The following is a 47,853-nucleotide window of genomic DNA, read 5'->3' as shown; positions in this document are numbered from 1 at the left end:
TTTTGATCGTTCCCACGCTCCGCGTGGTAAAGCAGCGACTGACGCTCTGCGTCAACGTGGACGCGGAGCGTCCTGGCAGGCATTCCCACGCAGAGCGTTGGAACGATCCTGAATCGTCTGCACCCCACCCGCGATTGTTGTAGCCGCCGGGGTGGCGCTCCACCTTGTCCCGCGATTCTGGCACTAGCCAGAGCCACCAAACGACCCCGTAATCTCGATCACCCCGGCATACAGGTGAAATCCTTGCTGTGCCCGATCTGATGGCCGTTCGAATCCTCAAGTTTCACCCGATACTCCTGGCCCAGACTCGACTCCACCAGTTTGTAATGCTCCCCTGCCTGGAACTGGTTGAAACGGATACCGGCCTCACAATTCACCTGCCCGTTGTCGCCAGTGCCTTCCACGATCAAATCAACGTCCAGCTTGTGAGCGCCGGGTTTGACCTCGAAGTAGCGCCCATCCTCCAGCCGTTTGCCGTCCAGGTCCTCGGCCATCAGCACCCCGTCAGGTTCTTCCTGCAAGCCGATCCAGGCCTCGGTCGGATCCGCTTTGGGCATCGGCCCGGCGCAGGCCGATAGCACAGCGACCAGCCCCAGCATGGGAACGAACAGCAACGATTTGGCTTTCATGACACGACCCTCGACGATTGGAAAAGTCCCTGCGGTGCAGGGTGAATTTCGGTGGGCCAAGGCTGAGCGTGCGTCGGATGAACAACAAATGAATCCCCCATGAAAGCGCCCTGCGTGCCGGACTAACTATTTGTTCATTCGCCTGAAAGGTGCCTGTTAGGCGCCTGCACCAAGACTGCGCGGATTCGAAATGGGAGGTTTCCGGCATGCTCGGGCTGGTCAAGACTGCATTGCTCAAGCCGTACACGTTCATCGTGTTGGCAATTTTCATTTGTATCGTCGGGCCCATGGCGGCCCTCAAGACGCCCACCGACGTGTTTCCCGACATCGGCATTCCGGTGGTCGCGGTGGTCTGGCAGTACGCCGGTCTGTCGCCGGATGCCATGGCCGGTCGCGTCATCTACACCTATGAGCGCTCGCTCAGTACCACGGTCAACGACATCGAGCACATCGAGTCGCAATCCCTGCCAGGCATGGGCATCGTCAAGATCTTCTTCCAGCCGGGCGTCGACATCCGCACCGCGAATGCGCAGGTGACCGCGGTGTCGCAAACCGTGTTGAAACAGATGCCGGCCGGTATCACGCCGCCACTGATCCTCAACTACAGCGCCTCGACCGTGCCGATCCTGCAGATGGCCTTTTCCAGCCCGACGCTCTCCGAAGCACGGATTCGTGACTTGGTGCAAAACAGCATCCGTCTGCCACTCAGCGCCGTGCCCGGCCTCGCCATGCCGACGCCCATGGGTGGCAAACAACGCCAGATCACCCTCGACCTTGACCCGCAGGCGCTGGCTGCCAAGGGGCTCTCGGCGCAGGACGTCGGTAATGCGCTGGCGGCGGGTAACCAGATCATTCCGGTCGGCACCGCCAAGATGGGCAGTGATGAGTACACCGTGTTGCTGAACAACAGCCCGAAAGCCATCGACGAACTCAACGACTTGCCGATCAAGACCGTCGACGGTGCGTTGATCACCATTGGCCAGGTGGCGCACGTCCGTGACGGTTCGCCGCCACAGACCAACATCGTGCGGGTCGACGGGCGTCGGGCGGTGCTGATGCCGGCGCTGAAGAACGGCAATATTTCCACCCTGTCGATCGTCGACGACATCCGCAACATGTTGCCGCTGATCAACGAAACGCTGCCGCCCGCCCTGAAAACCTCGCTGTTGGGCGATGCCTCGGTGTTCGTGAAAGCGTCGGTCGGCAGCGTGGCCCGGGAAGGCATCATCGCTGCGCTGCTGACCAGCGTGATGATTCTGCTGTTCCTCGGCAGTTGGCGTTCGACGCTGATCATTGCCGCCTCGATCCCGCTGGCGGTGCTGTCGGCCATTGCACTGCTGTCGGTCACGGGCCAGACCCTGAACGTCATGACCCTGGGTGGACTGGCGCTGGCCGTCGGTATTCTGGTGGACGACGCCACGGTGACCATCGAGAACATCAACTGGCACCTGGAGCAAGGCAAGGCCGTCAAGGACGCGATCATGGACGGTGCGCGACAGATCGTCGGCCCCGCCTTCGTTTCGCTGCTGTGCATCTGCATCGTGTTCGTGCCGATGTTCATGCTCCAGGGGATTGCCGGTTACCTGTTCCGGCCAATGGCGCTGGCGGTGATTTTTGCCATGGGCAGCTCGTTCCTGCTCTCGCGTACGCTGGTGCCGACCCTGGCGATGTTCCTGCTCAAGCCTCACGTGCTGGAAGTCGGCCCCGGCCATCACCCCGAAGATGCGTTCATCAATCACCACGAAGGTGACCAGCATGGCCGGCAGCGCAACGCACTGCTGCGTGGCGCACTGCGTTTTCAGCAGGGTTTCGAACACCGGTTTTCGGCGATCCGCGACGTGTATCACGGGCTGCTCGGCCTGGCACTGAAGCGGCGCAAGGCATTCCTGCTGGTGTTTCTCGCCTGCGTGCTCGCCAGTTTTGCCCTGTTGCCGAGCCTGGGAGAGGATTTTTTCCCGGCCACCGACGCGGGCGCGCTGTCGATGCATGTGCGCCTGCCGCTGGGCACCCGCATTGAAGAAAGCGCTGCGGCCTTTGACCGGATCGAACAACGCATTCGCGAGATCATTCCCGCTGATGAACTGGACACGGTGATCGACAACATCGGCATTCCGCTCAGCGGCATCGACATGGCTTACAGCAGCAGCGGCACCATCGGCCCGCAGGACGGCGATATTCAGGTCACGCTCAAAGCCGGTCATGCACCGACCGCCGATTACGTCAAACGCCTGCGTGAAGCGCTGCCGCAGAGTTTCCCCGGCAGCCAGTTCGCGTTCATGCCGGCCGACATCAGCAGCCAGATCCTTAACTTCGGCGCCCCGGCCCCGCTGGACGTGAAAATCTCCGGGCCTGACGGCGAAGCGAATCGTGCCTATGCAGTGGAACTGCAACGCCGGCTGCAACACGTCCCCGGCATCGCCGACCTGCGTATCCAGCAGTCCACCGGTTATCCCTCTTTGCAAGTGAACGTGGACCGCCTGCGCGCCAAGCAACTGGGCATCACCGAGAAGGACGTGACCACCAGCCTCGGCGCATCGCTGACCGGCACCTCGCAAGTGGCGCCGACCTACTGGCTGAACCCGAAAAACGACGTGTCGTACTCGGTGGTCGCCGCGACGCCGCAGTACCGTCTGGACAGCCTGCCGACCCTGGAAGCCCTGCCGATTACCGGCAGCAACGGTCAGTCGCAGATCCTTGGCGGTCTGGCGACGATCAAGCGAGTCGACAGCCCTGCGGTGGTCACGCACTACAACATCGAGCCGACACTGGACCTGTTTGCCAACGTGCAAGGGCGCGACCTCGGCGGCGTCGCCACGGACGTGCAAAAGGTCATCGACGGCATGGCACACCTGCGGCCCAAGGGCGCGACGATCAGCCTGCATGGCCAGATCGACGCGTTGCATGAAGCCTTCAGCGGCCTGAGCCTGGGCCTGCTTGGGGCTGTCGTGCTGATCTACCTGCTGATCGTGATCAACTTCCAGTCGTGGACCGACCCGTTCGTCATCATCACGGCGTTGCCAGCGGCGCTGGCCGGCATCGTCTGGATGCTGTTCCTCAGCGGCACCTCGTTATCGGTGCCGGCGCTGACCGGCGCGATCCTGTGCATGGGCGTGGCGACCGCCAACTCGATTCTGGTGGTGAGCTTCTGCCGCGAACGCCTGGCCGAGCACGGCGATGCATTGCAGGCGGCGCTGGAAGCCGGTTACACCCGTTTCCGTCCGGTGTGCATGACCGCACTGGCGATGATCATCGGCATGCTGCCGCTGGCCCTCTCTCAGGAACAGAACGCCCCGCTCGGGCGCGCGGTCATCGGTGGTTTGATCCTCGCCACCACCGCCACCCTGTTGTTCGTACCGGTGGTGTTCAGCCTCGTGCACCGTCATTCGCAACCCCGTTCGCTCACCCCCAACGCCGCCAACCAATCCAGCGGTATCGATGGAGAAACATCCCATGTCGTCTGAAAAAGTCCCTTCGCGCAAGCGCCTGATGCTTACCGGCGTGGGTGGCCTGACCCTGGCAGCATTGCTGGTCGCCAATGGACTGGCGGCTCGTACGCGCCACGACCACGCCGTCGCCGCCTGGACCGAACGCCAGTCGGTGCCGGTGGTGACCGTGGTGTCCCCCTCGCAAAACGCCCAGGGCGACACGCTGCAGTTGCCGGCGCGCCTGGAGGCCTGGAGCAAGGCCTCGATCAACGCCAGGGTCAGTGGATACCTGAGAGACTGGCGCGCGGACATCGGCACCCGGGTTCAGGCCGGTCAAGTGCTCGCGCAAATCGACAGTCCGGAGCTGGATCAGCAACTGGCGCAGGCCCGCGCCCACCTCGCCCAGCAACAAGCCACCGCACGTATCGCCGAGACCACCGCCACACGCTGGCAACATCTGTTGGCGACACACTCGGTGTCACAACAGGAAGTGGATGAAAAAGTGTCCGCCGCCGCCGCCGCAAAGGCGGACATGCAGGCAGCGGCTGCCGACTGTCAACGCCTGTCCGACCTCACCGCTTACAAAACCATCCGCGCGCCGTTCAATGGCACCATCACCGCACGCAACACCGACATCGGCCAGTTGATCAAAGCTGACGATGGCGGCGGTACGCCGTTGTTCAGCATGGCCGACACCCATCGCCTGCGGTTGTACGTGCCGGTCCCGCAGAACTACGCGAGCGTGATTCGTCCGGGCATGCAGGTGCGGTTGAGTGTCCCCGAGCACCCCGGCCAGACGTACACGGCGACGCTGATGGGCGATTCCACGGCGGTCGACCCGCGCTCAGGGACGCTGCTGGCGCAGTTCGTCGTGGACAATCCGGCCGATGCGCTGTTGCCCGGTGACTACGCCGACGCCACCTTGCCAGTGAGCGCCGGCAGCCAGGGCGTCAGCATCCCGGCCAGCGCGCTCATTTTCCGCGCCAAGGGCACCCAGGTCGCGACGCTGGACCACGCCGGTCACGTTCACCTGCGCACCATCCATATCGCCATGGACCTCGGTGACCGGCTGGTGATCGATCAAGGGTTGAACGCGGCCGACCGGGTGGTCGACAACCCGCCGGACGCGCTGCGTGAAAACGACCCCGTGCAACTGGCCGACGCGGGAGGTGAGCATGCGCCCAAGGCTTGAAGGTCTGGTCCTGATCATGGCAATCACGTTGCAAGGTTGCTCGTTGGCGCCCACTTATCATGCACCCGACGTTGCCCTGCCGGAGCACTACAAGGAGCAGGCCGGCCCCTGGCACCCGGCACAACCCGCCACATCGCTGCCGACGCAGTGGTGGCAAGTCTTTGAAGACAAGCAACTGAACGACTTGCAACTGCAACTGCTCAAGGCCAACCCGGATCTGGCGGCGGCGCTGGCGCATTACGAGGCGGCGCATGCCTACGCCAGCCAACTGCACGCCGGGTTGTTTCCTCAAGTCAACGCCAGCGGCGCCCCGCTGCGCCAGCGTCAGTCGGATCGCCGGCCGTTGCGCGGCGACACCCAGCCTTCGGTTTACAACAGTGACACGGCAGGCTTCAGCTTGAGCTTCGACCCGGACCTGTGGGGCAAGATCCGTAATCAGGTCGCCGCCGGTGACGCCCAGGCGCAAGCCTCGGCCGATGATCTGGCGACGGCGCGGCTGAGCTTGCAGCGCCAGCTCGCGACGCTTTACGTACAGGCCCGCGGGCTGGACGCACAGCGCAAGATTCTCAAGACGTCACTGGACGACTACCGCCAGGCCCTGCAACTGACCCGCGACCGCTACGAAGGCAAGATCGCGTCGGAGCTGGACCTGACCCGCGCTCAGAGTCAGTTGGCCGAAGCCCAGGCGCAACTGGACGATGTGACGGCCCAAAGCACCCTCAGCGAGCACGCCATCGCAGAATTGGTGGGTGTGCTGCCGAGTGACTTTTCACTGGCCCATGACGCCGCGCCGCTCAAACTTCCCGAGATTCCCCAAGCCCTCCCCGGCAGCCTGTTGCAGCAGCGGCCGGACATCGCAGCCGCCGAGCGCCGGGTGTTCGCTGCCAACGCCAATATCGGCGTAGCGAAAGCCGCCTGGTACCCGGATTTCAGCCTGACCGGTTTGCTCGGCGGACAGACCCAGGGCAGCGGGAATCTGCTCGCCGCGGCCAATCGTTACTGGGCGTTGGGGCCGCTGGTCAACTTGCCGATCTTCGACGCAGGCCGCCGCAGCGCCAACGAACGTCAGGCCAGAGCCGAGTTCGAGGAGGCGGCAGCGCAGTATCACAGTGCGGTGCTCAAAGCCGTGCGCGAGGTGGAAGACAACCTCGGTCAATTGCGCGATCTGCAGCAGGAATCGCAAGACCAGCAAGCGGCGGTCGACGCAGCCCAAAGCGCCGAGCGCATGGCGATGAGCAGCTATCAAGCGGGCGCGGTGAATTACCTGGACGTGGTCACGGCACAGACCACCGCCTTGCAGGCACAACGGCGCTTGCAGGAGGTCGACACCAGCCGGCTGCAGGCCAGCGTGGGACTGGTGGTGGCGTTGGGTGGGGGGTGGAAGAAGAGCTGATGCAACTTCAGAACACACTGCAAATTTGCCAGCAGATGCAGTACCAAGCTCACTTTTACGGCGTGCATTTCCGCCATATGGGGTGACGCTGATGGTTTGGTTTGTCCTAACGTCCAAACTGTTCCGCCTTCGGCGGGTTACTTGAAAGGACACCAAGTAACCAAGTGTCTAGCTCCTGGCTTGGCCCTCCTGCGTCGGGTACCCGCACTCCGACGACGCTCCGTGGGCCCGCGCCGAACGGACATCCATGTCCTGACGGCGCTCTCGCGGCATCCATGCCGCTCGGCCCACTGCGCGTCGTCTGCGTTTGGCCTGCACCCAAGTCGCGCTTTGTGGTGTCTGGCCTGCTGCGGTATGAAGATCAAAAGCCAGAGCGCGCTTTGCGCTGCTAGATTCGACACCGAAATCGTTGAATAAACATAGAACCTGTGGGAGTCAGCTTGCTGACGAATGCGGTGTGTCATTCACCCTTGATGTCCCTAACCCACTGCATTCGTCGGATCTCTGCATTGAGAAATCAGTGTTCAGCTCAGGCCTCAACCACCGCAAAATCGAACAGCACCTGCGGCGCTTCGATCAGCAATGAACGCATCATTTGCGGCGAACACTCCAGCGCCCGCAACTGCTCCACCACCGAGCCATACTTCACGCGAGCCTCATGCTGCGTGTGCGGCCAGTCACTGCCCCAGACCAGACGCTGCTGACCGAAGCTCTGGACCAGCAGCGGCAAGGCGGCACGGGCGAAATCGAGGTTCTCCGGCTCGCTGCCTTCAAGTCGATAAATCCCGGACACTTTCATCCATAAACTCCCACCCAGGCCCAGTTCCAGCATCTCCCGAAAGCCCGGCTGATCAAGGCCCAGGCGCGCGTCCGGTCGACCGAAATGATCGATCACGACCTTCACGCCGAACGGCATCAACGCCCGGATCAGAGCCGGTAAATCGACGACATGACGGTGCAGTTCGACGTGCCAGTCCAGCTCGGCGATATGACCGAACAGCACCGCCCACTGAGGCTCGGAGAAATCCGGCAACGCTTTGCCCATCAGGTTCAGACGAATACCGACCACGCCCAGACGATCCATCTCGTCCAGATCATTGCGGCTGATGTCGCGCTCGACCACCACGACGCCGCGCATTTGCTCCGGCGCTTGCCGCAGGGCGTTCAGCAGATAGCGGTTATCGGTGCCGAGGAAACTCGGCTGCACCAGCACGCCATGACTCAATCCATGGCCCTGCAGATTGTTTTGGTACATCGCCAACGTGGCGTCGTAGTCAGGTGAATAGCGTCGTGTCGATGTCAGATCCAGCTCCCTGCTGAATACGTGTGCGTGGCCGTCGATGCCAAGAATCGAGGCGGGAAAAGTATCGGACATGGGTCTCATCTATCGAAGAAAGGCGCGGCGCCTGGCGTTCAAGCCCGACCACCGCGCAGAAAAAAACGTCAGGCGCTGGCCGTCTCGCTGTGAGTCGAACCCTGAGCCGTCGCTGCGCTGTTTTCCAGGCTGCGGCCACGGGTTTCCGGCAGGCACAGCGCGGCAATCACCGCAACGCCGTAGGCAATGCCGGCGTCGATACCGATGGCGGACCCCAGCGACATGGATTCGCTCATGTGGCCGACCAGGAACGGGAACACCGACGACAGCACACGGCCGAAGTTGTAGCAGAAGCCCACCCCTGCTCCGCGCACGTCAGCCGGATAAAGTTCGTTGAACAGCGCACCGAGGCTGGCGGGAATACCTGCCGCGAAGAAGCCGAGCGGGAAACCAAGGAACAGCATCTGGGTGTTGGTCAGTGGCAGGAACACGTAGCACTGCACGGTGATGACGCAGCACAGGGCGAACAGCACGATGTTCAGGCGACGGCCGATGCGGTCAATCAGGAAACCGCTGGCCACACAGCCGCACCAGAAGGCGACGATGATCACGGCCAGGTAACCACCGGAGTTGAGCACCGACAGATTGCGTTCGGTTTTCAGGAAGGTCGGCAGCCAGGTCATCACCGCGTGGTAACCGCCGTGAGCCCCCAGGCCGAGCAAGCCACCGAGCAGCGTCACGCGGATCAGTTCAGGACGGAAGATACCGGCCAGGGATTTGAAAAAGCTTTGCGGGATGGCTTTTTCTTTCTGCAGGCGCTGAAAGCTGTCGGGCTCTTCCACATTGCGACGCACCCAGATGATCAGCAGCGACGGCAGCAGGCCGACCAGGAACATCACACGCCAGGCCATGTCTTGCGGCACGAACGAATAGATCAGCGTGAACACGCCAACCGCCAGGCCCCAGCCCACGGCCCACGCGCTCTGCACGGTGCCCATGACCTTACCGCGGTATTTCGGGTTGATGGTTTCGGCCATCAGTACCGCGCCGGCCGCCCATTCACCACCAATGCCGAAGCCCTGCAGCGCCTTGACCACCAGCAATGAGCTGAAGCCGGTGACGAATGCGGACAGGAAGGTGAAAAACGAAAACCAGAGGATCATCCACTGCAGGGTGCGTACGCGGCCGTACCGGTCGGACAGCGTCCCGCCCACCCAACCGCCCAAAGCCGAGGTCACCAGCGTCACGCCGCTGATCAGGCCTGCTTCGCCCTTACTCAAGGCGAAGGCGGCGATCAAGGCCGGAATGGCCAGACCGAACATCTGGACTTCGAGGGCGTCCAGCGACCAGCCGCCGAAACAGGCCCAGAAGGTTTTGCGCTCCCGAGGAGTGACTTGGCGATACCAGTTGAACATGGTTCTTGTCCTTATACGTTGTGATGCGACAGTTGTTGTTGGGCCCGTTCTCAATGACAGGCTTTATTCCTGTAGAAGCGCGCTTGCCCGCGATGAGGTCATGCCAGCCGACATCTTCATCACGGGCATATCCCTATCGCGGGCAAGCGCAAGCGGCGTTATCGAATATCCACGCTGTAGCGGAAATGGCTGGCATGCCCGCGCGAACGGCGCCATTCAAGCGGTTGACCGGCGTAGTTACGGGCCAGACGCTCGATGACCACCACCGGACTGTTGACCGGCACTTGCAGCAGACGCGCGTGCACGTCACTGATCGACTCGGCCGTCAGGGTTTCTTCGGCATAGGCCACAACCTGACCGCACAGTTCTTCGTAGATGGGATAAAGCAAAGGGCCCTGCCTGCTCAGATCGGTCTCCAGCAGGGTCTGGAACTGAACCTGTGGCAGCCATATTTCTTCGGCCAGTACCGGTTGTGCGTCCAGCAGACGCAGGCGGATCATGCGAATGACCGACGCGTCGAGCGGCAACCCCAACGCCTGGGACACGGCGGACGGCGCAGTGACCGGCTCAATGGACAGGATTCGGCTTTCCGGCACCTGGCGCTCGCCGGACACGCTTTGGAACCGGAAAAAACGGAACAGCGAAGACTGGAATTGCGGGCGACGTATGAACGTGCCCCGCCCTTGCTGACGCTCCAGGATATTTTCGTTGACCAGCATGTCGATGGCCTTGCGCACGGTGCCGGTGGACAGGCAGTACTCGCTCGACAAGGCTGCTTCGGTAGGGATGGCTTCACCCGGACGCCAGCGGTTATTGGCGATCTGCTCAGCCAATTGATCACGCAGACGTTGGTAAAGCGGCAGGCGGACATCACTGGATAGACGGTGCATAAAGGCTTCGCTGTTGTAGTTATGTAGTCATCTATATGAATCTGAGCGAAGTATTGTCCCGTTACAAAAAGCCGTCAAGTGACGCTGGTCAAATTCCGTCAGCGGGGCGGCATGTGTTTCATGGGCATCGGGGACAGTCGACGCTTACTTGCCGCGCCTGATTTTCCTACGTCACTCCTCCCGTTTTTCCGATAGGCCGACCTCCCGATTTGAGATTACGTCGCGGTTCTTCTTTCAATTATCGAGAACCGTATGAACCTGCACGTCACCGCCAACCGCCATGGCATTCTCAGTGGCTCCACGTCAATCGCACCCCATGCCTTACCGGGCTGTAGAGCCACCCTGCATAACGGCACGCTGTTTTGCGTCTATCGCGCGGATACCTTCGGCCGTGTCCAGATCATCAAGCAGGCCCCAGGTGAAACCTGGCAGAGCCCGGAACCCCAGAGCAGGATGAGCGCCATCGAGCTACCGACCCTGGTGTCGTTCAACGACACGCTCTACCTGTTCTACAAAGCCGCCAACGAAGTCACCTACGTGTGTTCCTACGACGAACGTCTGGGCAAATTCAAACAGATTGACCAACTCAACGTCGTCATCACGGAGACACCATCGTTTGCCGTCTTGAACGGCGTATTGCACATGTTCTACAAACGGCCTACGGGCAAGAACATCTATTACCGGCGTACCACGAACGTCCAGGAATGGGCTGAGCAGCCGGTCATCAAACGGGATGGCGTCAATACGGCGGTGACCGAACTGAGCCCGGTGGCTATCACCTATCAGAACCTGATTCATCTCATTTACCAGGACGACGTCAGTGGTGAAAGCCTCCTGCAAAAAACCGACGGGGGCGCCTGGAGCGGGCCTCTTCGACTGGTTACCAAACCCTATGAGCACTCACCGGGCATCGCCGTACACAACGGGTTGCTCACGCTGATATACACCGACGCGTCCCAGGTGCTTCATCAATATTCCTATGACGGTCACTCAATCAGCCCGCTCGTCCCGAGTGCGTCCCTGAAGTGTGATACGGCAAGCCCGGCGCTGGCGGTGCAGGACGGTTTTCTGACCGCTCTTTATACCGCTCCGGCATGACCCGGCAGCATCGTCTGCAAACCCATTTCCCGACCCTCGTATTCATGACCGAAGCAGAGACCATCTGATGCCTGTGCACGCGCGTATTCGCAATTACATCGAGCAACAACTGGCGCCCCCCTTGTCAGTCGCCGCCTTTCAAACGCAACTCGAAGTCGTGATCGTCGATATATTCCACGAACTGCGGACGGACCCCGAGACGGCTATCCACACCGCCGCCTACCTCTGCTACTTCCTGTCATTGCACTACATGCGCAGTGACAACGATGACCTCCAACTCGATTATTCAGCTGCGGTCACCTCCCTCTTTCGCCGGCTGTACCACGAAGTCGACATCGTCAGCACCGTGGCCGCAGAACCTCAACAGGGGCGATCGCTGCTGGTGCTGTTTTATCAAGTCCATCATGCGTTGATCATGAACGGCCTGCGGGCGCCCTCAGGCCCGGAACAACTGGATCATGGGGACGCCTTGAGAATGCTGCAGATCATCGTGGGCAATGCTTATGGCCCTTGGCACGCGCACATTCGACTGCACGGTGCTATCAGGGACTATCACCATGTGCGGCTTGAAACCGGAGCCGGCGGCACACAGATAGAGGTCGGCAGAGTGCCAGGATTGCTGGGCATGGCACTGCGCGTGGCGACCTGGAACATGCAGGGTTCCTCGGAAGCCACTGATACCAAATGGCGCACTCAGGTCCTGGCGCTGGCACGCAGCAATGACGTCGTGGCATTGCAGGAGGCCGGCGTTCGTCCGGCGTCCGCACGCCATGTAGAAGACATCATCGTCATGGATCAATTTGGCGCGTCGCATACCGTCCAGCATTACGTGTGGGAAGCGGGAACCACCTCACGCTCCGAGCCGTATCAGCTGTTCTTTTTCGATGTGGGTCGCTTGAGGGTCAACCTCGCCCTACTCGTCGCCGGTCATCGAGACATCGACATCGTCAGCCCCGTGGTCATGTCCGACGGACTACCCGACGCCCAAGGGGCGCCGACGTATCGGCCAGCCCTTGGGCTGGAAATACGCAGGCCTGGAGTTTCTCAGGAAACCGTCACGGTCTTTAATTTTCATGCGATCTCGGGCGGGGGTGTGAACGCCCCACGCATGCTCAGGGAGATCAGTTGGTATACACCGACCCGGTTCGCGGTGGTGGGTGACTTCAATCGGGACCCGAGGGAGCCTGACCCCGCGTTTCCAGCCAGGCGCGGGAACTGGATATCCCCACCCGACATCGCGCAATTGGTGCCATCGACAAGCGCCACTCACCCCGGGACCGACCCGCAGAACATGCTCGATTATGCGGTGACTAACGGTACGACCGCCGTTACGCCGACGGGCACGGTGAACGAACCGGGACCGTCGGATCATCGCGCAGCGAGTTTCGAGTTCAGCTTCCCGTAGCCCTCTGTCGGGACCGTGTCAGAGGGACGGGCACGGTCTCAGCCGTTCAGGCCACTTTGTTCCTGGCCTGAACGCGCACCAGACGCTCCACCACATACTCGGCATCCCGCGCCACGCCCGAGAAACGGCCCGAGCCCCAGGTGTACAGCCAGGGCAGGCCCAGGAAATACAGGCCGGGTTGCGCCGTCACGCCGCGCACATGCCCCGGATGGCCTCGACCGTTGAAGACAGGTGCTTCGACCCAACTGAAGTCGGGCGTGAAGCCGATGCACCAGATGACGCTGGTAATGCCCTGCTCCGCCAGATTCAGTTCGGCGCGCTCCCGCTCAGGGCGCCACACCGGCTCATACCGTTCGCCGACGGGCGCATCGATGCCCTGTTCGGCGATGTATTTGTCAATGGAGCCGTTGATGCGGTTATAGACCGCATCGGCGCTGTCCAGGCTGTCGCCCAGGTTGCCGGAAAACTGCAGCACGTCGCCCTGCAACCCTTCCAGTCGACCGAACAATTCCATGCCTTCCAGTGCGAACTTGCGCAGGTCGATGTCCCGCCCGCCGTCGCGTCCGGTCACATAATGGTTGGTGTTGTCGCGCACGCCTTCGCGCAGTGGATGGGTGTCGACGCCGATCTCGTAGTAGCCCATCTCCGCGAGCCAGTCGACCACGTCCTTGCCGCGATAGAAGCGAGCGCAGCGGGGCGCGTCCCCGACTGCCAGATAAACCTTGCGGCCTGCCAGATGGAGGTCTTCGGCGATCTGCGCGCCCGACTGACCGGAACCGACGACCAACACATTGCCTTGCGGCAAGGCTTGAGGGTTGCGGTACTGCTCGGAGTGGATCTGCGTGATGCCGACCGGCAGGCGCTCCGCCAGGCGCGGAATGATGGGTGTGTGGTAACCGCCGGACGCGCAGATCACCTGATCGGCGGTGAACTCGCCCTGCGAGGTGTGCACCTCAAAGCCACCGGTGGCTCGCGGAACGACACGCCTGACGGCGACGCCTTCACGCACGGGCGCATTGACGGCCTTGACGAACCCCTCCAGGTAGTCGTTTATCTGGTCTTTCTTCATGAAGCCGTGCGGGTCGGTACCGCCGTGTTCGTGGGCGTAGCGATACCCTGGCAACGCGCACTGCCAGTTCGGGGTCACCAGGCTGAAGGCATCCCAGCGCTGATTGCGCCAGGTGTGGGTCACGCTGTGTTTTTCCAGCACCAGATGGTCCACGCCCTGCTGTTGCAGGTAGTAGCTGGCCGATAAACCGGCCTGCCCGCCACCGACGATGATGACGCTGTGGTGGGGTGTTTTGAGGGAAGTGATTGAACTGGGCATGGTCGGGGTCTCCGGTCTGGTACCTGTTGGACTGAAATGAAGATTTGTGGGTGTGAGCTTGCTCGCGATGACGGCGTGCCAGTCGAAATCGCTGGGACAGAACGTCCGCGATCGCGAGCAAGCTCTCGCCTAAAGGGGTTGCAGTGATTTCAAAAGGAACTCCAGCCGGCGCCCGTCACTCGACCGCCGCCTTCGGTCCGCATGCTGAGAATTTCCACCTGCCCGTCCTCTTGATAGTGCGCCTGGCCCTTGAGGGAACTCAGGGTGTCCATGGCCGAACTGCAATAGAAGCCCTTGACCTCCCTGACCCGTTCGGACGCATTGTTCAGACCGCCTTCGATGCGCTGGAGAAACTCCGCCAAGGGGTAACGGGCGCCCTCCTGCAGGTGCTCGTAGATCACCGTTGAGGGCGAATAGCCGACGGCTTCTTTACCGTTGGGCCAGCGAATCTTGAAGTTGACAGCAGGCATGTCAGTGCTCCTGAGGGATAGACAAAGGGGAAAGATCAAGGTGGCGATAACTGAATCCGGTGAACGGCCGCTCGTTGAGGTCCCAGAACGTGCGCCGTTGCAGACCGTGTTGCACCGTGAGTTCGGCGCTGTCGGTGACCACGCCGATTCGCTCACAGCGCAGCCCCTCGAAGGCGAACGCGGCCTGGACGTTGGGCCAGTCGGCTTCGTCCAGGGTCATGAGAAAGCCATAACTGGGGAACACCTGCAGCCAGCGCGCCCAGTCAAAATCACGGCCGGCATCCCTGGGACCCGGCAGGCGCTGCAAGTCGATATCAGCGCCGGAACCGGTGGTCTCCAGCAGCATCAACAAACTGCCGAGCACTCCGGCGTTGCTGATGTCCTTGGCGGCATGCAGCAACTGCGCTTCGGCCAGCCGCGGAAGCACTTCCAGCTTGCTGCGCAGACGCTCGGCAGGCACACCTTCGAAGGCTTTCCAGTAGGTGCTGTCGGCATGCCAATAGCCTTCGAGGTCCACCGCCATGGCGATGATCTGGCCCGGCTTGACGTGCAACGTCGACAGCAGCTTGCTGGCGATGCCGGTGATTGCCACCGCCAGCGCAGTCGGGCTGTTTTCAGAAAGGCTGGTGTGCCCGCCCGCCAGGATCAGGCCGTAGGCGTCGCAGGCGGCCCGGATGCCGGTGAGGATTTCCTGCGCGGCGGTATCGTCGTGGTGCCAGTAAGCATTGACCACCGCGGTTGCGCGACCGCCCATGGCCGTGATGTCGCTGACATTGGCCATGACCGCCGACCAACCGGCGAACCAGGGCGCGGCCCTGACGAAGCCTGGCAACATGCCTTCGATCGCCAGCAACTGGAAGTGATCGCCACACGCAATGGCCGCGGTGTCGTCGCCGGGCAGCGCATACAACTGGGCCCGAGTCAGTGGTTTGTCGGCGCTGGCCACGACCTGCGCCGGTTGCTGGATCGCCTGTTTGGACAGCATGGCCGGGGTGTTGCGCAACACATCAAGCAGCGCGCTCAGATCCACCGAGTCAGTCATAACGAGCCACCTTCAACGCGCGCAACGACACCTGACGCGGCATCAACGGGTAACTCTCCAGGTCGGCCTGCATCAGGCAGTGTGGCTGGCCGAGCAGCTCAATGTGCTCCAGGGTCCGCCATTGCAGGGCATGGAAGTACGCCTCGTTGCGCGCTTGCACCGTGGCATGGAACACCTCGCACCCGAGTTCTTTTGCCCGGGAAACCGCCTCATTGACCAGCGCCTTGCCGATCATGCTGTGACGGCGGTAGGCCTGCGCCACGCACAGTCGTCCCCCGAACCACAGCCCCGGCTCGCGCTGATAGATGCGCACGGCACCGACCACCTGATCCGCCATGCCGCAACTGCCCGCCAGCGCCACGATGGCAATGGCCTGAAAGTCGTGGCTGTCCTTGTCTTGCGGCAGCAGTTGTTGCTCATCGGAAAACACCGCGCGACGCAATGCGAAGTACGCCTGTTTTTCCCAGTGCTCCGTGGCCGGCTTGACCACCAGCTCCCCGGCACGAAAGGGTTCGAAGGTGCTGTCTACGAGGGCAAAGGCCAGGTTCTGCATGATCCATCTCCCGAGGCGCAAAAAGATCTATTCGTGATTCTTCAGCGCCGAGCACGCGCCGCATTTGGCACAGCCCGCATTGATATTTTCCGAGTGCAATCCGTGGCGACGCAGGCTCGCGCCAATCTGCGGATAGAGCCGGGCCATCATTGCGCTGTCGGGCTTGGGGTGATGCGCCAGCGGTGTGCCGTCGATGGGCACGAACGGCACCACGAACGGGTACACGCCCAGGGCGCTCAGGCGTTCGCTCATGTCGGTGATCGCGCATTCGCTGTCGCCGAGCCCGGCCAGAATGTAGGTGCTGACCTGACCGCGACCGAACACCTTGACCGCCGCTTCAAAGGCTTCGAAATAGCGGCTCAGGGGCACTTCGGCCTTGCCCGGCATGATCCGCTGACGCACCTCATCGGTGACGGCTTCCAGGTGCATGCCCAACGAGACGACGCCGCTGGCAGCCAGGCGCTCAAACCAGATGTCGTCATCCGGCGGCTCGCACTGAGCCTGAATCGGCAGGTCGACGGCGGCCGTCACCGCAGCCGCCGATTCGCAGAGAATCGCTGCGCCACGGTCCGGGGTCTGCGGCGTGCCGGTGGTCATCACCATGTGCTTGACGCCGTCCAGTTCCACGGCAGCTTTTGCGACCTCGGCCAGTTGCTGGGGGCGTTTGCGGGCGATGGTCTTGCCTGCCGCCAGGGACTGTCCAATGGCGCAGAACTGGCAGGAGGTGCTGCGATCATTGAAACGGATGCAGTGCTGCAAGACGGTGGTCGCCAGCACATCGCTGCTGTGCAGGGTTGCGATCTTCCAGTAGGGAATGCCGTCGGCGGTGCTGCGGCTGTAGAAATTCGGCACGCCCGGCATTTTCACCTGACCCACCTGCTGGCCTTCGCGGAAGATCAGCGCCAAGCTGCCGTCAGCGCTGGGTTGCGCCTGATACGGAGAGCTTTGCGACGCTTGATTGAGGATCGGCACCATCATGGTTCGGTCACCGAACGTCAGCGCCTTATGGTCCGACGGCCCGGCGCCACCCTGGCGCGACAGACCGTTTTGCGAAGCCGGCCAGCGCACGCCGTGGCACTGCAATTCAGCGAGCAGTTCATTGGTCTGCATGATCGAGCTCCTCGCGGGCGGGCATCATCGGGTGAGCGCTGCGTTCGTGAACCCTGGCAGTCGGCGTGCGGTCGATCAGCAGGCTGAGGAGTTCCGGGCGGCTGTAATGCCCGACCGAATCCATCATGCGTTTGCGCTTGTCGATCAGTTTCAGGTCCAGGTCGGCGACCACCCAGCCCTCTCCCTTGCGCAAAGGTTCACCGAGTAATTTGCCTTCCGGCGAGACGATGGCGGTGAAGCAGCCACCGGAAATCGGGCCGAGCGCGCAACCGGTGTCCTGCATGATCTGGCCCTGTTGGTCGGCATCCAGCCAGGCGGTGGCGTTGACCACGAAGCAGCCGGACTCGAGGGCATGATGGCGGATGGTGACTTCGATCTGCTCGGCAAAGATGTCTCCCACCAGCGAGCCCGGGAACATTGCCACGTGGATCTGCTCGCCGTCGGCCATCAACGCATAGCGGGCCAACGGGTTGTAGTGCTCCCAGCAGGCCAGCGAACCGATCCGGCCCACGGCGCTGTCGACCGCGCGCAGGCCGGACCCGTCGCCCTGCCCCCAGACCATGCGTTCGTGGTAGGTCGGAGTGATCTTGCGGCGGTGTTGAATCAGCGTGCCGTCTGCATCGAACAGCAACTGGGCGTTGTAGATCGTCCCGCCTTCACGCTCGTTGACGCCGATGGACGCGACGATGCCGGCCTCACGACAGGCCTCACCGATCTGCCGGGTGACCTCAGAGGGCACGGTGACCGATTGTTCCAGCAGTTGCAGGTGTTCCCTGCCCATCGCGAACGGCGGCTGGACAAAGGAGAAATAGGGGTAGTACGGGACTACGGTTTCCGGAAAAACCGCGAATTGCACACCCTCGCGACCCAGCTCAAGCAAGGTGTTGCACAGCTTGGCGACGGTGGCTTCGCGGGAGTACAGCACGGGGCTGAACTGAACGGCGGCGGCGCGGATGGTGGTCATGGGGTTGTCCTGGTCGTGCGTTGTGATGAGGGTCTTGCGCGGACCTTGCGGGATATTCTCTGTGGGTCGGTCAATCGCTTTCGCGACCAAAGCGGCTCCCACAGATTCAAGCCAGATGTTGCCTGGGTGAACGCCACTGTTTTGTGGGAGCCGGCTTGCTGGCGAATTCGGTGGGTCAGCTACAAGGTCATTGCCTGACACTCCGCCTTCGCCAGCAAGCCGGCTCCCACAGGGATTGGCGTCAGCCTGCCCAATCGGCGGCGTCGAGTGTTACGCAGTCCAGGTATCAATGATCATCGCGCCCTCACGGCGCATCAGCAGACGCAGGTCCATCACGTCCAGCGGATTGATCGGACGGATGCCTTCGATCAGCGCCTTTTCGGTCTGGCCATACAGCGCCTGCAACGCAAAGCGGCAGGCATACACCTCGCCGCCCTCGGCCATGAACGCCTTGATCTGGTTGTTCACGGCCAGATGCCCCGGGAACGCTTCGTTGCCCAGCGTCGGGAAACCACGTTGTACGCCCAACTGCACACCCGGTCCGTAGAGCAGCACTTTGGTTTCGAAACCTTTGCGCAGCAGGCGCTTGGCCTGAAGCATGTTGACCAGCCCGATCGACCCCTCGAACGCGATGGTGTGGAAGGTCAGCAGGGCTTTTTCGCCCGGCTCGGCTTTGACGTCCTCGAAAACCTTCTCTTCGTAATTGACCAGGAAGTCGCCGTCTTGATAGTGGTTGATGTCTACGCTTGGCATGTCGTCGCTCCGTTCAGGTGTTGTCGGTGTTCTGGATCGTTCACCGGGTGACACTGAGGTAGAGCGAACGCCGTGCCAGAAAATAAAAGCAGTTTTCTTGAGGCATTAACTGCTTGATTTCGAAGAAGATCCCTATCTGATCCGCTTATTTGTCAGCGTTCTGATGCTTTCAGGCGATTACGCATTCCCGTAGAAATACGAATATTCGTAGCGACACATCACGAGATTTCGTAATCATGAACGAACCAGACTCGCTGATCGGTTGGGCCGACCTCGCCTACTCTTCACGCCACATGGTGTTCGAGCACTGCGCCGAAGCCATCGCCCTGCTCGACCCGTTCACCGATCACTTCGGCGACCTGAACATCGCCGCCTGCAAGCTGCTCGGGTACCCACGGCAGGAACTGCTGGCATTGCCGGTGAGCAAACTGTTCGGTCATCAATTGGCGGATCTGATCGTGTTCACTCAGGCGGTCATGGACAAGGGCCGGGGCTGGACCGATGACCTGAGCTGCAACATCAAGACCGGCGAGCGCATCGAGCTGGAAATTTCCGCCACGACGCTGCAGGTCAAAAACAGTCCGCAGTTGATTCTGGTGATGCGCGAGGCCAGTCATCAGAAGTATCAGCAGGACCAGGCGCACACCGAGCGCACCATGCGCGGCGGCCTGATCGAATGGCGCAACATCCTCAACCTGTTTCAGGAGTCGGAGCGCGATAACCAGTTGCTGCTCAGCTCGGTGGGTGATGGCATCTACGCCATCGACAGCGAGGGCCTGGCGACCTTCGTCAACCCGGCCGGAGCGCGCATGCTCGGCTGGGAAGTGAAGGACATGATCGGCAAGAACATCCACCGCATTCATCACCACAGCCATGAAGACGGCAGCCACTATCCGGTCGAGCAATGCCCGATCTACAAGGCCGTGCACGACGGTGTGGTGCATGAAGGTCGGCAGGAAGTGTTCTGGCGCCGTGACGGCAGTTGTTTCCCGGTGGAATTCACCAGCACGCCCGTGATCTCCGATGGCCGAATCGCCGGGGCGGTCGTGGTCTTTCGCGACATCACCGAGCGGCGCAGCACGGAATTACAGCTACAAACCGCACTGGACGAACTGAAAAACCTCAAGCAGCGCCTGGAAGACCAGAACGCCTACTTGCAGGAAGAAATCCATATCGAGCACAACTTCCGTGAAATCGTCGGCCAGAGCGCGCCGATCCTGAAGATCATCAAACAGATCGACGTGGTCGCGCCCACCGATGCCAGCGTGTTGATCAACGGTGAGTCAGGGACCGGCAAAGAACTCATTGCCCGGGCCATTCACCAGGCCAGCCGTCGCAGCGCGCACCCGCTGATCCGGGTCAACTGCGCGGCGATCCCGACCGAGCTGTTCGAGAGTGAATTCTTCGGCCACATACGCGGCGCGTTTACCGGCGCGGTGCGTGACCGCGTCGGGCGATTCGAGCTGGCCGACGGCGGCACGCTGTTCCTCGACGAGATCGGCGAGATCCCGCTGGAGCTGCAAAGCAAACTGTTGCGGGTGCTGCAGGAAGGTCAGTTCGAACGCGTCGGTGAGGAACGCACGCGCAAGGTCGACGTGCGCATCATCGCCGCCACCAACCGCGACCTGCGCCAGGAAGTCGCGGCCAGGCATTTCCGTGAGGACCTGTACTTCCGGCTCAACGTCTTCCCCATCCAGTCCCCCGCCCTGCGCGACCGTCCGATGGACATCGCGCCGCTGGCTGCGCATTTCCTCAAGCAGGTCGGCAAGCGCCTGAACATGCCCGGCCGCCGACTGCGCAACAGCGACATCGAACGGCTGCAGCATTACTCCTGGCCGGGCAACATCCGAGAACTGCAGAACGTCATCGAGCGCGCCCTTATCACCTCCACCGGTGCCGACCTGAACCTCGACCTGCCGGACGAACCCAAGGCCGTACCCAGCGCAACCGAGAGCACGCGGCCTGAACAGGGCTTCCTCACCGAAGACCAGATGCGCGAGCTGGAACGCAACAACATTCAAGCCGCCCTCAAGGCAGCGAACGGCAAGTTGTTTGGCAAGGGCGGCGCCGCAGAGTTGCTGGGCGTCAAACCCACCACGCTGGCCTCACGCCTGAAGCGGCTGGATATTTTTCACGACTGATCGCCCGCCGATGAACGCCGGTTACGCCGGCAGCGCTCGGAGCAGTAGCGCACCTCATCCCAGCAGCGCTCCCACTTCTTGCGTCAGGTGAAAGGCAGCCCGCAGACGACGCAGACCTTGCTCGGCAGTTCGCTCTTCTTCACAGGGTTTCGCCGGCATCGAGCCTGGCGAGCAGGTCTTCGCCACGCTGCCAAAGCGCCTGTTGCTTGTCTTCGCTCATGCGCCCAAGGTTTTTGTAGATGATTGCCATGCGCTGATTGTGTTGAAGAAGATCACGATGGCGCATCAGGAAATGCCAGTACAAGGCGTTGAAGGGGCATGCATTCTCGCCGGTGCTTTCACTGACGTTGTACGCACAGCCCCGGCAATAGTCGGACATGCGATGGATGTACTGACCGCTCGCGCAGTAAGGCTTGGAACCCAGATACCCGCCGTCGGCATGCATCACCATGCCCAGCGTGTTGGGCAGCTCGACCCAGTCGAACGCATCGATGTAGATCGCCAGGTACCACTCGCAGATCTGCGGAGGCGAAATCCCCGCCAGCAGCGCAAAATTGCCGGTCACCATCAGGCGCTGGATGTGATGGGCATAGCCATGCTGCAGGCTCTGGCCGATGGCCTGGCTCATGCAGTTCATTTTGGTGTCGCCCGTCCAGTAGAACTCAGGGAGCGGCCTGATGTTGTTGAAGACGTTACGCTCGGCGTAATCGGGCATCAGCAGCCAGTAGACCCCACGCACGTACTCACGCCAGCCTATCAATTGCCGAATGAAACCCTCGGCAGCGTTGAGGGCGACGCGTCCCGACCAGTACGCCGCTTCGACGTCGGCACACAGCTGCCGCACATCCAGCAGACCGATGTTCAACGCGGCGCTGATGCGGGAGTGAAAGAGAAACGGCTGGTCTGCGGCCATCGCGTCCTGATAGTCGCCGAAAGACGCCAGCCCCTGATCGAGAAACTGCGCCCAAAGGGTCTGCGCGCCTGCATGGTCGACCGGATAATCAAAATCCTTGAGCGAGCCGTAGTGATCGGCAAAGCGTTTGCCGACCAGCGCGAGTACGTCGTCAGTAATGGCATCGGTAGGGAATCGCATTGGCGAGGGCGCGATGATGCCTTTGGCCAAGGGCTTGCGATTCTCGGCATCAAAATTCCACGCGCCACCGACCGGACTGCCGTCACCGTTGAGCAACACCTGGCCCTTGCGTCGCATCTCCCGGTAAAAGAACTCCATGCGCAGTTGCTTCTTGCCTTTGGCCCACGCGGCAAAATCAGCGCGGGAACTGAGAAAGCGCGTATCGCTGTGCCAATGACTCACCAGACCTGTGTGCCTGAGTGACAGCTCCAGGCGCCAGTCCCCACACTCGGTGAGATGAATCTCCTGCGGCTGCAAAAGCGTCTGCCAGCGTTGCAGCTCACTGGCCAGCGAGCCGGTGTTCTGCTGATCCTCCAGGGTGACGTAATGCACGCAGTAACCCCGCTGTCTCAGGTCCTGCGCGAAGTGACGCATGGCGCTGAACACCAGCACGATCTTTTGCGGATGGTGTGCAACGTGGGTGGCCTCCTCGACCACTTCCGCCAGCAGGATTTCATCGACCGAAGGGTCTGCGCCGTGCAACGAGGCCAGGTCGAAGGAAAGCTGATCGCCCAGGATCAGACAAAGCCTGCGCACCCTTGTCACCAGGTCGAGTCCAGCGCCAGGGGAACGCGTAGGGGCGCTTGAGGCCCATGGTCAAATCCGCACATTTCAGTGTGAACCACGCAATGCACCAGATAGAACGGCACGGGCGCCGGTAAATCCTCAAGTACCTCGCGTGCGTGGGTCACCGAACGGAGTTGAATGGCCTGCCCCGTACGCGTCCTGATCGGATGAACCGCCGAACCGACCCGCGCTTGCAGCAGGTAGATGCCGCCCTCGATCGACAGTAATTCAAGCTCCAGCGGCTCCTGCCCGGACGCCACCCACGCACACAGTTCGGTAAGGGTCATTGCCGGGTCTCCTGGACATCAGGCGCTGTTGCCGGAGCTGGCGCGTCAGGTTGCTTGCGGAAAAACAGCGTCACCTGACCGGCCTCCACCCCAAACTTGCTCATGGACGACCGGTTGATCATCGTGCGGTCGTCCATCAGGTACATCCAGTCATCGAAATCGACCTGATACACCTTGCCGTCCACTGGCAGACTCAGCACGTATGTCCAGTGCAGCGTATTCCCCGCGACTTCACCCAGGGCTTCGCCGACCACATCGGCGGCGCGACCCCGCCAACGTCCCACACCGTCAGGGGTCAGCGTCCAGATCCGTTGCTGGCGGGTGCCGTCGCTGTACGTGAAGTTTTCTTCGAGGATCATCTGGTCGCCACGGGGGTAGCCGTGGATGTTCACGACAAAGCGCTTGGTGACCTCCCCGGAGCGCTTCTGGAACATGCCCCAGGCATCAAGATGCCCGGTGAAAAACTGACGAAGTTCAAGCGTCGGCTGTTCTTGCCGGTAGTGCTGTACATCGACCCCTGAACACCCCGCCAGCCCGACGAAGATCCACGGCAGCAAGCGCTTGAGCATGACATTCTCCAATGTTCAGCGGGCAATCCTTCATTGGACGCCCCTTAACAAGCTGCAACAAAAACCTGTACAGAATAAATGTTTTGTACAAGTTATACAGGAATGCAGCCGGAGTAAACGCCATGCAGCGAACAACGCCGACGACCGTGCCGGTATCAACCCGGCGGAATGGTCGCCAGCATGCCGATCGTGAGGGTCAGGGCCAGGAAGCCCAACAGGAAAAGCGTCATCTTGGCCATAAGGCCTCCTCTCAATGACAGGGTTGCGGTGCAGATGACTGCATGCCGCTTCATCACGCCAGTCTGCCTCAGCCAGGAGGTCTGGAGTGGTTGCCAGTGTGAGGTAGATCGCTGTTTCAATACAGCGCCAGGTTTATCAAAAAAATACGGATCAGATGAAAATCTCCCGGCGCGGTGGATCAGGCGCGCAGCGGCAGCAAACCACAACCACGCGGTCTATCTGGTACACCGCGCCGTAGGGCAGAAACGAAAACGCCTCCACTCGGGAGGCGTTGGTTTTCAGATCGGCCCGCGTGTCAGCGCAGGTCGAAACGGTCCAGCTCCATGACTTTGGTCCAGGCGGCCACGAAGTCCCCGACGAATTTCTCGTGGGCGTCCGCGCTGCCATAAACCTCGCTCAGCGCACGCAATTGCGCGTGGGAACCAAACACCAGATCGACTCGGGTGCCGGTCCACTTGATCGCCCCGGTCTTGCGGTCGCGCGCCTCGAAGGTGTCGTTGCTGGCCGATGTCGGTTTCCACTCAACGCTCATGTCCAGCAGGTTCTTGAAGAAGTCATTCGTCAGCACTTCAGGCCGCGTGGTGAAGACGCCATGCTGGCTGCCTCCCACGTTGGCCCCCAGGACGCGCAAGCCGCCCAGCAACACCGTCATTTCCGGCGCGGACAGGGTCAGCAGTTGAGCCTTGTCGACCAGCAGCTTCTCGGCCGGGACTTGATACTGGCCTTTGAGGTAATTGCGGAAACCATCGGCAATCGGCTCCAGGAAAGCAAACGACTCGACATCGGTCTGTGCCTGGGAGGCGTCGGTGCGGCCGGGCGAGAAGGGAACGCTGACCGTCTGCCCCGCATTTTTAGCCGCCTGCTCCACACCTGCGTTACCGGCGAGGACGATCAGGTCCGCCAGCGACACTTTCTTGCCACCCGCCCCGCCGTTGAACTCGCCCTGAATGCGTTCCAGCGTCCGCAGCACGTTTGCCAGTTGTTCAGGCTGATTGGCCGCCCAGTCTTTCTGCGGTGCCAGACGCAAACGCCCGCCATTGGCGCCGCCGCGCTTGTCAGAGCCTCGGAATGTGGACGCAGCCGCCCAGGCAGTGGACACCAGTTGCGAGACGGTCAGACCCGACTCTAGGATCTTGCTCTTCAGCGCAGACGCATCGTCGCTGTCGATCAGCGGATGGTCGACGGCGGGCAGCGGGTCCTGCCAGAGCAGTTCTTCGGTGGGTGTTTCCGGCCCGAGATAGCGCGCCAGCGGGCCCATGTCACGGTGGGTCAGTTTGAACCAGGCACGGGCAAAGGCGTCGGTGAGCTGATCGGGATTGGCGAGAAAGCGTCGTGAGATCTGCTCGTATGCCGGATCGAAACGCAAGGCCAGGTCCGAAGTCAGCATGCGCGGTTCCTGACGCTTGCTCGGGTCGTGCGCATGAGGAATCTTGCCCGCGCCTGCGCCGCCCTTCGGCTTCCACTGATGGGCGCCGGCCGGGCTTTTGGTCAGCTCCCACTCGAAACCAAAGAGGTTTTCCAGGTACTCGTTACTCCACCGGGTGGGCGTGGAGGTCCAGGTCACTTCCAGGCCGCTGGTGATGGTATCGCCCCCTTTGCCGGTGCCAAACGCGTTGCGCCAGCCAAGTCCCTGTTCTTCCAGGCCTGCGGCTTCGGGTTCGGGGCCCACGTTGTCGGCCGGACCTGCACCGTGCGTCTTGCCAAAGGCATGACCGCCGGCAATCAGCGCCACGGTCTCCTCGTCGTTCATCGCCATCCGGCCAAAGGTTTCCCGGATGTCATGGGCCGACTTGACCGGATCAGGATTACCCTCGGGACCTTCCGGGTTGACGTAAATAAGCCCCATCTGCACCGCTGCGAGCGGTTTCTCAAGGTTGCGTTCGCCATCGGTACGGCTCTGTTCTTCACTGTGCTTGCCCGGCTCGGCGACCAGATCACCCTGACCGGGCTGCTGCATCTCCTTGTGCGCGCCGTAGCGTTCCTCACCGCCAAGCCAGGTGGTTTCAGAGCCCCAGTACACATCTTCATCCGGTTCCCAAACGTCAGCACGACCGCCCGAAAAACCGAAGGTCTTGAAGCCCATGGACTCCAGCGCAACGTTGCCGGTGAGGACGATCAGATCCGCCCAGGAGATCTTGCGCCCGTACTTCTGTTTCACCGGCCAGATCAGCCGACGAGCCTTGTCGAGGCTGACGTTGTCGGGCCAGCTGTTGAGCGGTGCGAAACGCTGCTGCCCCGAGCCAGCCCCGCCCCGACCATCTGCAGTGCGATAGGTCCCGGCGCTGTGCCAGGCCATGCGTACGAACAGCGGGCCATAGTGCCCGAAGTCCGCTGGCCACCAGTCTTGAGACTGGGTCATGAGGGCCAACAAGTCTTTCTTCACCGCGTCGAAGTCCAGGCTCTTGAACGCCTCGGCGTAGTCGAAATCTTCGCCCATCGGGTCAGACAGCGACGAGTGCTGATGCAGAATTTTCAGATTCAGTTGATTCGGCCACCAGTCGCGATTCGTGGTGCCGCCACCGGCAGCGTGGTTGAACGGGCATTTCGATTCAGTTGCCATGTCTTGATCTACCTTTGGTCATAACCGTCGAGCGCCGTAAGGGCTCAAGACGGCGACGAGGGAACTCAGTCGCACAAGGTGCGTATTGTTATTGCCTTACAAGCTTCAATCGCACGGCGATAGCCGATGCCAGACCAAGGGTAGCAATGTTCCGCCAGAGGTCTAATAGGCAAAGCATTGATGGCTGATAGAGAGAGACTTTCACGCTCCTCGGCATCACTGACATGCTGCTGTCACATCAGCGCCGAAACGCTCTGCTACCCTGCTCGTCCCGACTGCCGACAGGTTCTCCCATGATCAACATCCGTGTCATGACGATGGACGACTACGATGCCGTCATTGCCCTGATGAGCAACACCCCCGGCATCTCGCTGCGCGATGCCGATTCCCGCGAAGCGACCGGCCGCTATCTGCAACGCAACCCCGGCCTGAGCTTCGTGGCCGAGAGTGAAACCGGCCTCTGCGGGTGCGTGATGTCTGGCCACGACGGGCGTCGCGGCTACCTGCAGCACCTGCTGGTGCTGCCCGAGTTTCGACGTCAGGGCATCGCCAACCGACTGGTCGAGCGTTGCCTGTCGAGCCTCGAAGCGCTGGGCATCGGAAAATGCCACCTCGACGTGTTCAAAACCAACGAGGCTGCTGCGCGCTACTGGCAGCACCAGGGCTGGACGCTGCGGACCGACATCGACCGCTATTCGTTCACCCGACCGGGTAACGAGAATGCGTGAAGCATTTTTGAGGATCAGTGCCTGTTGATCGGGTCGCCCTGGACTGCCTGATTCAGCGTCGGCCGGCGCACCGCCAGTCACTGGCGCGCCGGTTCGGTTGCCTACACGACCTTCAGCACAATCTTGCCGATGTGGTTGCCCTCTTCCATCCGCCGATGGGCGTCGGCGGCCTCGGCCAACGGGTAAATCCGGTCGATGATCGGCAGGCATTGGCCCTGCTTCAACAGCGGCCAGACCGACGCGTGTACCGAGCGGGCGATCTCGGCCTTTTCCTCGGTGCTGCGCGAACGCATCATGGAACCGGTGACCGAGGCCTGTTTGTCGCTCAGCGCCGCCAGGTTCAGGTCCTTGACCTGGGCGCCGCCCAGAAAGCCAATGACCACCAAACGCCCACGCCGGGCGAGTGACGCGAGGTTACGCTCGAAATAGCTGGCGCCCATGATGTCGAGAATCACGTCAACACCCTTGCCACCGGTTTGCCGGTCTATCACTTCGTCGAATGCGGCTTCGCGGTAGTTGATCGCTTCGCCGCCCAACGCACGGATCTGCTCGCATTTCTCCTCGCTGCCCGCCGTGGCAAAGGCTTTGATTCCCAACGCCTTGCACAACATCAGCGCGGTGGTCCCGATGCCACTGGTGCCGCCATGGATCAACACGGTAGCGCCTTCGCTCGCCTGACCCAGTTCGAACAGGTTGGCCCAGACGGTGAAGAAGGTTTCAGGAATGGCCGCCGCCTGGATCATCTCGACGCCCTGCGGAATCGGCAGCGCCTGAGACGCGGGCACGACGCAATACTCTGCGTACCCGCCGCCGTTGGTCAGCGCACAGATCCGATCGCCCACGGCGAAACCCGACACCGCCGAGCCCAGCGCCACCACTTCGCCGGCCACTTCAAGGCCCGGTACCGGGCTCATGCCAAGCTTCATCGGATAATGGCCTGTCCGCTGGATCACGTCAGGACGGTTGATGCCGGCCGCGTGAACCTTGATCAGCAGCTCGTGCTCAGCGGCCTGCGGAGTGTCCGCCTCCGCCAGGTTCAATACCTCCGGTCCGCCAGGCTGGGTAATTTCGATGTAGCGCATACGCTTTGGCAAATTCATGGGTGCACCTCAAAAAAAACGGGTTACGAGTTCTGACAGGTTTTTTTCGAAGGCATTCAAGAGACTTGCCTGGTCGCGTTTGATACGCGCCGCCCCCCTGCAAGCGGTTGCCGCGGGCACACAATTCTGCTGGGATGTGGCCCTGCCCTTCATCGAGTCAATCAACATGTTGTCGTATCAGGAACTGTTCGAATTCGCCGAGGACTTCGACTCGTTTGTCCGCCGGGGCCTGCCGCCAGAAATCGGCGCCGTGAACGAGATCAAAGCCAAAATTGCCCAACCCGACGTGATCAAGCCGAACACGCTCCAGCGCTTGCGAGACGTGAAAGGCCATTTCCATCTGCTGGTGGCCGGCGAGATGTGGTGCCCCGACTGCCAGATCAACGTCACGGTCATGGATTACCTGCAACGCACCCAGCCGAAGATCAGCCTTGGGGTCATTACCAAGGGACGCGCCGAAAACGAGTTGAAACAACGGCTGAACCTGGAACGGATTTCGATTCCGTTCGTGCTGGTGCTGAACGAGCAATTCCAGCCGGTCGGTCGCTTCATTGAACGACCGCGCGCCGTCATCGACGGCGGCGATGCCGTAAAACCGGATTACCGGGCTGGCGCTTATCTGGAAAGCACCGTGCAGGATTTACTCGACATTTTTGAGACCGCTGTCTGAGCCTGATCATCCCGCGCGCGGAGAGATGACTCGCAGACTCTGGCGAGGGTCAGGACGTGCTCGGAATGAACCTCAGCGTGCCCGCCAAGCCGTCGTTCCCCCGTTCCGGGTTGTCCAGCGGATGGCGGATGCCGTCATTGACCGGCACCTCTTCGAAATCAAACGGGCTGATCCCGTCCAGACACGCGACGTTGATACCGTACTGATCGGGGCTCGAGCGGCGCTGATGATGGGTGTAAATGCCGCAGACCGAACAAAAGAAATGCTTCGCCGCACCGGTGTTGAACCGGTACAGCGTCAGCGCCTGCTCCCCGGCGGTGATCGTCAGATCCGACAATTGCGCACTGACCACGACCGCGCCCCGCATGCGGCAATAAGAACAGTTGCAACGGCGCGCGGAGCGCAACCCGTCGGTCAGCCGAACCTCAAACCGTACCGTGCCGCAATGGCACTGCCCTTTGATGCGTTCTATGTCTTTGTTCATCATTGGCCCTCTCCTTTTCCTCAGAACGGCGAGTGTTTGCGCATTCTCACCCGCCGTGCGCGTGACAAAAAAGCACCCGAAGGTGCTTTTCCTGTCATTGCGATCAGCCGGACGATGCCGTCGCGGCGGCCCGTGCCGAATGCAGTTTCTTGTAGCTTTCGATCAGCCGTAGATGCCGATCGAGGCCTTCAAGTTTCATGCTGGTGGGCGTAAGCCCGTAGAAACGTACGCTGCCGTTTACCGAGCCGATGGCGGCGTCCATACGCTCGTTGCCGAACATGCGACGGAAGTTCACCTCGTAGTCGGCCAGCACCAGATCGTCGTCCAGTTCCGTCTCCAGCACGACGTTGACGGCCTGATAAAACAGACCACGCTCAACGGTGTTGTCGTTGTATTGCAGGAACGCTTCCACCAGATCCTTGGCCTGCTCGAACTTCTGCAGCGCGAGGTAGATCAGCAGCCTCAACTCCAGAATGGTCAACTGCCCCCACGGCGTGTTGTCATCGAACTCGATGCCGATCAACGTGGTGATATCTGTGTAATCGTCCAGTCCGCTGTCTTCCAGACGCTTGGCCAGCGTGCGCAAACCCACCTTGCTCAGATTGTGCAGGTTCAGGATGTCGGCGCGGAACTGCAGGGCCTTGTTGGTGTTGTCCCAGATCAGGTCATCGACCGGGTAGATCTCCGAATAATCAGGCACCAGGATGCGGCAGGCCTTCGCACCGATGTGCTCATAGACGGCCATGTACACTTCTTTGCCCATGTCTTCGAGGATGCCGAACAACGTGGCTGCTTCCTGGACGTTCGAGTCCTCCCCGTGGCCGGAGAAGTCCCACTCGACGAATTCGAAATCCGGTTTGGCACTGAAGAAACGCCACGACACCACACCGCTGGAATCGATGAAGTGCTCGACGAAATTGTTCGGCTCGATCACCGCCTGGCCTTCGAAGGTCGGCTGCGGCAGGTCGTTCAGGCTTTCGAAACTGCGCCCCTGCAGCAACTCGGTCAGGCTGCGCTCCAAAGCAATTTCAAAGCTCGGGTGGGCGCCGAACGAGGCGAATACACCACCCGTACGCGGATTCATCAAGGTCACGCACATCACCGGAAACTCGCCGCCAAGCGACGCGTCCTTCACCAACACAGGGAAGCCCTGCTCCTCCAGCCCCTTGATGCCGGCGACAATGCTCGGGTACTTCGCCAGCACGTCCTGCGGCACATCCGGCAGCGCCATTTCACCCTCGAGGATTTCGCGTTTGACCGCCCGTTCGAAGATTTCCGACAGGCACTGCACCTGCGCTTCGGCCAGCGTGTTGCCCGCGCTCATGCCATTGCTCAGGTACAGGTTCTCGATCAGGTTGGACGGGAAATACACGGTTTCGCCATCGGACTGTCGAACAAAAGGCAGTGAGCAGATGCCGCGTTGCGTGTTGCCGGAGTTGGTGTCGTACAGGTGCGATCCCGACAGTTCACCGTCAGGGTTGTAAATCGCCAGGCAATAGTCGTCGAGGATTTCGGTCGGCAGCGCGTCGTTTGGACCGGGCTTGAACCAGCGCTCGTCGGGGTAATGCACGAAGGCTGCATTGGCGATGTCTTCGCCCCAGAACTGGTCGTTGTAGAAAAAGTTGCAATTAAGGCGCTCGATGAACTCCCCCAGTGCCGACGCGAGTGCGCTTTCTTTGGTGGAGCCCTTGCCGTTGGTGAAGCACATCGGCGAGTGAGCGTCACGGATGTGCAGCGACCACACGTTGGGCACGATATTGCGCCATGAAGCGATTTCGATCTTCATCCCCAGCCCCGCCAGGATGCCCGACATGTTGGCAATGGTCTGCTCCAGTGGCAGGTCCTTGCCGGCGATGCAGGTGCCGGTCTCAGAGGTCGAAGCCGGCATCAACAGCGCCTGGGCATCGGCGTCCAGGTTTTCGACCTCCTCGATCACGAACTCGGGCCCTGCCTGCACGACCTTCTTGACGGTGCAGCGGTCGATGGAGCGCAGGATGCCCTGACGGTCCTTGTCGGAGATGTCGGCAGGCAGTTCGACCTGGATCTTGAAAATCTGGTTATAGCGGTTTTCAGGGTCAACGATGTTGTTTTGCGAGAGACGAATGTGCTCGGTGGGGATGCCGCGCGTGTCGCAGTACAGCTTCACGAAGTAGGCGGCACACAGCGCCGAGGATGCCAGGAAGTAGTCGAACGGCCCCGGTGCAGAACCATCGCCTTTGTAGCGGATGGGCTGATCGGCAATCACCGTGAAGTCGTCAAACTTGGCTTCAAGTCGGAGGTTGTCGAGAAAGTTGACCTTGATTTCCATGGGGGATTACCGAAACGAGAAAACGATTTGGCGGCCATTATCCGGCTTTTCAGCCGGAAGTCTCGTTTTCATCGGACACCCACTGTCGGCAGGCGCTGCACCGGCGTGCTGGCAGATCGATCATCGAACGACTGACGAACGGCACATTCATGGAACTCATAAGCAGAAATCCGGCCCTATACCCTGTACGCCTCAGGAACGCTGCTGATGCTGGGGGGCAGGCACGGAGCGCGACGCTGTGCTTAAGGAATCCACTCGCTGAAAGGTGACACGGTGAATACATTTATTGCGCTGGAAAAGCTTGAAGAGATCGATCTGCAGGATTATCACGAGGTCTGGCTGACAACCTCGGAGCGTTGGCCTCAGGACCCGGAAACCGCGCAACGCGTGTGCCTCTGGCGGGCCGACCGTGAGCTGACCCGGGACGTCGAAATCGACGACGTGTATTTTCAGAACCTGCCCCGCTTGTGGCTGCTCGTTGATGATCTGCATGACCAGCCAGCCGTCAGCCACGTCAAGCAGGCGCTGGACGCACGCATTGGCGAACTGCAACTGGAGGGCGAGTTTCTTCCGGATGAAAAGGACAAAGTGCCGTCCGGCGACAAGCGCACTGATCTTAGAAGCTGACGGCGGAGATAGCCGCTTTCCCTTGCGGCTGACCCATCCTCTTCCGGGAGCGAGCGTGGTCTGGGCGGCATTCCGACGAATGCGGTGGATCAGCACATTCATTTGCCCCTGACCCACCGCGTTCGCGGCCGTCGTAACCTCCGATGGCTTGTATGGTGCGCATTTCCACTAGTTGGGTGACGCTGACGCTGACGGTGTGGTTTGTCCTAACGGCCAAACTGTTCCGCCTTCGGCGAGTTACTTGAAAGGACACCCCTCTTTGTTTCAAGAGGCAGCCAAGTGTCAGGCTCCCGGCTTGGCCCTCCTGCGTCGGGTACCCGCACTCCGACGACACTCCGTGGGCCCGCGCCGAACGGACATCCATGTCCTGACGGCGCTCTCGCGGCATCCATGCCGCTCGTCCCACTGCGCGTCGTCTGCGTTTGGCCTGCACCCAAGTCGCGCTTTGTGGTGTCTGGCCTGCTGCGGTATGAAGATCAAAAGCCATAGCGCGCTTTGCGCTGTTAGATTCAATACCGAAATCGTTGGATAAACATAGAACCTGCGGGAGTCAGCTTGCTGACGAATGCGGTTTGTCATTCACCTTTGATGAAACTGGCTCACTCCCATCGCGAGCAAGCTGATTGTTACGACGCTCCGCGTGGTAACACATTCAATGACGCTCCGCGTCATCCGGGATGTGGCGCATGCTGGCAGGCGTCGCGACTCTCGAAACCGGACCGACACCACCGGTTCGAGAACCATAGAATCTCCCACAGGTAATGCGGCGTTTCCGAAAACAGGTGATTCAACGTTCCCAAGGCTTGCGGCAGCCCTCAGACCTGTGGGAACTGCTGGAGATTACGACAGTGGCGAATGGGGTCATCAGTGACATCGAAGCTTAACCCTAGACCCCGCTTCACTCAGCTGATGTCCGACGCGGAATGCCGCTCTGGCACCTGTTTGTCTTCATCGCCCCAGGTCCGGTTCACCCGCAGGCCACGGATCACGGCGGGGCGTTTGGCAATTTCTTTCGCCCAGCGCTGCACGTGGGTGTATTCCTCGGTCGCCAGAAATTCGGCCGCTGAATAGACGTTGCCAAGGGCAAGCTGGCCATACCAGGACCAGATCGCAATGTCGGCGATGGTGAAGGTGTCGCCTGCCATGTATGGGCTCTCGCTCAAGCGACGATCCAGCACGTCCAACTGTCGCTTGGCTTCCATGGTGAAACGGTTGATCGCGTACTCAATCTTCTCCGGCGCGTACGCATAGAAATGCCCGAACCCGCCCCCTAGGTACGGCGCCGCGCCCATTTGCCAGAACAACCAGTTCAGGGTTTCAGTACGCCCGGCCAGGTCGGTCGGCAGAAATTCGCCAAACTTTTCGGCGAGGTACAACAGGATCGAGCCGGACTCGAACACACGAATCGGCGGCGTGGCGCTGTGGTCCATCAACGCAGGAATCTTGGAGTTGGGGTTGATGTCAACGAAGCCGCTGGAAAACTGGTCGCCTTCACCGATGCGAATCAACCACGCATCGTACTCAGCGTCCTTGTGCCCTAGCGCCAGCAGCTCCTCGAGCATGATGGTGACCTTGACACCGTTCGGCGTGGCGAGCGAATAGAGCTGCAAGGCGTGCTCGCCGACAGGCAATACCTTTTCATGAGTGGGGCCGGCCACGGGGCGGTTGATGCTTGAAAACTGGCCGCCGGACGCGGCCTCGTTTTTCCAGACTTTTGGCGGGACATAAGCTGCTTTAGTCACGAAACGAACCTCTTTGTGGGCCATTATGGTCAGTCATTGCGTCACAGACATCGCAGCGAGACGACACTGTGGGTCATGATGAGACCGGGCATGAGTGAGAGCGGTTCAGGGTATGTGTTTACCGTGCCGCCCCTCAAGTGACATTTCAGTGCCTGCCGTCGAAGCCGTTTTGTTCCCATCGCCACCTTGAGGTCAATTGATCACATGCCCGCGCCCCTCTCCCTCCCGCCCTTTTCCGGGGCCAAAATCGCCGTGTTGTGTGAAGGCCATCTGCTGACCTACCTGCGAGATGACAAAGCCACCATCCCCTGGCCCGGGCTGTGGGACCTGCCCGGGGGTGGCCGGGAAGGCGAAGAGACCGCCGAGCAATGCGCGCTGAGAGAAACCCACGAAGAGTTCGGTCTGCTACTCGATCCGGGCTGGATCGTCTGGAAACGGGTGTACCCCGGCCAGGGCATGAACGGTCTCGACACCTGGTTCTTCGTCGCCCAGGTACCGGCTGGAACCTTCGAGCGAGTGATATTTGGCGACGAGGGGGAGCGTTGGGAAATCAAGAGCGTGAGCGCCTTCCTGGCGATGGACCAGGCCATTCCCCATCTGCAGCAACGGCTGCGCGAATTTCTGGCCGACGAAGCACGATCCGCCGCGCGTCAGACCCGGTCTTAATCACCGCCCGCGGCGCTGGCGAAGAGTGGCCCCAACTGATCAGCCGGCAGCGCTTTACTGAAGTGAAAACCCTGTACCTCATCGCACGGATGGCGCAGCAGGCACTCGAGTTGCTCTCGCGTTTCCACCCCTTCGGCGGTCACCGTCATCCCCAGCGAGCGCCCCAGGCCGATCATGGCCTGAACGATCGCCTGATCGTTACCGCGCTCGGCCAGGTGCGAGATGAAACTGCGATCAATCTTGATCCCGTCCAGCGGGTACTTGCGCAGGTAAGCCAACGACGAAAAGCCGGTGCCGAAGTCATCAAGACTTAGACGGACGCCCAACGCCCTCAAGGCAGTAAGGGTTTTCAGCGCGCTGTGGGCGTGGTCAAGCAGGACCCGCTCAGTGATTTCCAGTTCCAGACGACTCGCAGGCAACCCGCTGCTGTGCAGGGCGTTGCTGACGGCAGCCACCACGTCCTCGTTTTCCGCCAGTTGACCGGGCGACAGGTTGACCGACAGTCCGATCTCACTGGGCCAGTTCATGGCCTCGCGACAGGCATGATCCAGCACCCAGCGCCCCAGCGGATGAATCAGGCCGGTTTCCTCGGCCAGTGGAATGAAGGTGTCGGGCGGCAACAGACCGCGCTCGGGATGTTGCCAGCGCACCAGTGCCTCGAAGCTGCGCAGCGAACCGGTCACGGTCGTGTAGCGGGGTTGATAGTGAAGGCGCAGTTGCTCATCGGCTAACGCTTGACGCAGTTCCTGCTCAAGTTGCTGGCGCGCCAACAGGTGAGCATTCATGCCCTCGACATAAAATCGCCAGGTGTTGCGCCCCGCCGCCTTGGCCTGATAGAGCGCGATGTCGCTCATTCTCAGCAGTTCGGCGGGCGTGCGCGCGTGAACCGGCGCCAGCGCGATGCCGATGCTGGTGCCGATGAACACCGTTTGCGTGTCCAGATCGAATGGCTGGCACAGATCGTCGACCAGCGCTGCGCACAACGCCCCGACTTCAGCCTGATCGAAACGGCCGAGCCGCACCACGATGAACTCATCGCCGCCCAGACGCGCGACCATGCTGTCCGGAGGCACATGGCGCAGAAGCCGTTTGGCGACCTCCTGCAAGACCCGGTCGCCAAAGGCGTGACCCAGCGCGTCGTTGATGGGCTTGAAGCGGTCCAGGTCCAGGCTCAATACCGCGAGGGGCGACGTGACGGCACGGTTCAGATGCTCGCTGAGAAACTGATGAAGCCGAAAGCGGTTGGGTAATCCAGTGAGCGAATCGTGCAGCGACAGTTGCGTGAGTTCTTTCTGACTGACGTGCAAGGCATCGAACTGCGCGTCGATCTGCCGCGCTGATGTCAGCGCATATCGCACCAGCATGGTCAACACGATCGCCAGCGCCAGGACACCGGCGGTGAACAGGGGCAACGTCTGGCGCAGCAGGTCCATGCCAGGCCTGGGCGGCATCCAGCTCAACTGAATGTCCGACCCCAGCAAGGGCATCGAATCGCCGTCGGGGTGCGGCCCCGGGGCGACGGAAATGGTCGGCAATCCATAGGTTTCACTTAAATGGGCGAGCTTGTCGGTGTCGAGCACCATAACGAACATCATGACCGAAGCCGGTCCGGGCACCGGCTGGATCAGCGGGTCCCAACCCGGGCTGATGGTCGCGGCGGCGACCAGCGCTGGCTGCCCACCGACCCTGAGAGCACGCACGACACCGTCGTTCTCCTGCGTCGATTGCCGGGCGTCGGCGATCAACCCGCTCAAGTCCCCTTCCAGCCAGTCACTGGCCTGCATCATCGAGGGCTTGCCGTCGATGACCGCGTACACCGTGCGGTCCTGGGCATTGATGACCAGCACACCGTTGTAGCCATACAGCTCGTACGGGATGGGTCCGACGTTGCGCTGGTCGTCGGCCCAGGTCTTGTCCACGGTGATGTGCAGGTGTTTGTACGCTTCGCCCCACTTGGCGTAATTGATGATGTTGCGCCCGACCTCGTTACGCACCTGCTCCAGGGTGCGCGAGATGAATATGCGCGAACGCTGCTGCACATCCAGGTCCTGACTGAGCGCATTCTTGACCAGCAGGTAGCCGCCCAGGCCGATCAGCAAAAGCAGCGCACCCAACGCCGGGAAAAGGCGCAGAATCAGCTGTCGACTTCGACGGGTAGCGACCCAGCCGGTCAGCGTGGGCGTGAATGTGGGCATGCGGACACCTGAATACACCGGGAAAAACGATAGGCAGCGCCTCAGGCTCGATCGACGAAACGCCTCGTCGTACCGGCCAATGATTGCGAATGGCTATCGTAACCGGCTGTTTATGCAGGGGCTAGCCGTCATTTGACTCCGCAGGAACACGCTGCGATGCGATGGCGGCCTTGTCGATGACCGAGTAGACGTTGTAAACCCGCCCCTGCCGGAACATGTAGAACACGTTTTCCGTAAACTGGACGCGGCGTCCGTTGATCGGCAGGCCGAACAGTTCTCCTGCCGGGGTGCAGTCGAAACACAGCCGCGCGGCCACGTGCGGTGGATCGCTGATCAGCAGGTCAATATTGAATCGAAGGTCCGGGATCGCTCGAAAATCGTTCTCGAGCATCGTCCGATAGCCGGATAGGCCGATGCGTTGACCGTTGTAATGAACGTCCTGATCGACAAACTCACCCAGCGCGGGCCAGTCCTGACGATTGAGACAGTCGATATAACCGCGATAGCGATCGCTGAGTTCCTGCTTGTTCACGGGCAGCCCCCTTTGTAGCGGCGACTTGAGCATTCGCCAGTTTAGGGCGTGCGCCGGACATGATAGTTCCAGAGCCCGTCTGTCTGTGGACAGTCTCAGCGTGGCCCAGGGACGTTCGCGCATGCGGCGTGTCAGTCACTGTTGATGGTGCAGAACCACCGCATTCGTCGGAACACCGCCCAGACCAGGCTCACTCCCACCGGGATTTTCGGTGACCCGGGAGGTTGAACCCAATCTTTGATGAACAGGCCGGATCACACAGACAAAAAAACCGCCGTCGTTAAGACCAGCGGTTCTTTATTCAGCAGAAGGTCAGTTACCCGCAACTTGAGCCACCTCACCCGAGTTCACCAGCGCTTTAAGCGACAGGTCGAACTGTTTCAGGGCATTGATCTGCAGATCACGTTGCGAATCGATCTGAGCGGCGATTTCCGGCGCAGCCTTGTCATGTACCCAGACCGATGTCAGCGCCTTCTCCCCTGTGCCTTCCGCCTTGCCAATGTACTGCAGATTCGAGTCGTAGAACTTGGCGATAAACCGCGCCTCGACCTGACTGTTACGTTGGGTCACCAACTGGCTGTAGGTGTCGAGCATCACCACCACATCGGGACGCGCCTGCATCAACGCATCAAGGTTGTCGTAAAGCGTGACCGAGGCAAATTCCTTTTCCAGCGAACCGTGCAACCACTCAATGGCCAACTTGGGATCAGAGCTGTTGACGAAAGCGTTGCGAATACGAGAGTCCAGTGCGCCGTTCCTGACCCCTTTCAACGCCACGGCATGGTAGCGCTCAAGGTACTCAAGGGTGGCGACCGTGTTTTCACTGTAAAGAACACCGACAGACTGCGTGTGCTTCAAGGCGAACGTGCTGTCCGCCATGGGCAGGAAATGGCATGCCTGCTCTTTGGAAACGTAGTCGGAAGCGTAGGCCGGAACGGTGGCAGCGGCGCCACCTGCCAGTACAGCGACAAGAGTCAGCAAGGTTGAAATTCTCATCGCGGTACATCCTTCTGAAGCCAGTTCGGTATGGCTCTATCCTCCTCCTTTGCTGGAAAAAAAGAACTCTCAATCCTTAATGTTAACTATCGATTTCACGAATGGTATCTGAACAGAGAAAGTCCTTTACGTTTTCCTGAATAAAACAACTTTTCAATAGACTTATCCAGACTAACTCACCAGGCAAAGTTGCCGATGACCTGGCGAACTTTATGCAATGCCTCCACTAACGCGTCCGGCTCGAGAGAACCCAAGGCCAGACGAAGGGCATGGGGCACCGGGCTGGAAATCGAGAACGGCTCAGCGGTCGACACAGCGATATTCTCCGACAGAAGCGCAACCGCCACCTGATCGGCACGTACCTCCTCAGGCAACGGCAACCACAGAAAATACGAGGCTGGATGGCGGATAAACCCCAGACCTGCCAGCGCCTTCGTGGCCAGCTTCTGGCGATACCGGGCATCGTCGCGCTTCTGCGCTTCCAGCCTGGCGACGGTGCCGTCCTCGATCCAGCCACACACCAGCGCCGTCATGACACCCGCCGTGTTCCAGGTCGTCGCCCTGATCGCCCGCTCCATGGCAGGCACCCATTGCAGTGGCGCGACCACATACCCCACTCGCAAACCGGTGGCGATGTTCTTGGAGAAGCCTGATACATACACCGTGAGCTCCGGCGCCAACGCCTTCAGGGGCGCTGGCGGTCTGTCGGCGAGGAAGGCGTAAGCTGCGTCTTCGATCAGCATCAAGCCGTGAGCCCGCGCGATCCCGACCAGACGCTCGCGCCATGGCAAATCCATTACCCAGCCCATGGGGTTGTGCAAAGTCGGCATCGTGTAGACGGCCTTGATCCGTCGCTTGTGACACAGCGTCTCCAGCCCCGCCAGATCCGGGCCATGTTCTGTCAGCGGTATCGGCACCAGTTCCAGCCGATACGCCTCGGCGATGACCTTGAAACCGGAATACGTCAGCGCATCGACCGCCACCACATCCCCCGGTTTCAGCAACGCCATCACTGCGGTGGCCAGGCCGTGCTGCGCGCCGCTGACGATCAACAGCTCCTCGGGTTCGACCGTCAACCCTCGGTCAGCCAGATGCCGGGCAATGCACGCGCGCTCATGCCCTCGTCCGGCGTGGGGTTGATAGCGCAACAACGCTTCCAGATCGCCGGACAATGCCAACTGCCGCAAGCCGCCACGCAATAACTCAGCCTGCCCGGGCAACGCCGGGTAGTTGAAGTTGAGGTCCAGCATGCCCGCGGTCGTGGCCTGTTGATCAACGCCGTGGCTGAGCGGCAGGGCGATTTCCCGGACAAACGTTCCCCGCCCGGTTTCACCGCTGACCAGGCCCATCGCCTCCAGCTCGGCGTAAACCCTGGACGCCGTCACCAGCGCCAGCCCCTGCTGTTCGGCGAGCTGCCGATGAGTGGGTAAACGCGTACCGGGCGGTAACGCACCGGACGCGATTTCACTCGCGAAGTGATCGACGATGGATTTGTAGCGGGCCCGAGGCATACGTGGTGTATCCATGACAATTTTTTGATTGTCATGATTCTGCGCCCTAGGATTGGCTCGCACAACCGACCGCTTCAGCGAACGCGACATTCATCGCACCTCGTGTACCGGTCATCATCGAGTCCGTCGCACATGGAACAGGCATCGCCCCTGCAGCACCGCAACACCGAAAAGGCATCCAGTGGATGGCTCAACGGACTGATCGGCGTGATCATCTTCAGTGGTTCGCTGCCGGCAACCCGCATCGCGGTACTGGAGTTTGCGCCGGTCTTTCTCACCGTGGCCCGAGCCTCCATCGCAGGCGCCACGGCACTGTGCATCCTCCTGTTGCTGAAACAGAAACGCCCTGAGAGGTCTCAACTGCTGCCCTTGTTCATTGTCGCCCTGGGCGTGGTGGTCGGCTTTCCCCTGCTGACCGCCTTGGCCCTGCAATACGTAACCTCGTCACACTCGATCGTGTTTGTCGGCCTGCTGCCGTTGGCCACTGCCGCCTTTGCTGTATTGCGAGGTGGCGAGCGTCCGAGACCGGTGTTCTGGGTGTTTTCGACACTGGGGAGTGCAGTGGTAGTGGCCTTCGCCGTGTCGCAGGGGCTGACGGCCTCCCCCGTCGGCGACCTGCTGATGCTGCTGGCGATTCTGGTGTGCGGGCTGGGTTACGCCGAAGGTGCGAAACTCTCGAAGACACTGGGCGGATGGCAGGTAATCTGCTGGGCACTGGTGCTGTCACTGCCTGTCATGCTGCCGCTGACCGCGCTCACCCTACCGCCTTCGCTTGCGCACATTTCGCTGCCCGCCTGGCTCAGCCTGGGGTACGTATCGTTGTTCAGCATGCTGATCGGGTTCGTGTTCTGGTATCGGGGCCTGGTACAGGGCGGCACTGCCGCCGTCGGCCAGCTTCAATTGCTGCAACCGTTTTTCGGACTGGCCCTGGCCGCGACCCTGCTGCACGAGCAGGTCAGCCTCGGCATGCTGGCAGTGACCGTCACCGTGATTCTGTGTGTGGCGGGTGCGCGACGGTTTTCCCGATGACCCCGAGCGGGCTCAGTTGGCCAGGGCGTTCGATGCGCGCTTGACGTACACCAGCAACCCGCTCAGGCAGATCAGCACCATGCCGAACACTGACGACATGACCGGGTAACTGTCGAAAAACACCATGCCGTATCCGGTGGCGAACACGATCTGCAAGTACCCCAGCGGCGCGAGCAAGGAGGACGACGCGTACTGATACGCCTTGGAAATCAGGAAGTGCGCCGACAGCCCCATGCCACCCAGCATCAACAGCAGCAGCCATTGCGACGCACTGGGCGACACCCAGTAGAACGGCACGATCAGACTCAACAATGCAGTGCTGAACACACCGACGTAAAAGCTGCACACCCACGGGCTGTCGGACTCGCTCGCCAGCTGCGTCAGCAGTTGATACAACGCGAAGAAGAATGCTGTCGCCAGCGGAAACAACATCCACAGCGAAAAGCCATCACCCGTCGGATCGATCACCACCAGCACACCGACGAAGCCAACGATCACCGACAGCCATTGCAACCGGTCCGCCTTGATGCCGAACAGCAGGGGCGACAGGAGCGTGACGAAAGCCGGCGCGAGAAACACCAACGCTGTCGACTCCGCCAGCGGCACATGGGTGAGGCCGAATAAAAAGGTCAGGCTGTCGGCCAGCAGCACCACCGCCCGGAGCAGATGCAACCAAGGACGTTGGGTGTGAAATACCTGTTTTTCCCCGCTCTTGATGCGGTTGCTGAGGATGACGCTGGTCACCAGCACGGTGTGAATCAAGTAGCGCGCCCAGGCCACGAATATCACGGGCAGCGCAAGAATCAGCACTTTGGACACCGTGTCATGACTGGCGAACGCCAGCGCCACGCTGGCCATCAACCACATGCCGATGACATGACGGTGAGAATCGGTAGAGGAATTCATCGGGCCAACCGGCGAGGGAGTGAGTGACGGAGACAGGGCGGAGTAGACCACAAGCAGGCGCCGCGTCCAATGCGCTGCCTAAACTGCCGGGTTTGCGCAACCTTGCGCAGTCTGAAAACGCGCACGAGATGCGCAGCAGCGACCCGACGCTGATTCCAGCCTATATAATCGCCTCCATGCGCGCTTTATTGCCCGCCCTCGCCCGTCCCGTTCAGGAAGTCGCCACACGATATGAGTGTCAAGGAATCCGAAAAATCCGGCGCCGTGCCGCGAATGGCCGATGTCGCCAAACTGGCCGGCGTCTCCAAGATGACCGTGTCGCGGGTGCTGGCCGGACGAGATGTGTCACCCTCCACGACTCAACGGGTACAAGCCGCGATCGACACCCTCGGTTACTTGCCGGACGCCTCGGCCGGGATGCTGTCGAGCGGACGCTCCGAGTTCGTTGTCGCGCTGGTGCCGTCGCTGGTCAGCTCCAACTTCGCCGACACCGTGCGAGGCCTTAACGATGTGGTCAGCAAACAGGGGTTGTGCCTGTTGCTCGGCGACACTGACTACCACCTTGAACAGGAAGCACTCCTGGTCCGCACCCTGTTGCGGCACAGACCGCTGGGGGTCATGCTCACCGGCAGTGCTCATCTGGACAGCACCCGGCAGATGCTGCGTCAGGCGCAGGTTCCGGTGGTCGAAACCTGGGATGTGCCGGACGACCCCATCGAACAATCCGTGGGATTTTCCAACGCCGAAGCCGCCGCGACCCTGGTTCGTCATCTGCATGACAAGGGTTATCGGCGCATTGCCTTCATCGGCGGCGCTTCGATGCTCGACCATCGCGGCCAACAACGCCAGCGGGGTTACCTGCTGGCGTTGACTGCACTGGGCCTGGAGCCACGCGTCATCGAACACGGCGAATCGCCGATCACCATGAGTCATGGCGGCGAATCCGTGGCGCTGCTGCTAGCGAAATGGCCCGACACGGACGCCGTGATGTGCGTGAGCGACCTGTCAGCGTTCGGCGCAATCATGGAATGCCATCGCCGTGGCCTGAATGTCCCGCGCGACATCGCCGTGGCCGGATTCGGCGACTTCGAAGTCTCACGTTACTGCACGCCTAGCATCACCACGATCGCGGTAGCCCCCTATGACATCGGGCGTCGAGCAGGTGAACTTTTGCTGGCAGGCGCCAACGCCCGTCGCGAAGGCCTGCCCCGACCTTCCGAGGTGGTGGTGACAGGGTACGAAATCCTGGCGCGGGAGAGTACCTGACACGTAGCCTGGCAACGACACCTTCCGTCGAGGATGCCGGTGCTCGCCGGGTTGACTGCCGCTTCGCGCCGGGTCGTCCGGATGCGGTCCAGAGACAAGCCACGCTACGCCTCCGGCAGAATCAAAAGCAACGCGGCGGTCTGCTTCTGATCTTCTTACCGAGAAAATTCAGGCACCACTGAACGGGACTTGGGGGCAGGCTAAACGTAGACGACGTTAGGGCTTTTTAGTTTTTGAGGTTTGCGGTGGGTTTGTTAGGTTCGTGGGGGTTGGCGTTGGGAGGGTGGGCAGATCCATTTTCTCGGGTGGCGCCGAATCACCTTTCCGCCCCTCCGGCGGGTCACTTTTGAAAAGGCACCAAAAGTAACCAAAAGTGCCCGGCTCCTGGTTTGGCCCTCGTTCGTCGGGTACCCGCACTCCGACGACGCTCCGTGGGCCCGCGCCGAACGGGCATCCATGCCCTGACGGCGCTCTCGCGGCTTCCCTGCCGCTCGGCCCACTGCGCGTCGTCTGCGTTTGGCCTGCACCCAAGTCGCGATTTGTGGTGTCTGGACTGTCGCGCATATGAACAGCTCGGGCTGGAGCTAACGCTCCTCGCTTTCTTTGATGCGTGCATCCGTCGTCCGCATCCCACCCTGTAGGAGCGCGCTTGCCCGCGATCTGCCGGGAACCGGCAGCAAGACCTGTGCATGCGGGGTTTCAGGCACGATTGAGTCGTCTGGTTTTGCTGCCGCTGCGCGCCAGATCGCGGGACAAGCCACGGCTTGAGGCAGAAGCCTATTTAGAGGCTGCACACTTGATGGAAGGAAGACAGTCGCTACGCGCTGCGCCCAGAATCAACGGCAGGTGGCATACCGTCGACTCGCGACCCGGCATCACTCGCAACTCCACTTCTGTCCGCAGGGCGTAGGGACAATCGGCGGTTCCGCTTCTGCCCGAAGGGCGTGGGAGCAGTCGGAGGTTACGACGGCCGCGATGGAGCGCGCAGCGGTCCTGAAATCTGCGAGTGCGGTACTCGCCCGCTCAACCGGTACGGGATCAATGACCCAGGCCGTGCGCAGCCTTTCACCAATCCAGCGTAATCCCGCTCTCGAAAAAACGCGCCTGACCGGTCACCGGATCGACAAAGCGCAAACCTTGAGCCAACAGCTTCAAAGGCTTTTGGTAGTCGTCCACCGCGTCCTTGATGACCTCGGGATAGAAAGGGTCGTTACAGATTCCCGCTCCCAGCGCCGCCATATGCACACGCAGCTGATGCTTCTTGCCCGTCACCGGGTATAAACCATAGCGCCACAGTCCGCCGTTTTTCTCGCACACGTCGATCCGGGTTTCGGTATTGCTCTGCCCTTCCCCTTCCTGCATGCGGAAGAACGGCTCGCCATCGACCAGTCGACTTCTGTGTACCCGCGGGAACTCAAGTTCGGGCAGCGCGCGGGCAATGGCCTCGTATCGCTTATCGATCTGTCGGGTGGGAAACAGGGCTTGATAGGCCGAGCGGGTTTGCTTGTTCGCAGCGAACAGCACCAGGCCCGCCGTGTGTCGATCGATCCGGTGCAACGGCACCAGGTCCGGATTGTCGAGCCTGCGAATCAAACGCCGCAGCAACGTCTGTTCGACGTATTCGCCGGCGGGCGTTACGGGCAGGAAATGTGGTTTGTCAGCGACCACCAGGTGTTCGTCGGCATACAGGATCGTTTCCTGCACCGGGATAGGCGTTTCGTTAGGCACTTCACGAAAGTAATGAATGCGCAGCCCCTCGCGATACGCCAGATCCATGGCGATCGGATTCCCTTCACCGTCCAGCACGCGACCACGGGCAATACGGTCCAGCCACTGCTCTCGAGGAATGGCACTGAAACGCTCGCACAGGCAATCGAGTACCGTTCGCCAAGGTCCGGGCGGTAAATAAAGGGTGCTGGCCTGAAGAACGGCGGGCGTGAAGACAGATTCGGACATGGGCAACTCAGGATCGGGATGACAGACGCGACAAGCGCTGCATTATCACCCAGCACCCGAGCTTGTGCGAGCAACGGCGCCCACCAACGTTCCCCCTGTCAGGGCGCGCGTTTATGGGCGATACGCACGCGCGTGACGATATGTCGCATGCTTATCCCGTACCAGTTGTCTGACATCTACATGACAGCGGTAGATGCTGCATTTGATTTGTTCTAAAATGTTTCGAAATCGGCAAGCAGGCGCGAAACCGAACGTAACAGACCCGTTTAAAGGTCGACTTCGAAAACGCCTGCCGGACCTGAACTCATAAAAAGAAAGCCCGTCCTCGACGGGCTTTTTTCGTTTTCAGCGTTTGTACTGCGCGCCGTGCGCATCTGCCGGAGGTACAACGTCGGCACTGAAGACGCAAGACGCCCGCGTCCTGCACTGCCCACGACAGATTTCTATTTCAAACTTTGAGGTTTCGCCATGCTGGGTCAACTGTTTCAATGGATCAAACGCCTGTCCACCGGTACCACTGCCGAAAGCGAGGAAAGCTATTCACAGTCGTTCTCTGACGAAGAGCGCGATGTCGGCCGCTGGACCTTCATGTCCGTGTTCATCGTGTTCACCCTGAGCCTTTATATCGTCGCGGGCCTCGGCTACTACGCCAAGGTTCATGTCTGGGACAGCATGAGCGAAGCGCAGAAAGAAGCGGTGGCCAAAGCGATGGTCGTGGACACTCAATACCTGTAAGGCCGCTCTGGCCTAACGCAAAAACATCACCACCTGCCCGGTGTCGAATGGCCAGTCCAGTTCGGCACCGGTGTCAGTGCGCCGCAACACCGGAATTCGCAGGCCATAGGCATCGTTCATAGCTTCGTTCTCAGCGATATCGATCAATTCCACCAGCAGACCGTGCTCGACCAAGGGCATCAGTTCAGCCTCTGCGACCTCGCACAAGTGACAACCCAGCGTACCGAACAGTTGGCATTCCGGCGGCATGACGAGGCCCTTCGAGCAGAAGACGGGAATGCCAGTTTAGGCCCGCCCTGAAATGCCGTCGAGCCTGAAGCGCCATCTGGAACCCACGTTGGCGCGGTCCGGCCGGTTTCTCGAAGCCGCGATAGCCAGGCCGGGCAACGCGGTGCACGACCTGGCCAATGCGTTCGCGGATAAGCATGGCCAGCGAGCATCGTCATGCATCAGTCGTGGTTGATGGCCCCGATCTTGTGAATCGACAGGTCGGCGCCGTAATACTCCTGCTCCTGACTCAATCTCAGCCCCAGGCACAGCTTGATCACGCCATACACGAGGAACCCGCCGCCCAGTGCGATGAGCACACCCAATGCGCTGCCGATCAGTTGGCTGATCAGACTGACACCGCCCATGCCGCCGAACGCCGTCTGGCCAAAGATGCCGCAGGCAACACCGCCCCACACACCGCAGAGCCCGTGCAGCGGCCAGACGCCCAGCACGTCGTCGATTTTCCAGCGCACCTGCGCCGCAGTGAAACACCAAACGAACAGCGCACCGGCGATGACGCCGGTGACCAGAGCACCCACCGGATGCATCAGGTCGGAACCCGCACAGACCGCCACCAGTCCTGCCAACGGGCCGTTGTGTAAAAAGCCAGGGTCATTTCGCCCGACCAGCAAGGCCGCCACCGTGCCACCCACCATCGCCATCAACGAGTTGACCGCGACCAGGCCGCTGACCCCATCCAGCGTCTGGGCACTCATCACGTTAAAACCGAACCAGCCGACAATGAGAATCCACGACCCCAGCGCGAGAAAAGGGATGCTGGATGGCGGATACGCGACCAGCTTGCCATCGCGATAACGGCCATTGCGCGCGCCCAACAACATCACCGCCGCCAACGCCAGCCAGCCGCCCATGGCGTGCACCACCACGGAGCCTGCAAAGTCGTGGAAGCTGGCGCCGAAGGTGTTTCGCAGCCACGCCTGCACACCAAAGTTGCCATTCCATACCAAGCCTTCGAAAAAGGGATAGACAAAGGCCACGATCAACACCGTCGCGCACAATTGCGGGGCGAACCGCGCCCGTTCGGCGATACCGCCGGAGATGATCGCGGGGATCGCGGCAGCGAAGGTCAGCAGGAAGAAGAACTTGACGAGGCCATAGCCGTGATCGTTGGCCAGGACTGCCGCAGGCTGAAGAAAGCTCACGCCATAGGAAATCCAGTAGCCAATAAAGAAGTACGCCAGCGTCGACACTGCGAAATCACTGAGGATTTTCGACAACGCGTTGACCTGGTTCTTTTGCCGAACGGTGCCGACTTCAAGAAAGGCAAAACCGGCATGCATGGCAAGTACCATGACGGCACCGATCAGAATGAACAGTGTGTTGGTGCTGTGGACCAGGGTGTCCACTGCACTGTGTATGTTTTCCATCGAGGGGCAGGCCTGCAAGTGATGAAAGCACCGAAGCGGAAACAACTGCTGACCCGCCGCCGCAAAAGCACCAAATTAGAGCATGCAGAGATCGATAGATCCCGCTTTGGTGCAAAACGAAGGGCAAGAGAAGTAATCGCCTGGGTGATTTCCTGATTTTAGAATCTTGGATAACAGCGTCGGCGGCGTTGCCGACGCTTCGCGCTCTTCTTTGGAGCGCGGCGCCTCCCTGGCGCACCATCACACAGCAAAAGCTGTACCAGCTAA

The 47,853-nt window shown here is 60.9% G+C and carries 41 protein-coding genes and 1 pseudogene; 13 read left to right on the top strand and 29 right to left on the bottom strand.

Features of this window, described 5'->3' with window-relative positions:
- Positions 1-218: 218 nt before the first annotated feature.
- On the bottom strand, positions 219-629 hold the full coding sequence (locus BMY73_RS07400) for a PA0061/PA0062 family lipoprotein (RefSeq protein WP_062387316.1): 411 nt from the start codon (positions 627-629) through the stop codon (positions 219-221).
- Between the two features lie 206 nt (positions 630-835).
- On the opposite strand from BMY73_RS07400, the gene BMY73_RS07395 reads away from it, so the two are divergent.
- The 3 genes from BMY73_RS07395 to BMY73_RS07385 are packed head-to-tail and all read left to right on the top strand — an operon-like array spanning position 836 to position 6,639.
- On the top strand, positions 836-4,090 hold the full coding sequence (locus tag BMY73_RS07395; protein WP_256571103.1) for an efflux RND transporter permease subunit: 3,255 nt from the start codon (positions 836-838) through the stop codon (positions 4,088-4,090).
- On the top strand, positions 4,080-5,246 hold the full coding sequence (locus BMY73_RS07390; protein ID WP_092406139.1) for an efflux RND transporter periplasmic adaptor subunit: 1,167 nt from the start codon (positions 4,080-4,082) through the stop codon (positions 5,244-5,246). The genes BMY73_RS07395 and BMY73_RS07390 overlap by 11 nt, the downstream gene beginning before the upstream one ends.
- Positions 5,230-6,639, top strand: a complete 1,410-nt coding sequence (locus tag BMY73_RS07385; protein WP_092406137.1) for an efflux transporter outer membrane subunit — start codon at positions 5,230-5,232, stop codon at positions 6,637-6,639. The genes BMY73_RS07390 and BMY73_RS07385 overlap by 17 nt, the downstream gene beginning before the upstream one ends.
- 529 nt (positions 6,640-7,168) lie before the next feature.
- Here the strand turns inward: BMY73_RS07385 and BMY73_RS07380 are convergent.
- The 3 genes from BMY73_RS07380 to BMY73_RS07370 all read right to left on the bottom strand — a co-directional run bounded on the left by BMY73_RS07380 (position 7,169) and on the right by BMY73_RS07370 (position 10,259).
- Entirely contained in the window at positions 7,169-8,014 is an 846-nt protein-coding gene (locus BMY73_RS07380; RefSeq protein WP_092406135.1) for an amidohydrolase family protein, read from the bottom strand.
- A 68-nt stretch (positions 8,015-8,082) separates the two neighbouring features.
- On the bottom strand, positions 8,083-9,369 hold the full coding sequence (locus BMY73_RS07375) for an MFS transporter (RefSeq protein WP_092406133.1): 1,287 nt from the start codon (positions 9,367-9,369) through the stop codon (positions 8,083-8,085).
- Between the two features lie 158 nt (positions 9,370-9,527).
- Positions 9,528-10,259 carry a GntR family transcriptional regulator gene (locus BMY73_RS07370; protein WP_062387332.1) on the bottom strand — a complete coding sequence of 244 codons (732 nt, stop codon included), beginning with the start codon at positions 10,257-10,259 and terminating at the stop codon, positions 9,528-9,530.
- A gap of 252 nt (positions 10,260-10,511) precedes the next feature.
- On the opposite strand from BMY73_RS07370, the gene BMY73_RS07365 reads away from it, so the two are divergent.
- Both BMY73_RS07365 and BMY73_RS07360 read left to right on the top strand, forming a co-directional pair.
- The gene (locus BMY73_RS07365) at positions 10,512-11,357 is read left to right on the top strand and encodes a hypothetical protein (RefSeq protein ID WP_092406131.1); all 846 of its coding nucleotides are present in this window, start codon (positions 10,512-10,514) and stop codon (positions 11,355-11,357) included.
- A 67-nt stretch (positions 11,358-11,424) separates the two neighbouring features.
- Positions 11,425-12,762, top strand: a complete 1,338-nt coding sequence (locus BMY73_RS07360; protein WP_062387337.1) for an endonuclease/exonuclease/phosphatase family protein — start codon at positions 11,425-11,427, stop codon at positions 12,760-12,762.
- A gap of 46 nt (positions 12,763-12,808) precedes the next feature.
- On the opposite strand, the gene BMY73_RS07355 is transcribed toward BMY73_RS07360, so the two are convergent.
- The 7 genes from BMY73_RS07355 to BMY73_RS07325 all read right to left on the bottom strand — a co-directional run bounded on the left by BMY73_RS07355 (position 12,809) and on the right by BMY73_RS07325 (position 18,981).
- Positions 12,809-14,089 carry an MSMEG_0569 family flavin-dependent oxidoreductase gene (locus BMY73_RS07355; protein WP_092406129.1) on the bottom strand — a complete coding sequence of 427 codons (1,281 nt, stop codon included), beginning with the start codon at positions 14,087-14,089 and terminating at the stop codon, positions 12,809-12,811.
- Between the two features lie 149 nt (positions 14,090-14,238).
- A complete protein-coding gene (locus tag BMY73_RS07350; RefSeq protein WP_092406127.1) occupies positions 14,239-14,559 on the bottom strand; it encodes an MSMEG_0570 family nitrogen starvation response protein in 321 nt (106 codons plus the stop codon).
- Position 14,560: 1 nt separating this feature from the next.
- Positions 14,561-15,601: a sll0787 family AIR synthase-like protein gene (locus tag BMY73_RS07345; protein ID WP_092406125.1), complete on the bottom strand. Its 1,041-nt coding sequence runs from the start codon at positions 15,599-15,601 to the stop codon at positions 14,561-14,563.
- Positions 15,594-16,154 (bottom strand): MSMEG_0567/Sll0786 family nitrogen starvation N-acetyltransferase, encoded by a 561-nt coding sequence (locus BMY73_RS07340; RefSeq protein ID WP_092406123.1) that lies wholly within the window; start codon positions 16,152-16,154, stop codon positions 15,594-15,596. The genes BMY73_RS07345 and BMY73_RS07340 overlap by 8 nt, the downstream gene beginning before the upstream one ends.
- A 27-nt stretch (positions 16,155-16,181) precedes the next feature.
- Complete coding sequence (locus tag BMY73_RS07335; protein ID WP_092406121.1) at positions 16,182-17,264, bottom strand: MSMEG_0568 family radical SAM protein; 1,083 nt, start codon at positions 17,262-17,264, stop codon at positions 16,182-16,184.
- Entirely contained in the window at positions 17,251-18,228 is a 978-nt protein-coding gene (locus tag BMY73_RS07330) for a Nit6803 family nitrilase (RefSeq protein ID WP_092406119.1), read from the bottom strand. The genes BMY73_RS07335 and BMY73_RS07330 overlap by 14 nt, the downstream gene beginning before the upstream one ends.
- 270 nt (positions 18,229-18,498) lie before the next feature.
- Positions 18,499-18,981, bottom strand: a complete 483-nt coding sequence (locus tag BMY73_RS07325) for an MSMEG_0572/Sll0783 family nitrogen starvation response protein (RefSeq protein ID WP_092406117.1) — start codon at positions 18,979-18,981, stop codon at positions 18,499-18,501.
- Positions 18,982-19,217: 236 nt separating this feature from the next.
- Here BMY73_RS07325 and BMY73_RS07320 point away from each other — a divergent pair, with 236 nt between their 5' ends.
- Positions 19,218-21,122: a sigma 54-interacting transcriptional regulator gene (locus BMY73_RS07320; RefSeq protein ID WP_092406115.1), complete on the top strand. Its 1,905-nt coding sequence runs from the start codon at positions 19,218-19,220 to the stop codon at positions 21,120-21,122.
- Here the strand turns inward: BMY73_RS07320 and BMY73_RS07315 are convergent.
- The 6 genes and pseudogenes from BMY73_RS07315 to katG all read right to left on the bottom strand — a co-directional run bounded on the left by BMY73_RS07315 (position 21,113) and on the right by katG (position 26,477).
- Positions 21,113-21,265, bottom strand: a pseudogene (locus tag BMY73_RS07315) (DUF2256 domain-containing protein). The gene BMY73_RS07320 and the pseudogene BMY73_RS07315 overlap by 10 nt on opposite strands.
- Positions 21,262-22,800, bottom strand: coding sequence for a cryptochrome/photolyase family protein (locus BMY73_RS07310; protein WP_092406113.1), 1,539 nt, complete (start codon positions 22,798-22,800; stop codon positions 21,262-21,264). Before BMY73_RS07310 ends, BMY73_RS07315 begins: the two are co-directional and overlap by 4 nt.
- Complete coding sequence (locus BMY73_RS07305) at positions 22,797-23,108, bottom strand: DUF6482 family protein (protein ID WP_062387364.1); 312 nt, start codon at positions 23,106-23,108, stop codon at positions 22,797-22,799. Before BMY73_RS07305 ends, BMY73_RS07310 begins: the two co-directional genes overlap by 4 nt.
- Positions 23,105-23,677 (bottom strand): DUF3833 domain-containing protein, encoded by a 573-nt coding sequence (locus tag BMY73_RS07300; RefSeq protein WP_092406111.1) that lies wholly within the window; start codon positions 23,675-23,677, stop codon positions 23,105-23,107. Before BMY73_RS07300 ends, BMY73_RS07305 begins: the two co-directional genes overlap by 4 nt.
- Positions 23,678-23,832: 155 nt before the next feature.
- Complete coding sequence (locus tag BMY73_RS27860; protein WP_139214145.1) at positions 23,833-24,123, bottom strand: hypothetical protein; 291 nt, start codon at positions 24,121-24,123, stop codon at positions 23,833-23,835.
- 89 nt (positions 24,124-24,212) lie between these two features.
- On the bottom strand, positions 24,213-26,477 hold the full coding sequence (katG, locus tag BMY73_RS07295) for a catalase/peroxidase HPI (RefSeq protein ID WP_092406109.1): 2,265 nt from the start codon (positions 26,475-26,477) through the stop codon (positions 24,213-24,215).
- 293 nt (positions 26,478-26,770) lie between these two features.
- Between katG and BMY73_RS07290 the strand changes: the two genes are divergently transcribed.
- Entirely contained in the window at positions 26,771-27,205 is a 435-nt protein-coding gene (locus BMY73_RS07290; protein WP_062387373.1) for a GNAT family N-acetyltransferase, read from the top strand.
- A gap of 101 nt (positions 27,206-27,306) precedes the next feature.
- Here BMY73_RS07290 and BMY73_RS07285 read toward each other — a convergent pair whose 3' ends face one another.
- Positions 27,307-28,305 (bottom strand): NAD(P)H-quinone oxidoreductase, encoded by a 999-nt coding sequence (locus tag BMY73_RS07285; protein WP_092406107.1) that lies wholly within the window; start codon positions 28,303-28,305, stop codon positions 27,307-27,309.
- Positions 28,306-28,471: 166 nt separating this feature from the next.
- Between BMY73_RS07285 and BMY73_RS07280 the strand changes: the two genes are divergently transcribed.
- Positions 28,472-28,975, top strand: a complete 504-nt coding sequence (locus BMY73_RS07280) for a thioredoxin family protein (protein WP_092406159.1) — start codon at positions 28,472-28,474, stop codon at positions 28,973-28,975.
- A gap of 49 nt (positions 28,976-29,024) precedes the next feature.
- On the opposite strand, the gene BMY73_RS07275 is transcribed toward BMY73_RS07280, so the two are convergent.
- Complete coding sequence (locus BMY73_RS07275; protein WP_062387541.1) at positions 29,025-29,459, bottom strand: GFA family protein; 435 nt, start codon at positions 29,457-29,459, stop codon at positions 29,025-29,027.
- Between the two features lie 103 nt (positions 29,460-29,562).
- Positions 29,563-31,767 carry an OsmC domain/YcaO domain-containing protein gene (locus BMY73_RS07270; RefSeq protein ID WP_092406105.1) on the bottom strand — a complete coding sequence of 735 codons (2,205 nt, stop codon included), beginning with the start codon at positions 31,765-31,767 and terminating at the stop codon, positions 29,563-29,565.
- A 273-nt stretch (positions 31,768-32,040) separates the two neighbouring features.
- On the opposite strand from BMY73_RS07270, the gene BMY73_RS07265 reads away from it, so the two are divergent.
- A complete protein-coding gene (locus BMY73_RS07265) occupies positions 32,041-32,394 on the top strand; it encodes a hypothetical protein (RefSeq protein WP_062387382.1) in 354 nt (117 codons plus the stop codon).
- Between the two features lie 902 nt (positions 32,395-33,296).
- Here BMY73_RS07265 and yghU read toward each other — a convergent pair.
- A complete protein-coding gene (gene yghU / locus BMY73_RS07260; protein WP_062387544.1) occupies positions 33,297-34,136 on the bottom strand; it encodes a glutathione-dependent disulfide-bond oxidoreductase in 840 nt (279 codons plus the stop codon).
- 204 nt (positions 34,137-34,340) lie between these two features.
- Between yghU and BMY73_RS07255 the strand changes: the two genes are divergently transcribed.
- Positions 34,341-34,802, top strand: coding sequence for an NUDIX hydrolase (locus BMY73_RS07255; RefSeq protein ID WP_092406103.1), 462 nt, complete (start codon positions 34,341-34,343; stop codon positions 34,800-34,802).
- Here the strand turns inward: BMY73_RS07255 and BMY73_RS07250 are convergent.
- The 4 genes from BMY73_RS07250 to BMY73_RS07235 form a co-directional block, all read right to left on the bottom strand.
- A complete protein-coding gene (locus BMY73_RS07250) occupies positions 34,799-36,997 on the bottom strand; it encodes a putative bifunctional diguanylate cyclase/phosphodiesterase (RefSeq protein ID WP_092406101.1) in 2,199 nt (732 codons plus the stop codon). The two genes, BMY73_RS07255 and BMY73_RS07250, sit on opposite strands and share 4 nt — an antisense overlap.
- Positions 36,998-37,118: 121 nt before the next feature.
- Positions 37,119-37,529 carry an ester cyclase gene (locus BMY73_RS07245; protein ID WP_062387546.1) on the bottom strand — a complete coding sequence of 137 codons (411 nt, stop codon included), beginning with the start codon at positions 37,527-37,529 and terminating at the stop codon, positions 37,119-37,121.
- A gap of 312 nt (positions 37,530-37,841) precedes the next feature.
- Positions 37,842-38,525, bottom strand: coding sequence for a hypothetical protein (locus BMY73_RS07240; protein ID WP_062387392.1), 684 nt, complete (start codon positions 38,523-38,525; stop codon positions 37,842-37,844).
- Positions 38,526-38,701: 176 nt separating this feature from the next.
- Positions 38,702-40,036, bottom strand: coding sequence for an aminotransferase-like domain-containing protein (locus BMY73_RS07235; protein ID WP_062387395.1), 1,335 nt, complete (start codon positions 40,034-40,036; stop codon positions 38,702-38,704).
- Positions 40,037-40,168: 132 nt separating this feature from the next.
- On the opposite strand from BMY73_RS07235, the gene BMY73_RS07230 reads away from it, so the two are divergent.
- The gene (locus tag BMY73_RS07230; protein ID WP_062387398.1) at positions 40,169-41,065 is read left to right on the top strand and encodes a DMT family transporter; all 897 of its coding nucleotides are present in this window, start codon (positions 40,169-40,171) and stop codon (positions 41,063-41,065) included.
- 12 nt (positions 41,066-41,077) lie between these two features.
- Here the strand turns inward: BMY73_RS07230 and BMY73_RS07225 are convergent, their stop codons facing one another.
- Positions 41,078-41,971, bottom strand: coding sequence for a DMT family transporter (locus BMY73_RS07225; protein WP_082060935.1), 894 nt, complete (start codon positions 41,969-41,971; stop codon positions 41,078-41,080).
- A gap of 231 nt (positions 41,972-42,202) precedes the next feature.
- Between BMY73_RS07225 and BMY73_RS07220 the strand changes: the two genes are divergently transcribed.
- Positions 42,203-43,237, top strand: coding sequence for a LacI family DNA-binding transcriptional regulator (locus BMY73_RS07220; protein WP_092406099.1), 1,035 nt, complete (start codon positions 42,203-42,205; stop codon positions 43,235-43,237).
- Positions 43,238-44,302: 1,065 nt separating this feature from the next.
- On the opposite strand, the gene BMY73_RS07215 is transcribed toward BMY73_RS07220, so the two are convergent.
- Complete coding sequence (locus BMY73_RS07215) at positions 44,303-45,193, bottom strand: pseudouridine synthase (RefSeq protein ID WP_092406097.1); 891 nt, start codon at positions 45,191-45,193, stop codon at positions 44,303-44,305.
- Between the two features lie 468 nt (positions 45,194-45,661).
- Here BMY73_RS07215 and BMY73_RS07210 point away from each other — a divergent pair, with 468 nt between their 5' ends.
- The gene (locus BMY73_RS07210; RefSeq protein WP_062387407.1) at positions 45,662-45,928 is read left to right on the top strand and encodes a hypothetical protein; all 267 of its coding nucleotides are present in this window, start codon (positions 45,662-45,664) and stop codon (positions 45,926-45,928) included.
- 12 nt (positions 45,929-45,940) lie between these two features.
- Here BMY73_RS07210 and BMY73_RS07205 read toward each other — a convergent pair whose 3' ends face one another.
- Both BMY73_RS07205 and BMY73_RS07200 read right to left on the bottom strand, forming a co-directional pair.
- On the bottom strand, positions 45,941-46,177 hold the full coding sequence (locus BMY73_RS07205; RefSeq protein ID WP_062387410.1) for a glutaredoxin family protein: 237 nt from the start codon (positions 46,175-46,177) through the stop codon (positions 45,941-45,943).
- A gap of 200 nt (positions 46,178-46,377) precedes the next feature.
- Positions 46,378-47,586: an ammonium transporter gene (locus BMY73_RS07200; protein ID WP_062387412.1), complete on the bottom strand. Its 1,209-nt coding sequence runs from the start codon at positions 47,584-47,586 to the stop codon at positions 46,378-46,380.
- Positions 47,587-47,853: the final 267 nt, after the last annotated feature.

Source organism: Pseudomonas sp. NFACC02 (assembly GCF_900110765.1).
GTDB lineage: Bacteria > Pseudomonadota > Gammaproteobacteria > Pseudomonadales > Pseudomonadaceae > Aquipseudomonas.
This window is presented reverse-complemented; position numbering and strand designations above follow the sequence as displayed.

Excerpts from the sequence above, each read along its gene's own strand:
- BMY73_RS07200 (WP_062387412.1), bottom strand. The coding sequence starts at position 47,586 with ATGGAAAACATACACAGTGCAGTGGACACCCTGGTCCACAGCACCAAC.
- BMY73_RS07210 (WP_062387407.1), top strand. The coding sequence starts at position 45,662 with ATGCTGGGTCAACTGTTTCAATGGATCAAACGCCTGTCCACCGGTACC.
- BMY73_RS07280 (WP_092406159.1), top strand. The coding sequence starts at position 28,472 with ATGTTGTCGTATCAGGAACTGTTCGAATTCGCCGAGGACTTCGACTCG.
- BMY73_RS07400 (WP_062387316.1), bottom strand. The coding sequence starts at position 629 with ATGAAAGCCAAATCGTTGCTGTTCGTTCCCATGCTGGGGCTGGTCGCT.
- BMY73_RS07275 (WP_062387541.1), bottom strand. The coding sequence starts at position 29,459 with ATGAACAAAGACATAGAACGCATCAAAGGGCAGTGCCATTGCGGCACG.
- BMY73_RS07240 (WP_062387392.1), bottom strand. The coding sequence starts at position 38,525 with ATGAGAATTTCAACCTTGCTGACTCTTGTCGCTGTACTGGCAGGTGGC.
- BMY73_RS07250 (WP_092406101.1), bottom strand. The coding sequence starts at position 36,997 with ATGCCCACATTCACGCCCACGCTGACCGGCTGGGTCGCTACCCGTCGA.
- BMY73_RS07270 (WP_092406105.1), bottom strand. The coding sequence starts at position 31,767 with ATGGAAATCAAGGTCAACTTTCTCGACAACCTCCGACTTGAAGCCAAG.
- BMY73_RS07340 (WP_092406123.1), bottom strand. The coding sequence starts at position 16,154 with ATGCAGAACCTGGCCTTTGCCCTCGTAGACAGCACCTTCGAACCCTTT.
- BMY73_RS07205 (WP_062387410.1), bottom strand. The coding sequence starts at position 46,177 with ATGCCGCCGGAATGCCAACTGTTCGGTACGCTGGGTTGTCACTTGTGC.
- BMY73_RS07300 (WP_092406111.1), bottom strand. The coding sequence starts at position 23,677 with ATGCTCAAGCGCTTGCTGCCGTGGATCTTCGTCGGGCTGGCGGGGTGT.
- BMY73_RS07215 (WP_092406097.1), bottom strand. The coding sequence starts at position 45,193 with ATGTCCGAATCTGTCTTCACGCCCGCCGTTCTTCAGGCCAGCACCCTT.
- BMY73_RS07350 (WP_092406127.1), bottom strand. The coding sequence starts at position 14,559 with ATGCCTGCTGTCAACTTCAAGATTCGCTGGCCCAACGGTAAAGAAGCC.
- BMY73_RS07285 (WP_092406107.1), bottom strand. The coding sequence starts at position 28,305 with ATGAATTTGCCAAAGCGTATGCGCTACATCGAAATTACCCAGCCTGGC.
- BMY73_RS07355 (WP_092406129.1), bottom strand. The coding sequence starts at position 14,089 with ATGCCCAGTTCAATCACTTCCCTCAAAACACCCCACCACAGCGTCATC.
- BMY73_RS07380 (WP_092406135.1), bottom strand. The coding sequence starts at position 8,014 with ATGTCCGATACTTTTCCCGCCTCGATTCTTGGCATCGACGGCCACGCA.
- BMY73_RS07255 (WP_092406103.1), top strand. The coding sequence starts at position 34,341 with ATGCCCGCGCCCCTCTCCCTCCCGCCCTTTTCCGGGGCCAAAATCGCC.
- BMY73_RS07345 (WP_092406125.1), bottom strand. The coding sequence starts at position 15,601 with ATGACTGACTCGGTGGATCTGAGCGCGCTGCTTGATGTGTTGCGCAAC.
- BMY73_RS07320 (WP_092406115.1), top strand. The coding sequence starts at position 19,218 with ATGAACGAACCAGACTCGCTGATCGGTTGGGCCGACCTCGCCTACTCT.
- BMY73_RS07290 (WP_062387373.1), top strand. The coding sequence starts at position 26,771 with ATGATCAACATCCGTGTCATGACGATGGACGACTACGATGCCGTCATT.
- katG (WP_092406109.1), bottom strand. The coding sequence starts at position 26,477 with ATGGCAACTGAATCGAAATGCCCGTTCAACCACGCTGCCGGTGGCGGC.
- BMY73_RS07225 (WP_082060935.1), bottom strand. The coding sequence starts at position 41,971 with ATGAATTCCTCTACCGATTCTCACCGTCATGTCATCGGCATGTGGTTG.
- BMY73_RS07375 (WP_092406133.1), bottom strand. The coding sequence starts at position 9,369 with ATGTTCAACTGGTATCGCCAAGTCACTCCTCGGGAGCGCAAAACCTTC.
- BMY73_RS07395 (WP_256571103.1), top strand. The coding sequence starts at position 836 with ATGCTCGGGCTGGTCAAGACTGCATTGCTCAAGCCGTACACGTTCATC.
- BMY73_RS07390 (WP_092406139.1), top strand. The coding sequence starts at position 4,080 with ATGTCGTCTGAAAAAGTCCCTTCGCGCAAGCGCCTGATGCTTACCGGC.
- BMY73_RS07230 (WP_062387398.1), top strand. The coding sequence starts at position 40,169 with ATGGAACAGGCATCGCCCCTGCAGCACCGCAACACCGAAAAGGCATCC.
- BMY73_RS07220 (WP_092406099.1), top strand. The coding sequence starts at position 42,203 with ATGAGTGTCAAGGAATCCGAAAAATCCGGCGCCGTGCCGCGAATGGCC.
- BMY73_RS07325 (WP_092406117.1), bottom strand. The coding sequence starts at position 18,981 with ATGCCAAGCGTAGACATCAACCACTATCAAGACGGCGACTTCCTGGTC.
- BMY73_RS07330 (WP_092406119.1), bottom strand. The coding sequence starts at position 18,228 with ATGACCACCATCCGCGCCGCCGCCGTTCAGTTCAGCCCCGTGCTGTAC.
- BMY73_RS07305 (WP_062387364.1), bottom strand. The coding sequence starts at position 23,108 with ATGACCCTTACCGAACTGTGTGCGTGGGTGGCGTCCGGGCAGGAGCCG.
- BMY73_RS07360 (WP_062387337.1), top strand. The coding sequence starts at position 11,425 with ATGCCTGTGCACGCGCGTATTCGCAATTACATCGAGCAACAACTGGCG.
- BMY73_RS07385 (WP_092406137.1), top strand. The coding sequence starts at position 5,230 with ATGCGCCCAAGGCTTGAAGGTCTGGTCCTGATCATGGCAATCACGTTG.
- BMY73_RS07335 (WP_092406121.1), bottom strand. The coding sequence starts at position 17,264 with ATGCAGACCAATGAACTGCTCGCTGAATTGCAGTGCCACGGCGTGCGC.
- BMY73_RS07365 (WP_092406131.1), top strand. The coding sequence starts at position 10,512 with ATGAACCTGCACGTCACCGCCAACCGCCATGGCATTCTCAGTGGCTCC.
- BMY73_RS07370 (WP_062387332.1), bottom strand. The coding sequence starts at position 10,259 with ATGCACCGTCTATCCAGTGATGTCCGCCTGCCGCTTTACCAACGTCTG.
- BMY73_RS07235 (WP_062387395.1), bottom strand. The coding sequence starts at position 40,036 with ATGCCTCGGGCCCGCTACAAATCCATCGTCGATCACTTCGCGAGTGAA.